50 protein-coding genes, 1 tRNA gene and 2 pseudogenes (2 of these 53 cut by a window edge) are annotated in these 56,628 nt (G+C 70.7%); 26 read left to right on the plus strand and 27 right to left on the minus strand.

Features of this window, described 5'->3' with window-relative positions; all coding sequences use genetic code 11:
- The 3 genes from AB0H86_RS25175 to AB0H86_RS25185 form a co-directional block, all read left to right on the plus strand.
- On the plus strand, window positions 1–61 hold the end of the coding sequence (locus tag AB0H86_RS25175; protein WP_362442893.1) for an ECF transporter S component. The gene continues 773 nt to the left of window position 1, outside the view; only the last 61 of its 834 coding nucleotides appear in the window; the start codon falls outside the window, past its left edge; its stop codon occupies window positions 59–61.
- 115 nt (window positions 62–176) lie between these two features.
- Complete coding sequence (locus AB0H86_RS25180; protein WP_362442896.1) at window positions 177–842, plus strand: YoaK family protein; 666 nt, start codon at window positions 177–179, stop codon at window positions 840–842.
- 101 nt (window positions 843–943) lie between these two features.
- Window positions 944–1,294 carry a hypothetical protein gene (locus AB0H86_RS25185; protein WP_362442899.1) on the plus strand — a complete coding sequence of 117 codons (351 nt, stop codon included), beginning with the start codon at window positions 944–946 and terminating at the stop codon, window positions 1,292–1,294.
- 197 nt (window positions 1,295–1,491) lie between these two features.
- Here the strand turns inward: AB0H86_RS25185 and AB0H86_RS25190 are convergent, their stop codons facing one another.
- Complete coding sequence (locus AB0H86_RS25190; protein WP_362442902.1) at window positions 1,492–2,661, minus strand: steroid 3-ketoacyl-CoA thiolase; 1,170 nt, start codon at window positions 2,659–2,661, stop codon at window positions 1,492–1,494.
- Between the two features lie 251 nt (window positions 2,662–2,912).
- On the opposite strand from AB0H86_RS25190, the gene AB0H86_RS25195 reads away from it, so the two are divergent.
- Entirely contained in the window at window positions 2,913–4,148 is a 1,236-nt protein-coding gene (locus AB0H86_RS25195; protein WP_362442905.1) for a cytochrome P450, read from the plus strand.
- Between the two features lie 88 nt (window positions 4,149–4,236).
- Here the strand turns inward: AB0H86_RS25195 and AB0H86_RS25200 are convergent, their stop codons facing one another.
- Complete coding sequence (locus tag AB0H86_RS25200) at window positions 4,237–5,802, minus strand: glycosyltransferase family 39 protein (RefSeq protein WP_362442908.1); 1,566 nt, start codon at window positions 5,800–5,802, stop codon at window positions 4,237–4,239.
- Between the two features lie 15 nt (window positions 5,803–5,817).
- A complete protein-coding gene (locus AB0H86_RS25205; protein ID WP_362442911.1) occupies window positions 5,818–7,875 on the minus strand; it encodes a bifunctional glycosyltransferase 87/phosphatase PAP2 family protein in 2,058 nt (685 codons plus the stop codon).
- A gap of 390 nt (window positions 7,876–8,265) precedes the next feature.
- On the opposite strand from AB0H86_RS25205, the gene proP reads away from it, so the two are divergent.
- Both proP and AB0H86_RS25215 read left to right on the plus strand, forming a co-directional pair.
- A complete protein-coding gene (proP, locus tag AB0H86_RS25210) occupies window positions 8,266–9,627 on the plus strand; it encodes a glycine betaine/L-proline transporter ProP (protein ID WP_362442914.1) in 1,362 nt (453 codons plus the stop codon).
- A gap of 333 nt (window positions 9,628–9,960) precedes the next feature.
- The gene (locus tag AB0H86_RS25215; protein WP_362442917.1) at window positions 9,961–10,632 is read left to right on the plus strand and encodes an O-methyltransferase; all 672 of its coding nucleotides are present in this window, start codon (window positions 9,961–9,963) and stop codon (window positions 10,630–10,632) included.
- 12 nt (window positions 10,633–10,644) lie between these two features.
- Here AB0H86_RS25215 and AB0H86_RS25220 read toward each other — a convergent pair whose 3' ends face one another.
- Entirely contained in the window at window positions 10,645–11,037 is a 393-nt protein-coding gene (locus tag AB0H86_RS25220; protein ID WP_362442920.1) for a hypothetical protein, read from the minus strand.
- 88 nt (window positions 11,038–11,125) lie between these two features.
- Between AB0H86_RS25220 and AB0H86_RS25225 the strand changes: the two genes are divergently transcribed.
- A complete protein-coding gene (locus tag AB0H86_RS25225; RefSeq protein ID WP_362442923.1) occupies window positions 11,126–11,536 on the plus strand; it encodes a DUF1992 domain-containing protein in 411 nt (136 codons plus the stop codon).
- Window positions 11,537–11,592: 56 nt separating this feature from the next.
- Here the strand turns inward: AB0H86_RS25225 and AB0H86_RS25230 are convergent, their stop codons facing one another.
- Both AB0H86_RS25230 and AB0H86_RS25235 read right to left on the minus strand, forming a co-directional pair.
- On the minus strand, window positions 11,593–12,084 hold the full coding sequence (locus tag AB0H86_RS25230) for a hypothetical protein (protein WP_362443225.1): 492 nt from the start codon (window positions 12,082–12,084) through the stop codon (window positions 11,593–11,595).
- 320 nt (window positions 12,085–12,404) lie between these two features.
- Complete coding sequence (locus AB0H86_RS25235; RefSeq protein ID WP_362442926.1) at window positions 12,405–13,133, minus strand: hypothetical protein; 729 nt, start codon at window positions 13,131–13,133, stop codon at window positions 12,405–12,407.
- A gap of 253 nt (window positions 13,134–13,386) precedes the next feature.
- Here AB0H86_RS25235 and AB0H86_RS25240 point away from each other — a divergent pair.
- Window positions 13,387–13,720, plus strand: a pseudogene (locus AB0H86_RS25240) (GNAT family N-acetyltransferase).
- On the opposite strand, the gene AB0H86_RS25245 reads toward AB0H86_RS25240, so the two are convergent.
- Window positions 13,713–15,797, minus strand: coding sequence for an MFS transporter (locus AB0H86_RS25245; RefSeq protein WP_362442929.1), 2,085 nt, complete (start codon window positions 15,795–15,797; stop codon window positions 13,713–13,715). The pseudogene AB0H86_RS25240 and the gene AB0H86_RS25245 sit on opposite strands and share 8 nt — an antisense overlap.
- 492 nt (window positions 15,798–16,289) lie before the next feature.
- Between AB0H86_RS25245 and AB0H86_RS25250 the strand changes: the two genes are divergently transcribed.
- A complete protein-coding gene (locus AB0H86_RS25250; protein WP_362442932.1) occupies window positions 16,290–17,582 on the plus strand; it encodes a peptidoglycan-binding protein in 1,293 nt (430 codons plus the stop codon).
- 48 nt (window positions 17,583–17,630) lie between these two features.
- Here AB0H86_RS25250 and AB0H86_RS25255 read toward each other — a convergent pair whose 3' ends face one another.
- Together AB0H86_RS25255 and AB0H86_RS25260 are read right to left on the minus strand one after the other, a co-directional pair.
- Complete coding sequence (locus AB0H86_RS25255) at window positions 17,631–18,299, minus strand: HAD family hydrolase (protein ID WP_362442935.1); 669 nt, start codon at window positions 18,297–18,299, stop codon at window positions 17,631–17,633.
- A gap of 274 nt (window positions 18,300–18,573) precedes the next feature.
- The gene (locus AB0H86_RS25260) at window positions 18,574–19,161 is read right to left on the minus strand and encodes a TMEM165/GDT1 family protein (RefSeq protein ID WP_362442938.1); all 588 of its coding nucleotides are present in this window, start codon (window positions 19,159–19,161) and stop codon (window positions 18,574–18,576) included.
- Between the two features lie 406 nt (window positions 19,162–19,567).
- Here AB0H86_RS25260 and AB0H86_RS25265 point away from each other — a divergent pair, with 406 nt between their 5' ends.
- From AB0H86_RS25265 to AB0H86_RS25285, 5 genes are all read left to right on the plus strand, one after another.
- A complete protein-coding gene (locus AB0H86_RS25265) occupies window positions 19,568–20,212 on the plus strand; it encodes an HNH endonuclease family protein (RefSeq protein ID WP_362442941.1) in 645 nt (214 codons plus the stop codon).
- Between the two features lie 168 nt (window positions 20,213–20,380).
- Entirely contained in the window at window positions 20,381–22,042 is a 1,662-nt protein-coding gene (locus tag AB0H86_RS25270) for an alkaline phosphatase D family protein (RefSeq protein WP_362442944.1), read from the plus strand.
- A gap of 262 nt (window positions 22,043–22,304) precedes the next feature.
- The gene (locus AB0H86_RS25275; protein WP_362442947.1) at window positions 22,305–24,239 is read left to right on the plus strand and encodes an FAD/NAD(P)-binding protein; all 1,935 of its coding nucleotides are present in this window, start codon (window positions 22,305–22,307) and stop codon (window positions 24,237–24,239) included.
- A gap of 84 nt (window positions 24,240–24,323) precedes the next feature.
- Window positions 24,324–24,776, plus strand: a complete 453-nt coding sequence (locus AB0H86_RS25280; protein ID WP_362442950.1) for a DoxX family protein — start codon at window positions 24,324–24,326, stop codon at window positions 24,774–24,776.
- A gap of 264 nt (window positions 24,777–25,040) precedes the next feature.
- The gene (locus AB0H86_RS25285; RefSeq protein WP_362442952.1) at window positions 25,041–25,667 is read left to right on the plus strand and encodes a VTT domain-containing protein; all 627 of its coding nucleotides are present in this window, start codon (window positions 25,041–25,043) and stop codon (window positions 25,665–25,667) included.
- A 13-nt stretch (window positions 25,668–25,680) separates the two neighbouring features.
- Here the strand turns inward: AB0H86_RS25285 and AB0H86_RS25290 are convergent, their stop codons facing one another.
- Entirely contained in the window at window positions 25,681–25,911 is a 231-nt protein-coding gene (locus AB0H86_RS25290) for a DUF2277 domain-containing protein (protein ID WP_030678302.1), read from the minus strand.
- A 117-nt stretch (window positions 25,912–26,028) separates the two neighbouring features.
- On the opposite strand from AB0H86_RS25290, the gene AB0H86_RS25295 reads away from it, so the two are divergent.
- Together AB0H86_RS25295 and AB0H86_RS25300 are read left to right on the plus strand one after the other, a co-directional pair.
- Window positions 26,029–26,988: a 2-dehydropantoate 2-reductase gene (locus tag AB0H86_RS25295; RefSeq protein ID WP_362442956.1), complete on the plus strand. Its 960-nt coding sequence runs from the start codon at window positions 26,029–26,031 to the stop codon at window positions 26,986–26,988.
- A gap of 142 nt (window positions 26,989–27,130) precedes the next feature.
- Complete coding sequence (locus tag AB0H86_RS25300; protein WP_362442959.1) at window positions 27,131–28,120, plus strand: alpha/beta hydrolase; 990 nt, start codon at window positions 27,131–27,133, stop codon at window positions 28,118–28,120.
- A gap of 175 nt (window positions 28,121–28,295) precedes the next feature.
- Here AB0H86_RS25300 and AB0H86_RS25305 read toward each other — a convergent pair whose 3' ends face one another.
- Window positions 28,296–28,799, minus strand: coding sequence for a MarR family winged helix-turn-helix transcriptional regulator (locus AB0H86_RS25305; RefSeq protein WP_362442962.1), 504 nt, complete (start codon window positions 28,797–28,799; stop codon window positions 28,296–28,298).
- 139 nt (window positions 28,800–28,938) lie between these two features.
- On the opposite strand from AB0H86_RS25305, the gene AB0H86_RS25310 reads away from it, so the two are divergent.
- Entirely contained in the window at window positions 28,939–29,691 is a 753-nt protein-coding gene (locus AB0H86_RS25310; protein WP_362442965.1) for an SDR family oxidoreductase, read from the plus strand.
- On the opposite strand, the gene AB0H86_RS25315 is transcribed toward AB0H86_RS25310, so the two are convergent.
- Window positions 29,672–30,448: a class I SAM-dependent methyltransferase gene (locus tag AB0H86_RS25315; protein ID WP_362442968.1), complete on the minus strand. Its 777-nt coding sequence runs from the start codon at window positions 30,446–30,448 to the stop codon at window positions 29,672–29,674. The two genes, AB0H86_RS25310 and AB0H86_RS25315, sit on opposite strands and share 20 nt — an antisense overlap.
- Window positions 30,449–30,607: 159 nt before the next feature.
- Between AB0H86_RS25315 and AB0H86_RS25320 the strand changes: the two genes are divergently transcribed.
- Window positions 30,608–30,961: a hypothetical protein gene (locus AB0H86_RS25320; RefSeq protein WP_362442971.1), complete on the plus strand. Its 354-nt coding sequence runs from the start codon at window positions 30,608–30,610 to the stop codon at window positions 30,959–30,961.
- Between the two features lie 44 nt (window positions 30,962–31,005).
- Here the strand turns inward: AB0H86_RS25320 and AB0H86_RS25325 are convergent.
- Window positions 31,006–31,077, minus strand: a tRNA-Val gene (locus tag AB0H86_RS25325).
- A gap of 224 nt (window positions 31,078–31,301) precedes the next feature.
- Between AB0H86_RS25325 and AB0H86_RS25330 the strand changes: the two genes are divergently transcribed.
- Both AB0H86_RS25330 and AB0H86_RS25335 read left to right on the plus strand, forming a co-directional pair.
- On the plus strand, window positions 31,302–32,072 hold the full coding sequence (locus tag AB0H86_RS25330; protein WP_362442974.1) for a DUF4097 family beta strand repeat-containing protein: 771 nt from the start codon (window positions 31,302–31,304) through the stop codon (window positions 32,070–32,072).
- Window positions 32,073–32,146: 74 nt separating this feature from the next.
- On the plus strand, window positions 32,147–33,562 hold the full coding sequence (locus AB0H86_RS25335; RefSeq protein WP_362442977.1) for a hypothetical protein: 1,416 nt from the start codon (window positions 32,147–32,149) through the stop codon (window positions 33,560–33,562).
- A gap of 94 nt (window positions 33,563–33,656) precedes the next feature.
- Here AB0H86_RS25335 and AB0H86_RS25340 read toward each other — a convergent pair whose 3' ends face one another.
- Genes AB0H86_RS25340 through AB0H86_RS25350 form a run of 3 tightly spaced genes read right to left on the minus strand, consistent with a single transcriptional unit; the run spans window position 33,657 to window position 38,114 of the window.
- Complete coding sequence (locus AB0H86_RS25340; RefSeq protein ID WP_362442979.1) at window positions 33,657–34,808, minus strand: amidase domain-containing protein; 1,152 nt, start codon at window positions 34,806–34,808, stop codon at window positions 33,657–33,659.
- Between the two features lie 29 nt (window positions 34,809–34,837).
- Window positions 34,838–36,127, minus strand: coding sequence for a hypothetical protein (locus AB0H86_RS25345; RefSeq protein WP_362442982.1), 1,290 nt, complete (start codon window positions 36,125–36,127; stop codon window positions 34,838–34,840).
- 49 nt (window positions 36,128–36,176) lie between these two features.
- Window positions 36,177–38,114, minus strand: coding sequence for a transglycosylase domain-containing protein (locus AB0H86_RS25350; protein ID WP_362443228.1), 1,938 nt, complete (start codon window positions 38,112–38,114; stop codon window positions 36,177–36,179).
- A 220-nt stretch (window positions 38,115–38,334) separates the two neighbouring features.
- Between AB0H86_RS25350 and AB0H86_RS25355 the strand changes: the two genes are divergently transcribed.
- Both AB0H86_RS25355 and AB0H86_RS25360 read left to right on the plus strand, forming a co-directional pair.
- Complete coding sequence (locus AB0H86_RS25355; RefSeq protein ID WP_362442984.1) at window positions 38,335–38,559, plus strand: zinc ribbon domain-containing protein; 225 nt, start codon at window positions 38,335–38,337, stop codon at window positions 38,557–38,559.
- Window positions 38,560–38,628: 69 nt separating this feature from the next.
- Window positions 38,629–39,309 carry a DedA family protein gene (locus tag AB0H86_RS25360; RefSeq protein WP_362443231.1) on the plus strand — a complete coding sequence of 227 codons (681 nt, stop codon included), beginning with the start codon at window positions 38,629–38,631 and terminating at the stop codon, window positions 39,307–39,309.
- Window positions 39,310–39,373: 64 nt separating this feature from the next.
- On the opposite strand, the gene AB0H86_RS25365 is transcribed toward AB0H86_RS25360, so the two are convergent.
- From AB0H86_RS25365 to AB0H86_RS25375, 3 genes are all read right to left on the minus strand, one after another.
- A complete protein-coding gene (locus tag AB0H86_RS25365; RefSeq protein WP_362442987.1) occupies window positions 39,374–40,189 on the minus strand; it encodes an HAD family hydrolase in 816 nt (271 codons plus the stop codon).
- Entirely contained in the window at window positions 40,189–42,762 is a 2,574-nt protein-coding gene (locus tag AB0H86_RS25370; protein WP_362442989.1) for a phosphoribosyltransferase, read from the minus strand. The genes AB0H86_RS25365 and AB0H86_RS25370 overlap by 1 nt, the downstream gene beginning before the upstream one ends.
- Window positions 42,763–42,845: 83 nt before the next feature.
- Window positions 42,846–44,012, minus strand: a complete 1,167-nt coding sequence (locus AB0H86_RS25375; protein WP_362442992.1) for an HpcH/HpaI aldolase/citrate lyase family protein — start codon at window positions 44,010–44,012, stop codon at window positions 42,846–42,848.
- 207 nt (window positions 44,013–44,219) lie between these two features.
- Between AB0H86_RS25375 and AB0H86_RS25380 the strand changes: the two genes are divergently transcribed.
- The gene (locus tag AB0H86_RS25380; RefSeq protein ID WP_362442995.1) at window positions 44,220–45,077 is read left to right on the plus strand and encodes a TerD family protein; all 858 of its coding nucleotides are present in this window, start codon (window positions 44,220–44,222) and stop codon (window positions 45,075–45,077) included.
- 55 nt (window positions 45,078–45,132) lie between these two features.
- Here the strand turns inward: AB0H86_RS25380 and AB0H86_RS25385 are convergent, their stop codons facing one another.
- From AB0H86_RS25385 to AB0H86_RS25410, 6 genes are all read right to left on the minus strand, one after another.
- Window positions 45,133–45,870 (minus strand): Tellurium resistance, encoded by a 738-nt coding sequence (locus tag AB0H86_RS25385; protein WP_362443234.1) that lies wholly within the window; start codon window positions 45,868–45,870, stop codon window positions 45,133–45,135.
- Between the two features lie 132 nt (window positions 45,871–46,002).
- Window positions 46,003–47,151, minus strand: coding sequence for a DUF475 domain-containing protein (locus AB0H86_RS25390; RefSeq protein ID WP_362442998.1), 1,149 nt, complete (start codon window positions 47,149–47,151; stop codon window positions 46,003–46,005).
- A gap of 75 nt (window positions 47,152–47,226) precedes the next feature.
- Window positions 47,227–47,802, minus strand: a complete 576-nt coding sequence (locus AB0H86_RS25395; RefSeq protein WP_362443001.1) for a TerD family protein — start codon at window positions 47,800–47,802, stop codon at window positions 47,227–47,229.
- A 98-nt stretch (window positions 47,803–47,900) separates the two neighbouring features.
- On the minus strand, window positions 47,901–48,476 hold the full coding sequence (locus AB0H86_RS25400; protein WP_362443004.1) for a calcium homeostasis/redox stress adaptation protein: 576 nt from the start codon (window positions 48,474–48,476) through the stop codon (window positions 47,901–47,903).
- A 120-nt stretch (window positions 48,477–48,596) separates the two neighbouring features.
- Entirely contained in the window at window positions 48,597–49,055 is a 459-nt protein-coding gene (locus AB0H86_RS25405) for a peroxiredoxin (protein ID WP_362443007.1), read from the minus strand.
- A 199-nt stretch (window positions 49,056–49,254) separates the two neighbouring features.
- On the minus strand, window positions 49,255–49,692 hold the full coding sequence (locus tag AB0H86_RS25410; protein WP_362443009.1) for a DUF3052 domain-containing protein: 438 nt from the start codon (window positions 49,690–49,692) through the stop codon (window positions 49,255–49,257).
- A gap of 398 nt (window positions 49,693–50,090) precedes the next feature.
- On the opposite strand from AB0H86_RS25410, the gene aceE reads away from it, so the two are divergent.
- Together aceE and AB0H86_RS25420 are read left to right on the plus strand one after the other, a co-directional pair.
- On the plus strand, window positions 50,091–52,838 hold the full coding sequence (gene aceE / locus AB0H86_RS25415; protein ID WP_362443011.1) for a pyruvate dehydrogenase (acetyl-transferring), homodimeric type: 2,748 nt from the start codon (window positions 50,091–50,093) through the stop codon (window positions 52,836–52,838).
- 79 nt (window positions 52,839–52,917) lie between these two features.
- A complete protein-coding gene (locus AB0H86_RS25420) occupies window positions 52,918–53,724 on the plus strand; it encodes an ion channel (protein WP_362443013.1) in 807 nt (268 codons plus the stop codon).
- A 434-nt stretch (window positions 53,725–54,158) separates the two neighbouring features.
- On the opposite strand, the gene AB0H86_RS25425 is transcribed toward AB0H86_RS25420, so the two are convergent.
- Both AB0H86_RS25425 and AB0H86_RS25430 read right to left on the minus strand, forming a co-directional pair.
- Window positions 54,159–54,464 (minus strand): small hydrophobic protein, encoded by a 306-nt coding sequence (locus AB0H86_RS25425; protein WP_362443015.1) that lies wholly within the window; start codon window positions 54,462–54,464, stop codon window positions 54,159–54,161.
- A gap of 330 nt (window positions 54,465–54,794) precedes the next feature.
- Window positions 54,795–56,411: pseudogene (locus AB0H86_RS25430) on the minus strand (MFS transporter).
- 136 nt (window positions 56,412–56,547) lie between these two features.
- On the opposite strand from AB0H86_RS25430, the gene AB0H86_RS25435 reads away from it, so the two are divergent.
- Window positions 56,548–56,628, plus strand: partial view of a TetR family transcriptional regulator gene (locus tag AB0H86_RS25435; protein ID WP_362443017.1) — the beginning only. The gene runs 561 nt beyond the window's last position; 81 of the gene's 642 nt are visible here — the first part of the coding sequence; it begins with the start codon at window positions 56,548–56,550; its stop codon lies off the right edge, out of view.

Here is a 56,628-nt window from a genome sequence, read left to right on the forward strand (position 1 = left end):
CCGCGCGACTCGCCGGGCGGCCTTCGAGACGCCGGTCACCTTCGACACGCCCGGTGCGTGAGCCGTCGTAGGTATGCCGCAGATCCGACCAGCCTCGTTGCAGAGCCTCCGCGCGAGTGTCCCGCGCCCGTGGTGGACTTGAGCGCACCCCGCCCGTCCAGCCGACCGGAGAGCGCATGAGCACAGTGGAGGAGCGCGGACTGCGTCTGGTACCCGTGCTGTTGGCGTTGACCGTGGTCAGCGGACTGATCGACGCGGTGAGTTATCTGGGGCTGGGGCACGTCTTCACCGCCAACATGACCGGCAACGTGGTGGTGCTGGGCTTCGCCGCCGCCGGAGCGCCGGGCTTCTCGGCGCCGCACACGCTGACGTCGTTGGGTTTCTTCGTGGTGGGCGCGGTGGTGGGCGGACGGATCGCCGTACGCCTCGGCGGTGGCTCCCGCCGCACCTGGGCGCGGCTCACCCTCGCCGCCGAGGCGGTCCTGCTGGGCGCGTCGGCCGCGGTCGCCTTCGCCGCCCCGGACGCCACGGCCACCGTCTACGCCCTGATCGCCGTCACCGCCTTCGCGATGGGCCTGCGCAACGCGACGGTCCGCAGGCTCGGCATCCCCGACCTCACGACAACGGTCCTGACGATGACCCTGACCGGCCTCGCCGCCGACTCCCGCGCGGGCGGCGGCCCCGGGACGCGCTCCCCCCGCCGTACGGCGTCGGTCGTCGCGATGCTCGCGGGCGCGGCACTCGGGGCGTGGCTGGTGGTCCACCACGGACTGGGGATTCCGCTGCTGGTGACGGCCGTGGTGGTGGGGGTGTTGGCGGTGGTGGCGTCCGGGCGGGAGTAGCCCCTGCCCGTCCTGCTCAGGGCACGAGGACGATCTTCCCGGCGGTCCGCGTCTCCTCCGACACCCGGGAACCGCCACGCCCGACTGGACGTTCCCGCGACATGCCCTCTGTGCTCATTCTCGGAGTCGACCCGCGCACCGTGCCCGGCATCGACGCGGACGCCATCCTCACCACCCTCGACCGGGAGTTGACCCGCTTCGCCGAACACGACATCGATGCGACCCTGACCATGATCACGCTGGACGGCTCGGCCGAGCCCACGATGATCACGGCCCTGTCCGAACGTCCCTGGGACGTGGTCGTCATCGGCGGCGGAATCCGCAAGCCGGAACCTCTCCTCCCGCTCTTCGAGCAGACCGTGAACCTGATCCGCCGCCATGCCCCGAAGGCGGCGATCGCGTTCAACACGAACGGGGGCGACAGCTTCGAGGCGGGGATGCGGTGGTTGTGAACCCCGGACGGACATTCGGTTCGCCGTCCACCATCGCCGTCCGCGACTCCGAACCCCGGCGGGGCCGGCTCTCACCCCCGGCCCCGCCGCGTTCAGCGCGTTCAGCGCGTTCAGCGCGTTCAGCGCGTTCAGCGCGTTCAGCGCGTTCAGCGCGTTCAGCGCGTTCAGCGCGTTCAGCGCGTTCGTGAAGTGGACGACTACAGCCGCTGGATGATCGTGCCGGTGGCCAGGCCGCCGCCCGCGCACATCGTGATCAGCGCGAACTCCTTGTCGGTGCGCTCCAGTTCGTGCAGGGCCGTCGTGATGAGGCGGGCTCCGGTGGCTCCCACCGGGTGGCCGAGCGCGATCGCGCCGCCGTTGACGTTGACCTTCGTGAGGCCCTGGTCGAAGACCTGGGCCCAGCTCAACACCACGGACGCGAAGGCCTCGTTGATCTCGACGAGGTCGATGTCCTTCAGGGACATGCCCGCCTTCCCCAGTACCGCGCGCGTGGCGTCGATGGGGCCGTCGAGGTGGAAGTGCGGGTCCGCTCCGACGAGGGCCTGGGCGACGATCCGGGCGCGGGGCCGCAGCTTCAGCGCCCGCGCCATCCGTTTCGACGCCCACAGGATCGCCGCCGCGCCGTCGCTGATCTGCGAGGAGTTGCCCGCCGTGTGGATGGCCTTCGGCATGATCGGCTTCAACCCCGCCAGCGCCTCCATCGACGTGTCACGCAGGCCCTCGTCGCGGTCGACGAGCCGCCACATGCCCTGGCCGGTGCGCTGTTCGTCCTCGGTGGTCGGCACCTGGACCGCGAACGTCTCCCGTTTGAAGCGTTCCTCGGACCAGGCGGCGGCCGCCCGCTCCTGGGACACGAGCCCGAGGGAGTCGACGTTCTCCCTCGTCAGTCCGCGGTGTCGCGCGATCCGTTCCGCCGCCTCGAACTGGTTGGGCAGGTCCACGTTCCACTCGTCGGGGAACGGCTTCCCCGGCCCGTGCTTCGATCCGGACCCCAGCGGCACCCGCGACATCGACTCGACGCCGCACGAGATGCCGACGTCGATGACCCCGGCCGCGACCATGTTGGCGACCATGTGCGAGGCCTGCTGCGAGGAGCCACACTGGCAGTCGACCGTCGTCGCGGCCGTCTCGTAGGGCAGGCCGACGGTCAGCCAGGCGGTGCGCGCGGGGTTCATGGACTGTTCGCCGGCGTGGGTGACCGTGCCGCCGACGACCTGTTCGACCGCGTCGGCGGGGATGCCGGTGCGGCCGAGGAGTTCACGGTAGGTCTCGCCCAGGAGATAGGCGGGGTGCAGATTGGCGAGCGCGCCGCCGCGCCTGCCGATGGGGGTGCGTACAGCCTCGACGATCACGGGTTCCGCGGCCATGGGGAGTTCCTCTCCTCCGGTACCCGCGCGGCGCGGGGGCGTCCCGGCCCGGCCCGCCACGCGGAACTAGTACGTGTTCTAGTTCCACCTGCAGTCTGCTGACCGGCCGCCCGCAACCGCAAGGGTCGTGCAGGCAATTCGGCGCGCCGCGCCTCTTGCTACTTATAGAACCCGTTACTACCTTCACGGCGACCTCATTCCTGATGGACCGTCAGAACTCACGCGGCCAAGAACCTCAGCCGGAGTCGCCCATGCCCTGTCCAGCTTTCCCCGACGGGTTCGACTTCACCGATCCCGACCTGCTGCAACACCGCGTCCCCCTCCCGGAGTTCGCCGAGCTGCGCCGGGCCGAACCGGTCCGCTGGATCCCCCAGGCGAGCAACCTCGCCGGGTTCCAGGACGAGGGATACTGGGCCGTGACGCGGCACGCGGACGTCAAGTACGTCTCCACGCACCCGGAGATCTTCTCCTCGTACCTCAACACGGCGATCATCCGCTTCAACGAACACATCGAGCGGGACTCGATCGACGTCCAGCGGCTGATCCTGCTCAACATGGACCCGCCGGAGCACACCCGGGTCCGGCAGATCGTGCAGCGGGTGTTCACACCGAGGGCCATCCGCGCGCTGGAGGACAACCTGCGCTCCCGTGCCGAAGCGATCGCGGCGAGCGCCCGTGCCCACTCCGGCTCCTTCGACTTCGTCACCCAGGTCGCCTGCGAACTGCCCCTCCAAGCCATCGCCGAGCTCATCGGCATCCCGCAGGACGACCGGGCCAAGATCTTCGACTGGTCCAACAAGATGATCTCGTACGACGATCCGGAGTACGCGATCACCGAGGAGGTCGGCGCGGAGTCGGCCACCGAGATCATCGCGTACGCCATGAACATGGCCGCCGATCGCAAGCAGTGCCCGGCGAAGGACATCGTGACGACGATGGTCGCGGCGGAGGACGAAGGCAACCTCAGCTCGGACGAGTTCGGGTTCTTCGTGCTGATGCTGGCCGTGGCGGGGAACGAGACCACCCGCAACGCCATCACCCACGGCATGCACGCCTTCCTCACCCATCCCGAGCAGTGGGAGCTGTACAAGAGGGAGCGGCCGGCGACGACGGCCGAGGAGATCGTGCGGTGGGCGACTCCCGTCAACTCCTTCCAGCGCACCGCCACCCAGGACACCGAACTGGGCGGCAAGCAGATCAAGAAGGGTGACCGGGTGGGGTTGTTCTACGCCTCCGCCAACCACGACCCCGACGTCTTCGAGAACCCGGACGCCTTCGACATCACCCGCGATCCCAATCCGCACCTCGGGTTCGGGGGCGGGGGCCCGCACTACTGCCTGGGCAAGTCCCTCGCCGTCCTGGAGATCGACCTCATCTTCAACGCGATCGCCGACGCCATGCCGACCCTGAAACCCACGGGCGATCCGCGTCGGCTGCGGTCGGCGTGGATCAACGGGGTGAAGGAGCTCCGGGTCAGCACGGGTTGACGTACACCCCGGGTACTCGGGCCGACGGCTTCCCGGCGCCGTCGGCCCGTCCGTGTCGGGCGGGCCCGGGGCCGGCGGTGCCCGGGGGCTAGCAGTGCCCGGGGCGGGCGTAGACGAGGGCCTGCGCGCCGAGTAGCGGGACGCGCTCGCAGAGCTCGAAGTCCTCCCTCAGGACCTGCCGTTTGACCTTCTCCCCGGGGAAGGGGTCGAGCGGTTGCCCCGGCGGGTCGGTGAGGGCGATGACACGGTCCGACTCCAGGATGCGGCGGCGGATCTCGGCGACGGGGAGTTCGGTGCCCTGGAGGGTGTGCGAGGACGCCGGTGACGCGGCGAGGGCGAGATCGTCGAGACGGTCGTAGACCCTGGGGTACGACAGCAGCCACTCGCGGCGACGGGCGGGCATGAACAGGACGCCGTCGCCCTGGCGCGCGGTCCGTTCCACGGCGCGGGCGACCGCGACGACGTCGTCCTTACGGCTCTCCGGCGCGCGCACCAGCGACGACCACGGCAGCAGGACGGCGACCGCCGCGCCCGCCAGCACACCCGCGGCCAGCGCGCGGGGTACGGGGGCGAGCCGGTGCCGCTGTCCGAGGGCCCATGACAGCGCGGCCCCGGCCGGCAACGCCAGCCCGGTCATGCCGTACAGCACGTACCGGTCGACGTACCAGGGCTTGACGAGCGAGATCAGCATCAGCAGGCCGGCCGGCGCGATCAGCAGCGGGAGGGCGAGGCGGGCGAGGGCCTCGCCGGAACCCGCGCGTACCAGGAGCAGGCACAGCAGCGTGCCCGCCGCCGAGAGTCCCAGGAACAGCAGCCACGCGCTCGGACTCGGGCGGCCGAGCCAGCCCAGCTGCCGCTCCGCCTGTCCGGCGCTCGCCACCGCCGGCGGCAGCACGCTCACCGCGACGCAGGCCGCCGCGATCCCCCATCTCCGCCACACCCGACGGGGCACCCGCGACCGCCACAGCGTCAGCGCGTGGGCCACCAGTGCCGCCACCGCGAACTCGTGCAGCCAGCAGGCGAGAGCGAGAGTGAGGGCGTACGCGGTCCACCAGCGGGCGCGGGAGTCGGCCACGGCCCGGACGAAGAAGTACGTCGCCCAGGTCACACCCGCCGTGACCAGCGCGTACGAGCGGCCCTCCTGGGCGTACTGCTGGGTGATCGGGAGCACCGCGAAGACCAGGCCCGCCAGGGTGCCGGAGCGGCGGCCCGCCAGCCGCGCGCCGATCGCGCCGACTCCCGCCGCCGCCAGCGCCGTCGCCAGGGCCGAGGGGAGCCTGAGGGCGAGCAGGCCGCCGCCGTCCCAGACGGCGAACACGGCGTGCATGAGGAGGTAGTACAGGCCGTGGACGGCGTCGATGTGGCCCAGCAGGCCCCACAGGTCGCCGAGCGAGCGGTGGGCCACCTGGTAGGTGACCGACTCGTCGCGCCACATGCTGTTCTGACGGTCGATGCCCCACAGGCCCAGGGCGAGGGAGACCAGCGCGGGGACCACGACCGGCACCGATCGCGTGACGCGGCGGCCGGCCCGCCGTGCCGTGCCGGAGGCCGCGGGCGGGGGGCCGCCGTCGCCCGCGAGGGATCCCGCGGTGTCCAGGTGCTGAGTGATGACGTCCTCCAGAGAAGTGGCGGGCTGGTCACCGGCCACCCGCACGGTCGGCGATCCAGGTCACCCTCCGGTGGGTGACCGCTCACCCACCGGTACGCCACGGTCGTCGGAGTCCAGCTTGGCCGCGGCGGCCGTCACGGTGGCCGCGCGCGGCCCCGTCAGCAGGTACGTCAGGCCGAAGCCCGCGCCGACCACGGCCGCGCCGCCGACCGCGTCGAGGATCCAGTGGTTGGCGGTCGCCACGATCGCGGACAGGGTGAACAGCGGATGCAGCAGACCCAGGGCCTTCATCCACCACTTGGGCGCCAGGACCGCGATCACGATGCCGCACCACAGGGACCAGCCGAAGTGCAGCGACGGCATCGCCGCGTACTGGTTGGCGACCTCGGTCATCACGCCGTAGTCCGGCTTGGAGAAGTCCTGGACGCCGTGCACCGTGTCGATGAAACCGGAGCCCGGCATCAGGCGCGGCGGGGCCAGCGGGTAGAGCCAGAAGCCGAGCAGACCGAACAGGGTGGCGAGGCCCAGCGTGGAGCGCGCCCAGCGGTAGTCCACGGGGCGGCGGACGTAGAGCAGGGCGAGGACCGCGAGCGGGACGAGGAAGTGGAAGGACACGTAGTAGTGGTCGAAGAAGTTCCGCAGCCAGTCCACCGTCGCCACGGTGTGGTTGGCCCAGCGTTCGATGTCGATGGACAGCCACTTCTCCAGCGAGTGGATCTGGCGGCCGTGCTGCTCGGCGGTGGCCCGGTCGGCGGTCACCACGGACCGGACCTGGCCGTAGGCGGCGTAGGTGACGCGGATGAGGAGCAGTTCCAGCAGGAGGTTCGGGCGGGTGAGGACCCGGCGCAGGAAGGGCGGCGGCGTGACGTGCCGGAAGCGCGCGGGCGCCGGGGGCGCGTACTCGGTCGGGACCGGTGACCGGTAGTGCGGGGAGGTGCGGGACAGGAACGGGACGACGGTGGCGGCGAGGAGCGCGGCCAGCAGCACCATGTTGTCCCGCAGGCCGTACAGCGAGGGCATGTCCGGCAGCATCATCCTCGCGGGCAGCGTCATCACCAGGACGACGGCGAGCGGCCACACGTACCGGTCGGAGGACCGCTTGCCGACCCGGCCGACGACCGCGAGCAGCACCCACAGCAGCTGGTGCTGCCAGGTGGTCGGTGAGACGGCGATCGCGGCGCAGCCGGTGATCGCGACGGCGAGCAGCAGCTGTCCGTCGCGGGCGTAGCGCACCGCACGGCGTACGCCCAGGGCGGCGACGCCCGCGCCCAGCAGGAGGAAGAGGCTGATTTCCAGCGGTCCGGACAGGCCCGTCCGCAGCAGGGAGCCGTGCAGGGACTGGTTGGCGAGGTCGTCGGCCTGGCCGCCCAGGCCGGTGCCGGCCATGTGGTGCACCCAGTAGGTGTACGAGTCGTGCGCCATCGCCGCCCAGGCGATGGCGGTGCATCCGACGAACGTCAGGCCGGTGGAGAGCGCTGCCTTGCGGCGGCCGGTGAACCACAGCAGCGGGGCGAAGAGCAGCACGGTGGGCTGCAGGGCCGCCGCGAAGCCGATGAGCAGGCCGCAGGCCCGCTGACCGCGTACGGCGAAACAGCCGAGCAGCACGAGCAGGACCGGGATGGCGCTGGTCTGGCCGAGGTGGAGGGCGTTGCGTATCGGCAGCGACAGCATCAGCAGGCTGATCGCGACCGGCGCGGCGAGCAGGGAGGTGCGTCTGCTGACCGGCTGGGGCAGGGCGCGCGCGGCGACCAGGCCGAGGGCGACGACCAGCAGCAGGGTGCCGAAGGTCCAGCCCCAGCCGAGGGCCTGCTCGGCGGTTCTGGTGAGCGGCTTCAGCACCAGTCCGGCGAAGGGTGTACCGGTGAAGCTCGTCGAGTCGTACAGCGAGCCGTTGACATGCAGGACGCCGTGGGGGCCGACCCACGTCTCCAGGTCCGTCAGCCGTTCGCCCCGGGGCGTTCTGAGGACGACGGCCACCTCGCGTGCGGCGAGGACGGCGGCGACGAGCCACAGGGCCAGCCGCGCGGCGCGCAGACGGGCCTGAACAGCCATGGCCGGGCCCGCGGCCGTCGCTCCGAAAGCTTCCGCCGCTCGCCCGCTGCGCTCCGCGTTCGCCACGCCTCGTCGGCCTCCCGATCCCCGTCCCACGGGTCGGCTCGCCCTGCGAACCCTGGGAGGGGCTCGCACCACCCCCTGGGAGAAGGGCGCGGGCAACCCCCGCTTCGTCTGACACCTGCCTCTTTTATCCCATTTTGTCCGAATGACGATAGCGCGCGGGCGGGCCGGTTGCCTCCACAGGGGGCGAGAAGGATCACAAATCAGCCGCGCCGGAACCGCTCCGGAACCGGGCTACGGGCCTGTTCACGGCGCATTTACATGCCCCATGCATCGACTTGTGTGCGGACCGTGATCGGGACATGTACCCCCTATGGTCACTCTTTCGGCCTGTCCGCCGGCGCCGTCGCCCAGGTCCGTCCCTGTCCCCGTCGAAAGGTGGCGAGCGAAGTCTTGCCGACTGCCACAGTCGCCCCTCCCCCGTCCCCCGCCGTCGACCCGAAGGACGTCTCCGTCACCGACCCCGCGCTCGTGAAGCGTGCCGTGCAGGCCGCCGCGCTGGGCAACGCGATGGAATGGTTCGACTTCGGTGTCTACAGCTACATCGCGGTCACCCTGGGCAAGGTCTTCTTCCCGTCCGGCAACCCGACCGCCCAGCTGCTCTCCACGTTCGGCGCCTTCGCCGCGGCCTTCCTGGTCCGTCCGGTCGGCGGCATGGTCTTCGGCCCCCTCGGCGACCGTGTCGGCCGCCAGAAGGTACTGGCAGTCACCATGATCATGATGGCGGCGGGCACGTTCGCCATCGGCCTGATTCCCTCGTACGCCTCGATCGGCGTCGGCGCGCCCCTGCTCCTGCTGGCCGCCCGCCTGGTCCAGGGCTTCTCCACCGGCGGCGAGTACGCCGGTGCCTCCACCTTCATCGCCGAGTACGCCCCCGACCGGCGCCGCGGCTTCCTCGGCAGCTGGCTGGAGTTCGGCACGCTCGCCGGGTACATCGGTGGCGCGGGCCTGGTCACGCTGTTGACGGCCCTGCTGTCCACCGACGATCTGCTGTCCTGGGGCTGGCGCATCCCGTTCCTGATCGCGGGCCCGATGGGCGTCATCGGCCTCTATCTGCGGCTGCGCCTGGAGGAGACCCCGGCGTTCGCGGCCGAGGTCGAGAAGGCCGAGTCCCATCGCCCGAAGGTGCCTCTGCGCGAGATGATCACCGGCCAGTGGAGGGCGCTGCTGCTGTGCGTGGGCCTGGTGCTGGTCTTCAACGTCACCGACTACATGCTGCTGTCGTACATGCCGAGCTATCTGACCAGTGAGCTCAAGTACGACGAGACGCACGGCCTGCTGGTCGTGCTCGGCGTGATGGCCCTGATGATGGCCGTCCAGCCCTTCGCGGGCGCCCTCACCGACCGCGTCGGCCGCCGCCCGGTCATCGCCGCGGGCTGCGTGGGCTTCCTGCTCCTGTCCGTCCCGGCCCTGCTCCTGATCCGCCAGGGCAGCCTGGCCGCCGTCGCGCTCGGCATGGGCGCGCTGGGCCTGCTGCTGGTGTGCTTCACGGCGGCCATGCCGTCGGCCCTGCCCGCCCTGTTCCCGACGCGGGTCCGCTACGGCTCCCTCTCGATCGGGTTCAACGTGTCGGTGTCCCTGTTCGGCGGCACGACGCCGCTGGTGGTGACGGCGCTGATCGGGGCGACGGGGAACATGATGATGCCCGCCTACTACATGATGGCGGCGGCCGTCGTCGGCGGAGTGGCGGTGTGGTTCATGACGGAGTCAGCGGGCAGGCCACTACCGGGCTCGGCACCTTCGGTGGAGCGGTAGCGCGTGCGCGGGGGGCGGTGGGTCTTTGCGCGGTCACCGGGCGGGGAGTCCCCCGCAGCCACCGGGCGGCCTCTCCCTAGAGTCGCCTGCCACGGTCGGCCACCTGCTGGCCACCTCGGCCTGCCCCCGACCCCGGGCACCGCGCCACCCATGCCGCCCGCATGGCCCGCGGCACCTGCGCCACCCGTCCCGCTCGCGCGGCCGCGCCCCCGCGCCTGGGCCGATCGGCTGAAACCCGCCGAGGTGTCCCGCTGACAGAGGAACGGCACGCGACTATATTCGTTAGCGCAGCTAGTTAGCAGATCTAACTAGATACATGAAGGGCACAGGTGTATGAGCGAGTCGCAGCTCTGGGACGACGTCGACGACTACTTCACCACCCACCTCTCGCCGGACGACGAAGTCCTGGAGGCGGCCGTCCGTGACAGCGAGGCCGCCGAGCTCCCGCAGGTCGCCGTCACCGCGCCCCAGGGCAAGCTGCTCCAGCTGCTCGCCCAGATCCAGGGTGCCCGCACCATCCTGGAGATCGGCACCCTCGGCGGCTACAGCACCATCTGGCTGGCCCGCGCGCTGCCCGCCGACGGCCGCCTGGTCACGCTGGAGTACAGCCCACGGCACGCCGAGGTGGCCTCCCGCAACATCGCCCGCGCGGGCGTCGACAAGCTGGTCGACGTACGGGTGGGCCCGGCGCTGGAGTCGCTGCCCAAGCTGGCCGACGAGAACCCGGCCCCCTTCGACCTGGTCTTCATCGACGCCGACAAGAACAACAACCCGCACTACCTGGAGTGGGCGCTCAGGCTCACCCGCGAGGGCAGCCTGATCGTCGTCGACAACGTGGTGCGCGGCGGCCGGGTGGCCGACGCGGACAGCACCGCGCCGGACGTCCAGGGCGCCCGGACCGCCCTCGAGCTGATCGGCAGGCACCCCCGGTTGAGCGGCACGGCGATCCAGACGGTCGGCAGCAAGGGCTACGACGGCTTCGCGCTGGCCCGGGTGCTCGCCTAGGACCTGCCCCCCTCAGACCTCGTGGTAGAAGCCGACGTTGACGCTGCGCGGGGCGGTGCGGTCCTGGATGATGATCTCGCCGCTGCCGCCCCGGGGCAGCGCGACCGTACCGCCGTAGGACAGGGGCTGCGCGTACTCGCCGACGGTCAGCCGGACCTCCGAGGACGGGTCGGGCTGGGAGCCCTGCAGCCAGGTGACCTGCCAGGTGCCCTCGGGGCCGCACAGGAACTCCAGGTGGACCCGGGAGATGAACAGCCAGTCGTCCGGCGTCGAGAGCCGGCACACCGACTTGTCCCGGCCCAGCCGCAGCACGGCGCCCGGGTCACTGGGCGAGTCGGCCATGAGCATGCCGGCCGTGGCGCCCGCGTCCGCCGCGGAGACGGCGGCCATGGTGAGTTCGAGCACGTGCGCTCCTTCTGAAGTGCCTGAAGTGTCTTTACACAGCCCCGAATGATAAATCGCCCGGCCATGGCACGTCCGGCACAATGGACTCATGACCGAGCGAAAGCCACCCGGTGTTCCGTTCGAGTCCTGGGTGGACAAGCAGATCCGGGAAGCCGAGAGACGCGGCGAGTTCGCCCAACTCGCAGGCGTGGGAAAGCCGTTGCCGGACGGCACCGACACGACCTACGACGAACTGTGGTGGATCAAGCGGAAGATGGTCCGCGAGGGCCTCTCCGTCCTGCCGCCCACTCTGGCCCTGCGCAAGGAGGCCGAGGACACCCTCGCGGCGGCCCTGCGGGCACCCACCGAGCGGCTCGTCCGCAAGCTCGTCGAGGACATCAACGTCAAGATCCGTGAACTCATGTTCAAGCCGCCGCCCGGGCCCCCGCTGGGACTGAAGCCGTACGACGTCGAAGAGGTCGTACGACGGTGGCGGGAGCTCCGGGAGACGGCAGAGTAGGTCCGCCGTACGCAGCCGTACGGCGGACCTACTCGGGATGTCGGGGCGGGATGGCGTCAGATACGCATCAGCCGGTCCGCCAGCTCGCGGTAGTCCCGCAGGGCCAGCCGGAGTTGCTCGGTGTCGGTGCTCGTCGCGGGCTTGCCCGCGCCGCCGCCGTCCGCGGACTGCCAGGCGCCGCGGAGCGCACGGCGCCGCTGGGTCACGGCCTCGGTGAAGCGGGCGGCCGCCTCCTCCAGTACGTGGTCGGCCTCCACCACGGAGTCCCGCGGCCCGTCCACGAACCCGGCGACGGCGTGCTGGAGCTGCTGGGAGAGCTTGTCGCACTCGTCCCGCGGGAGCAGCCGACTGCCGTGACCGTCCGCTCCGGCATCGGTGGCGCCGACGGCGCCGGACCCGTCGCGGGCCGCACGGCCGCGGGTACCGCCGGGCTCGCCGTATGTGTCGGCCCGGTCGCGGGTGGCCTCCGGGCCCGGGCTGCCTGCCCGGCCCGGAGCGCTGTCGCGGCCCGCGGCGGTGTCGCCGCCGAGCGCGCCGGGGCGACCGATCCCGCCGGTCTCGCGGGGCGCGGTGTCGGCACCGGACCCGATGCCGCCGCGTGTCGTGTCGCTGTCGGCCGTCGTGGCGCCGCGTACCGCGTCGCCGTCCCGCGTCCGGGTGCCCGGCTCGCCCGGGGCCGCCTCATGGGCCTTGTGACGGATCGTCGTCGTCGGGCCCTCGGGCCGCTCGGCGTGCGGGATCGCCGTGGGCGGGTCCGTCGCCGGGTCGTGGCCGGGGGGTGTCGCGGGGCGGGTCGCCCGGCCCCTCGGCTTTCCGTCGCGCGGGGCACCCTCTGCGCCCGGGCCGGTAGTTGCGTCCGTCATGTCGATCAACTCCCCTTCGCGTGGCGCCTGGTGAATCCGGGCAGGTGGGCGCGCCCGTGGTTGCGGGCGGGCGCCGTACCGCCGTCGGTCGGTTCGACGGACTCCCGGGCCTGGGCCCGGTGGTCCTTGTGGTCCCGCTGGTCGCTGTGATCGCGGTGGTTCTCGTGCCGGGCCGGGCTCACCAGGTCCTCGAACAGGGCCCGGGCCTCGACCATGGCCTCGCGCATCTCCTCGGTGCCGGCGTGGCCGTCACCGTCGTGCCCGGCGACCACGTCCGCACGGGCGACGCGGTGTACGCGCCGGTAGCCGTGCACATGGTGCGCGTGGTGCACCGACAGCGCGGCGACTTGTTCCTCGTACTGCGCGCCGTCGGGGAAGCCCCGGGCGCCGGCCAGCTCGGCCAGCAGCCGGTCCGCCTCGGCGACGGCCTCCCGCGGCGAGTCGACGAAGCGTTCCTGGGCTGCCGTCCAGCGAGCCTCGTACTGCTCGCGTCGGCCCGGCTCCAGCGGCCGCTCACGGAGCGACCCGTGCCGTTCCACGCGCTCGGTGAGTTCGTGCTCGGCGGCCCTGGTGTCCCCGTCGTGCCGGGCCACGGCCCGGTCGTACTCGGGGCCGAACCGCCGCTTCAGGTTCTGGCCGCCGGGACCGCGCCGGGCCCGCAGAGCCAGGACGGCCGCGACGATGACGACTGCCGCCACTATCACGATCAGAGCGATGATCACGCCTGTGGACATGAATGCCTTCCGGGTTCTCGGCCCAACCGGCTTTCCGTTCGGGCCGGTTCCTCCTCCGGGTTGCCCGGGCGACGCCTCTCAAACGGTCTCCGTATACGTGTCGACCGCGTGCCGATTCGGCAGAGGCCCGATCGACGCAAGGAAGAGGACACCAGGAAGGTGCCCCTGAAACGCCTTTGACTCCCGGGACGAGTCACCCATATTTCGGTTGCGGCCCCGGAAGAGCGTCGCCCCACAATGCCCGCCATGACGAATGACGGCGGCCTCGACAGCCTCGACGGCCTCGACCATCGCCCCGGAGCCCTTCGACTCCCCCGTCGCCGCCGAGCTGGAGCGGGAGATCGCCGCCCGCACCGGTGCCGAACTCACGCCGCCCAGCGGCCAGTTGCTGGTCGGTCGGTACGGCGGCGAAGTGGCCGGCAGTGCGGGCGTACGGCTGCTGGAGGGCGGCACCGCCGAGCTCACCCGGGTGTTCGTTCACGAGGGCCTGCGCGGCAAGGGCGGCGCCCGGGCTCGGCTACGAGGAGACCGAGGCGTACAACGACGACGTGTCGGCCGAGCACTGGTTCCGCAGGAACCTCAGCTGAACCGGGGCTCCGGGCGCCCGTCGTGCGGACGTTCCGCCTCCGACCCGCACAGCTCGGTGTTGAGCTCGTTCACCAGCTGCGTCAGGTCCGTCGGCCGGTCCGGGCCCCACCAGTCGCCGAGGAGTTCGGCCAGCGACTGCGCGCGGGCCTCGGAGAGCCGGTCGGCGACCTCGCTCCCCTGCTCGGTCAGTACGAGGTCGAGGCCCTGGCGTTCGGCCAGCCGCCGCTCCTCGATCTGGCGGGCGGCCTCTATGACGACGGTCAGCGGGACGGTGGTGCGTTCGGCGAGCAGGGCCGGCTCGACCCGGCCGTACCTCTTGATCCGCAGCAGCATCCAGCTCGCCGCGGGCAGCAGGTCGTACCCGGCGCGTGCGGTGATCTTCCGGTAGATCTCGCGCCGGCCCTCACGCGTGCCGAGCACGGACAGCGCGCGGCACACCTCGTCGTACGACGACCGCTCCACCGGGTTGCTGGCGAGGGTCTCCGTGACGTCCGGGGCCGTGACCGAGCCGCGCAGCCTGTCCTCCTTGAGGAACCAGGCCAGCACGAAGCCGAGGACGGCGACGGGAGCGGCGTACAGGAACACGTCGGTGATGGACGAGGCGTACGCGTGCAGGGCCGGCGTGCGCAGGTCGGCCGGCAGGGCGGCGATACCGCGCGGGTCGGACTCCAGCGCTCCCACCGAGACGCCGGGCGGGAGCTGGGTGCCTCTGAAGGCGTCGGCCAGTCTGTCGCCGAGCAGGTTCGCGAAGACGGTGCCGAAGACGGCGACGCCGAAGGAGGCGCCGATGGACCGGAAGAAGGTCGCGCCGGAGGTGGCGACGCCGAGATCCTCGTACGAGACGGCGTTCTGCACGATCAGGACGAGGACCTGCATGACCAGGCCGAGGCCCAGCCCGAACACGAAGAAGGTGCCGCTCATGGCGGCGGTGGAGCTGTGCTCGTCGAGCCGGTGGAGGAGGAGCAGGCCGAGGGTCGTCACGCCGGTGCCGACGACCGGGAACACCTTCCAGCGGCCGGTGCGGCTGACGACCTGTCCGGAGAACGTCGACGCCAGCAGCAGACCGAGCACCATCGGCAGCATGTGCACACCGGACAGGGTCGGGGTGACGCCCTGGACGACCTGGAGGAAGGTCGGCAGATAGGTCATCGCGCCGAACATCGCGAAGCCGACGACGAAGCTGATGACGGCGGACAGGGCGAAGGTGCGGATCCGGAACAGCTTGAGGGGCAGGACCGGTTCGGCGGCCCGCCGCTCGACGGCCACGAACGCGACGGCGAGTACGACGCCCAGCACCGCGAGGCCCACGATCTGCGGCGAGCCCCAGCCCCATGTCGTACCGCCCAGGGACGCCACCAGCACCAGGCAGGTGGCGACGGACGCGATCAGGAACGTGCCGAGGTAGTCGATGACGTGCCGCGTGGATGTGCGCGGGATACGCAGGACGGTGGCGATCACGGCGAGGGCGACGACGCCGACGGGCAGGTTGACGTAGAAGACCCAGCGCCAGCTCAGATGCTCGGTGAACAACCCGCCGAGAAGCGGACCGAGCACGCTGGTCGTCCCGAAGACGGCACCGAACATCCCCTGGTAGCGGCCGCGTTCGCGGGGCGGGACGAGGTCCCCCACGATCGCCATGGACAACACCATCAGCCCACCGCCGCCGAGCCCCTGCAGGGCCCGGAAGGCGATCAGCTGGGGCATGTTCTGCGCGGCGCCGCACAGCGCCGAGCCCACCAGGAAGATCACGATCGCGAGCTGGAACAGCCGCTTGCGCCCGTACTGGTCGCCGAGTTTGCCCCACAGCGGGGTCGCGGCGGTCGAGGCGAGCAGGTACGCGGTCACCACCCAGGACAGGTGGTCCAGGCCGCCGAGCTCACTGACGATGGTGGGCAGCGCCGTCGACACGATGGTCGAGTCAAGGGCGGCGAGCAGCATCCCGAGAAGCAGGGCGCCGATGGAGACGAGGACGTTGCCGGGCACGTGCCTTTCCCGCCCACCTCGCCCGTCGTACCCGTCTTGCCCGTCTTGCCCGTCTCCCGCCTTCCCGGTCACAGCGTGCGCGTCCCCGGCCATGAAGTCCTCCTGAGCGTCCCGTTTCGAGTTCCATCGTGATCGGTGTGGCCGGTTATGGCCTGTTGAGTCCCTTTGGAAGCCGGCATTCCGGGGGCTCGGGGCGACGATGTGGAGAAGATCTGCATAATCTCTGAAGTTCGCGAGGGGAGGGACGAACACGTGAACGAGCCGAAGGGGCACCTGTGCCCGGAGTGCGGAACGCCCAGGGCAGCCGACAACACCCCGTCATGCGGCTGCACCCGACGAGCGTCCGACGCCCTGCGCGACGCGCGCACGGCAGAGGCGGCAGCGGCGGAGGACTTCGATCCGCTGCGGATACGGCCATATGTGGAGCTGGAGCCGGAGAGGGAGCCGGATCCGGGTCCTGAGGGGGAGCTGGAACCGGGGCCGGAAGAGACGTTGGGGGCGGCGTCGGGGGGCAGGGCTGGAGTGATGGGTGGCACGGCGGCAGCGGCATCGGCCGGCGTGGCGCCTGGCGGCCTGCCTGACGGCTTGCCTACCGCCCCGCCCGCCGCCTCGACCGACCTGGACGCGACCACGGCGCTTCCCCGCGTAGACGCGGATTCCGAGAGACGCGACCCCTGGCCCACCGTCACAGGCCGTCACACGACGCCCACCACACCGAACCCCGCCCGGCCCGACCCGGACGCCACCGTCATGCTGCGCGCCGTGGACCCGAAGTCCGCTCGTCCCGGCGCCGACGCGGCCTCCGCGCAGTCCGCGGGCGACGCGACCGCTTTGTTGCCCACGGTGGACGCGGCCGACACGCCCCGCGCCGCAGACGCGCCGCCCGCCGGCGGGCCGACCGTTGCCCCGGGTGCGGCGCATCCCGCCGCCGTGCCCGGCGCGGCCGACACGACCGCCTTGCTCCCCACCGTCGACGCCGCAGCGGCGCTGCCCGCCACGGATCCGGCGAGGGCGCCGGGCACAGCCGCCGGGGACATGCCGGGCGCAGCCGATGCCACCGCCCTGCTGCCCGCCGCCAGCCCGGCCCCCGCCGCGCCGGCCGTCGACGTGACGTCCGTGCTGCCGACCCCCTTGGCGCCCCCGGCCACCACGCCCAGCGTCAACGACCTGCGGATATTCGAGGCAGGCAGTGCGGGGGGCGGTACGGGCGACGAGGACGTGACCGTCGGGTACCGGCCGGTCGAGGGCGAGCGGAGTGCGCGTCGGCGTCGCCGTACCGCTCTGTTCGCCGTCGGTGGGGCCGTCGTCGCCGTGGTGGCGGCCGCCGGGCTGGCCAGTGGGCTGTTCGCGTACGAGACACCCGCGCGGGAAGGCGCCCCGCCGGAGGAGGTCAGGGCGGCTGTCCCGGACGCCTCGACCAGCGCGGCGTCGGTGTCCCCGGACACGGAGAGCCCGTCGGCGCCACCGACGTCCGCCACTCCGCCCCCGACCAGCGCGAGCCCTTCGCTCTCCTCGTCACCCTCGGTGTCCGCGTCCAGCCCCTCGCCGAGCCCGACCGCCGCCTCCGCGACCGGGAGCCCGACGAGCACCGCCACCGACGGCGCGGGTGTAGGCGCGGGCTCCGCGGAAGAGGGCGAGAACGACGACCGGAGCGTTCCCGTCCTGCGCCGCGGTGACAGTGGTCCGGAGGTCACCGAGCTCCAGGAGCGCCTGCACCAGCGGTACCTGTACAACGGCGAGACCGACGGCGACTTCAGCACCCAGGTCGAGGACTCGCTGCGCACCTACCAGTTGTCCCGTGGCGTCGGCGGCGACAACCCCGGCGTCTACGACCATGAGACCCGCACCGCACTGGAGAAGGAGACCTCGGAGCCGTAGGCCCGGCCGGCCCCTCCGAGGAAGGAGAGCCGACCCCAGCCGACGTCCCTAGCCGACGTACAGCCGGATGACCCCGTCCCCCGCCGACTCCACCCGCACCCCCGTCAGGTCCCGCACCAGCGCGTCCGGCCGGTGGAAGCCCGCCCTCGGGCCGACCCCGACGACCCGCATCCCGGCGTCGCGGCCGGCCTGGATGCCGGCGGCGGAGTCCTCGAAGACGACGCAGTCGGCGGGGGCGACGCCGAGTCCCGCGGCGCCCTTGAGGAACCCCTCGGGGTCGGGCTTGCTCGCGCCGACGCACTCGGCGGTGACACGGACGTCGGGCAGGTCCAGCCCCGCCGCGGCCATGCGCGCGGTGGACAGCGGGACGTCGGCGGAGGTCACCAGGGCGTGCGGCAGGCCTCGCAGGGACGCGAGGAACTCCGGCGCGCCCGGGATCGCGACGACACCGTTCATGTCCGCCGTCTCCTCGGCGAGCATGCGCGCGTTGTCGGCGTGGTTCTGCTCCACGGGGCGGTTGGGCAGCAGCAGCGCCATCGAGGCGTGGCCCTGCCGGCCGTGGACGACCTTCAGGATCTCGCCCCCGTCCAGCCCGTGCCGTTCGGCCCAGCGACGCCAGATCCGTTCGACGACGGCGTCCGAGTTGACGAGCGTGCCGTCCATGTCCAGCAGGAGGGCGCGGGCGGTGAGCACGGTGGGCGCGACGGTGGCCGTCATCGGCAGCTCCAAGGCACGGTGGCGAGGGGGCGCTGGAATGTTTCCCACTGTCCCCCGAAGAGAGACAAGGTGGTCCCGCCCGCCGGTCAGGGAGAACAGGCGGGAGCCACTTTGTTTCTCTACGGTACAAACAAGTACGGCTTCCCGCTACCGTCTCCCGAATAAGGTTCACCCGAAGTTCAGCTCGACCGGCGGGCACATGGCGCTCGACCGGCGGACCCATGGCGCTCGACCGACGGACCCATGGCGCTCAGCCGACGGCCCCGGACGCCCCTCAGCCGGCCACCGCCTCCCACAGGCTCCACACCCCGAGCCCCAGCATCAGCACCGCCGCGATCTTGGTGATGAGCCGCAGCGGCACCCTCTTCATCAGCGCCTTTCCGCCGACGATGCCGAGTCCGGCCACCGCCCACAGCGCTAGCACCGCACCAAGACCGACGGAGATCGGGTCGTCGTAGCGGGCGGCGAGGTTGGCCGTCATGATCTGGGTCAGATCGCCGAACTCGGCGACCAGGATGAGCATGAATCCCGCGCCGGCGACCTTCCAGAAGGACTGGTTCTCCGGCTTGCGGATCTCCGCGTCGCCGTCACCCTCGTCCTTCGTCCTCAGAAGCACGGCCGCGCCGCCCAGGAACAGCACGCCCGTCACCGCGTGCACGACCTGCTGCGGCAGCAGGGTCAGCACACTGCCGGCCGCGACGGCGAGCACGACATGCAGCGCGAAGGCGGCGGCGACGCCCGCGAAGACGTAGGAGGCGCGGTAGCGGGTGCCGAGGACGAGGCCGGCGAGCGCGGTCTTGTCCGGCAGTTCGGCGAGGAAGACGACGCCGAAGACGACCGCCGTCACGGTGAAGCTGATCAAGGTTCCTCAATCGGTCGGGGCCGCCCCGCCGAGAGTGCTGAGCCTTTCGAAGACTTTCGGGACTTCGAAGCGACACCTCGGCACGGCAGCACACTCATCACCCGTACCGGAACGGCACGGGCGTGTACTGCTTGCCGAAGGTCTCGCTGGCCGACCCCACGATCCACAGGATCCGAGGTCCGCCTCCGGGCGCCGGCTCAGGCGAGCTGAGCAGTATGTCGACGGTCCGGCGAAGAGCTACTCCCCTTCTGCGCCGTCCATCGTACGCGAAGCCCTCACGTCACATGTCTTGTCGTGTCATGCTCACGTCACTAACTTCTCACCGTACGCACATCTCCCCGCAATGCGGAGCGGCGAGCATGTCCTGGCTCGCACTCCAACGCCCCCCCACCCCAAGGGAGTTCGCATGCCGAAGTTCTACGCGCGTCGACGGCTCAGCATACTCGCGGCGCTCACCGGAGTCATGACTTCCGTCGCGCTGTTCAACGGCCCGACCGCGTCCGCCGCCCTCCCCACCCCGGTCAGCGCCGCCACCGCCCGCACCTACCTCGCCTCGCTCACCGTGGCCACCGAGGACCGCACCGGCTACGACCGCGACCTGTTCCCGCACTGGATCACCCAGTCCGGCACCTGCAACACGCGCGAGGTCGTCCTCAAGCGCGACGGCACGAACGTCGTCCAGGACTCCGCCTGCGCCGCCACCAGCGGCAGTTGGTACTCCGAGTACGACGGCGCCACCTGGACCGCCGCCTCCGACCTCGACATCGACCACCTCATCCCGCTCGCCGAGGCCTGGGACTCCGGTGCGAGCGGCTGGACGACCGCCCGGCGCCAGTCCTTCGCCAACGACCTGACCCGCCCGCAGCTGATCGCCGTCACCGACAACGTCAACCAGTCCAAGAGCGACCAGGACCCGGCCGAATGGATGCCGTCGCGCACGGCCTACCGCTGCACCTACGTCCGCGCCTGGGTCCAGGTGAAGTACTACTACGGCCTCTCGGTCGACTCGGCCGAGAAGAGCGCGCTCACGAGCTACCTGGCGAGCTGCTGACAGCACTCGGCCGGTCGCCGGCTCCTGGTCTCCCGAGCCCTCGACGCCCGTTTCGTGCGCCGCTGACACAGGATCCGCACACCGGAATTCCCGAACCGTGATCCCCGGAACCTCGCCGACCACCTCCGTTGTTCCGTACCGTACGGGGCGACGGAGGAGGGCGATCACGTGGCGGGACTGCGCCTGGGACCACTGCTGAGGTATGTCGACGGCTCGTCCGCGACCGTGTGGGTCGAGACGAGTCGTCCCTGCGCCGCCGAGGTGCGCTGTGCGGACGGCACCGGCGGCGAGGCCCGCTCCTTCCAGATCGAGGGCCATCACTACGCCCTCGTCCCCGTGACCGGCCTCACCCCGGGCACCACGCGGTCCTACGAGGTGTTCCTGGACGGCAAGCGGGTGTGGCCGCTGCCGGACTCCGCCTTCCCGGACTCCGTCATCCACACCCCGAGCGAGGGCGCCGCCGTCAGCGTCGCCTTCGGCTCCTGCCGCTGGGCCGCGCCCCCGGCAGGCGAGAAGGACCCGGTAGGACCGGACGCCCTGGACACCCTCGCCGCCCGTATCGCGGGCGACCCGGAGGGCGAACGGCCCGACGTGCTGCTGCTGTTGGGCGACCAGGTGTACGCCGACGAGACCTCCCCGGCGACCCGTCGCTGGCTCGCCGCCCGCCGCGACCTGGGCGACCCGCCGGGCAGCGAGGTCGCGGACTACGAGGAGTACACCCACCTCTACTACGAGTCCTGGCTCGACCCCGAGGTCCGCTGGCTGCTGTCCACCGTGCCCAGCTGCATGATCTTCGACGACCACGACGTCATCGACGACTGGAACACCTCCGCCGCCTGGCTCCGGGACATGCGGGAGACCGGTTGGTGGCAGGAGCGGCTGATGAGCGGCCTGATGTCGTACTGGGTGCACCAGCACCTGGGGAACCTGTCGCTCGACGAACTGGCCACCGACCCGCTGTACGCGGCCGTGCTCGGGGCTCCCGACGGCACCGACGCGCTGCGTGCCTTCGCCGCCGAGGCCGACGCCGACGCGGCGGCGGTGCGCTGGAGCTACCGGCGCGACTTCGGCCGGGTCCGGCTGCTGATGGTGGACAGCAGGGCGGCCCGCGTCCTCGCCGAGGAGAACCGCTCGATGCTCGACGCCGGCTCGCAGCGGTGGCTGCGCGAGCAGGCGCTGGACACGCGGGAGTCGTACGACCATCTCCTCATCGGTACCTCGCTGCCCTGGCTGCTGCCCCACCTGGTGCACGACGCCGAGGCGTGGAACGCGTCACTGTGCCGGGGCGACAAGGGCGCCCGCTGGGCCCGCTTCGGCGAGGACCTGCGCCGCAAGGCCGACCTGGAGCACTGGGCGGCCTTCCCGGCGTCCTTCGACGCGCTGGCGGCGCTGATCGCCGAGGTCGGTTCGGGACCGGCCGCGCCGGCCACCGTGCTGGTGCTGTCCGGGGACGTGCACCACGCGTACGTGGCCGAGGCGAAGTGGCCTTCGGGGGAGTCTTCGGAGGCGCATTCGGGGGCGCCGGACGCCCGTGTCCTTCAACTGACCTGCTCCCCCGTCCACAACTCCATCCCGCTGTCGATAAGGCTCGGCTTCCGCTTCGGCTGGAGCGCGGTGGCCCGGGTTCTCGGCCGGCGCTTCGCCCGGCACGGCCGCTGTGGCCGGCCGGCGGTCAGCTGGCGGAAGACGGGCGGCCCCTGGTTCGGCAACCAGCTGATGACACTGACCCTGCGCGGCCGTTCGGCCCGGCTGCGGCTGGAGCAGGCGCAGGAGCCGCGCGGGGAGAAGCCCCGACTGGAGACGGTCGTGGAGTCCGATCTCGTCCCGTAATCGACGTGTTGGGGCCGTTTGTTGTGCCCGTGACCCGTGATGCTCGTGACGCGCCCCACAGTCCAGACCCCCGGGGGTCGGCTCCCGTGGCAGCCGACGGCATGATGAGGCGGACGCTCCGCTTCAGCCATCCCTCCGACCGCCTCCAGCCACCGCCCCGACCTCTCCAGCTTCCCGCCGCTGCCCCCGCCCGCCGCGACTCCGCCGCCTCTCCGTCGCGAACGAGCCCGTCACGCGCCCCACACGCCCGGGAGTACCGCCCTTGCCCGCACCGACCACGGACCACGTACCCGTCTCCGTCGCCCTGGTCGGCGCGGGGCCGCGCGGTACCAGTGTCCTGGAGCGCCTGTGCGCCTCCGCACCGGAACTCCTCCCGCCCGGCGCCCGGTTGACGGTCCACGTCGTCGACCCGGCGGCGCCCGGCGCCGGCCGCGTCTGGCGCACCGCGCAGTCGTCCGAGCTGCTGATGAACACCGTGGCCTCGCAGGTGACCCTGTTCACCGACGACAGCGTGGACTGCTCGGGACCGATCCGGCCGGGCCCCAGCCTGCACGAGTGGGCGGGCGGCACGCTCGGCCCGGACGAATACCCGACCCGCGCCCAGTACGGCCGGTACCTGGAGTGGGTGTTCGCGCGGGCGGCGCGGGAGGCGGCGCCGGGGCTGTGCGTCGAGACACACACGGCACGCGCGGTGCGGCTGGACGACACGCCCGACGGCCGTCAGTCCCTCACCCTCGACGACGGCCGCGTCCTGTCCGGTCTGTCCGCCGTCGTCCTCGCCCAGGGCCATCTGCCGGTCGTCGCGGACCCGGCGGTCCGGCGGCACACCGCGTACGCCGAACGCCACGGCCTGCGCCACATCCCGCCCGCCAACCCGGCCGACGTGGACCTGTCCCCCGTCGCCCCCGGCGAACCGGTGCTGTTGCGGGGCCTGGGCCTCAACTTCTTCGATCACATGAGCCTGTTGACGACCGGTCGCGGCGGCCGGTTCGTCCGCGACGGCAAGGAGCTGCGCTACACCCCCTCCGGCCGCGAGCCGCGGCTGTACGCGGGCTCGCGGCGCGGCATCCCGTACCAGGCGCGCGGCGACAACGCGAAGGGCCCCTACGGCCGTCACCTCCCGCGAATCCTCACCGACGAGACGATCACCCGCTTCCGCAAGCGCGCCGACTCCGGCGAGGCCCCGGACTTCCTCGCGGAGATATGGCCCCTGGTGGCGAAGGAGGTGGAGACGGTCTACTACGAAGGCCTCGTCGGGGACAGCGAGTTCGGCGCCACGGAACTCTGGGCCACCAAGTTCGGGCCCACGACCTTCCGGGACCGTTTCCTCGCCACCGCGTACGGCAGCCCCGAGGAGACCGCCGTACTCGACGAGTTCGGCGTGCCGGAGTCCGACCGCTGGTCCTGGGACCTGATCTCCCGCCCGTACGCGGGACGCGCCTTCCCCGATCCCGGCGCCTGGCGGGAATGGCTGCTGGACCACCTGCGCGAGGACGCCACCCAGGCCGCGCTCGGCAATGTCGCCGGTCCGCTGAAGGCGGCCCTGGACGTGCTGCGCGACCTGCGCAACGAACTGCGGCAGATCGTCGACCACGGCGGACTCGCGGGCACCTCCCGCCGGGACCACCTGGACCGCTGGTACACCCCGCTCAACGCCTTCCTGTCCATCGGGCCGCCCCGGCGGCGCGTCGAGGAACTGGCCGCACTGGTGACGGCGGGAGTGGTGGAGGTGCTCGGGCCGCGTCTGGAGGTCCGCGAGGAGGACGGGGCTTGGGTGGCGCACTCCCCCGAGGTGCCGGGCTCCGGCGTCCGCGTGAGCATCCTCATAGAGGCGCGGCTCCCGGAGCCGGATCTGCGGCGGACGGCCGACGACCTGCTCGCCCGGCTGCTGAAGACCGGGCAGTGCCGACCGCACATCGTGGACGGCTACGAGACCGGAGGGCTGGACGTGACACGGCGGCCCTACCGTCTGATCGACCGTCAGGGACGCGCCCACCCAAGGAGGTTCGCCTTCGGAGTCCCCACGGAGGGGGTGCACTGGGTGACCGCGGCGGGAGCCCGGCCAGGTGTGGATTCGGTCACGCTTTCGGACGCGGATGCGGTGGCCAGAGGCGTCCTACGTGCGGTGGTGGGCGAAACAGGAGGGGAAACAGAGTCGAACTCTTGGCCCAATGTTGAACTTGCAAGCATTGATTAGGCACACCTAACCTGGGTTCTCCGCTCGGTTCCGCCCCCAGACCGGTCCCTCCCCGGACCGGCCCACCGAAGGAGTCCCCCCACCATGACCGGACGCCTCAACAGCGCCCAGCCGTACGCCCTCGGTCTGTTCCGTATCGTCGTCGGCCTGCTCTTCGCCTGCCACGGCGCCGCCTCGCTCTTCGGCGTCCTGGGTGGCGCCGGCGGCAGCGGTGCCACGGTCGACGCCGGTACCTGGCCCAACTGGTACGCGGCCGTCATCGAACTGATCGGCGGCACCCTCGTGTTGATCGGCCTCGGCACACGGGCCGCCGCGTTCATCTCCTCGGGCTCGATGGCCTACGCGTACTTCAAGGTGCACCAGCCGGGCGCGCTGTGGCCGATCGAGAACAGCGGCGAGGGCGCGGCGATGTTCTGCTGGGCCTTCCTGCTGCTGGTGTTCACCGGCTCCGGCGCCTTCGGCCTGGACCGGCTGCTCGCCAAGCGCTCGGCGGCCGCGGAGGAGCCCGCCAGGCAGCAGACTCCGGTGGCTGCCTGACCCTGCCGGTCCGCCCGGCACCACGGCGTCCGTTCCCGCGCGGCTCACGCGGGACGGGCGCCGTTCCGCTGCCCGCTTCGGGACTCCTCCCGGACCACGACAGCCCAGGTGAACACGCTGTGCCGATCACCCGAGCCCCCGGCCAATGGGCCGTCACGCCCCAGGCGTACGCTGTATGGCTGTTATGGGCCGCCCCTGCCGCACCCCCGCGACACCCGCGGCGACGCCGCACGGCCGACCACGGGGGGATCACGGGGAGTCGCGGTGTTCGAGAGTGTGGGGGCGTTGATCGGCAGCCCCTGGATCTATGTCATGGTCGCGTTGTCGGTCCTCCTGGACGTGTTCCTGCCGGTCCTGCCGAGCGGCGTCCTGGTCATCACGGCCGCCACGGCGGCGGCCGCGGGCTCCGGTGCGGCGACCGGCCAGGTTCCGCACGAGGTGCCCGACATCCTGGGGCTGGTGCTCTGCGCGACCACCGCGTCCGTGCTGGGCGACCTGGTGGCGTACCGCCTGGCCTGGCGCGGCGGCGCACGCCTCGACCGCGCGATCGCCCGCTCCCGTCGGCTGAGCAGCGCGCAGGAACGTCTCGGCATGGCCCTGGCCCGTGGCGGCGGCGCCCTGGTCGTCCTCGCCCGCTTCGCCCCGGCCGGCCGCTCGGTCGTCTCCCTGGGCGCCGGCGCCGCCCACCGCCGCGCCCGCGACTTCCTCCCCTGGTCCGCGCTGGCCGGCTTCTCCTGGGCCGCCTACAGCGTCGCCCTCGGCTACTTCGGGGCCCACTGGCTGGGCGCGACCTGGCTGGCGACGGGAGTGTCGGTCCTCGCGCTGTTCGGCGCGGGCGCGGGGGCCGCGTACGTGATGCGACGGCAGCCGGAGGCGGTCGAGGTTCCGTAGCCCGCGGCGGGCTCTACCCGGCCCGCCGAGCGGGGGCTCCCCTTACCTCCAGCCCGGCCAGCAACTCGGCCGTGGCCTCGGCGATCACGTCGACAGCCCGGTCGAACACCTCCTGGTTGTGCGCGGCCGGCGCCCGGAAGCCGGACACCTTCCGCACGTACTGCAGGGCAGCGGCCCGAATGTCCTCCTCCGTCGCCTCCTCGGGCAGGACGGGCGGACGGAGTGTCTTGATGCTGCGGCACATACCCCCAGTCTCGCCCCTCGGACCGACATCTGTCCGCTCTGTCCGCGCAACCCCGCCCCTGCGATGATCACTCCAGGCGGCCACCACGAAGGGGCCGACCGATGAGAGGACCCCACCATGGCGCACGAAACGGCGAGCGACACCGCGAGTGATACGGCGAGCGACACCGCGAGCGACGCGGCACGGGAACTCACCGTCGCCGTCCTGGGCCCCGGCGGCACCGGCGGCCTGCTCGCCGCGCTCCTGGCCAGGTCCGGCCACCGCGTGATCTGCCTGGCCGGTGCGGAGACCGCCGCCACCCTGCGTACGGCCGGAATCCAGGTCCGCAGCGCACGGTACGGCGACTTCACGGCCCGGGTGGAGGCGGACACCACCCTCCGCGAACCGGTCGACGCGTGCGTGGTCGCGGTCAAGCACACCTCGCTGGACGCCGCCCTCGACCGCGTCCCGCCCACGGCACTCGGCGACGGCCTGCTCGTACCGCTCCTGAACGGCGTCGAACACCCGGCGACCCTGCGCGCCCGCTACCGCCCGGACCGGGTCGCCCCGACCGTCATCCGCGTCGAGTCGACCCGCGTGGCCCCGGGAGTGATCGAGCACGCCAGCCCGTTCGCCGAGGTGGACCTGGCGGGCGACGGGGTGCCCCGCGAACGTCTCGACGCCCTGGCGGAGGCGCTCACCGCCGCGGGTCCGACCACCAGGGTCCTGGCCGACGAGACGGCGGCCCTGTGGGCGAAGATGTCGTTCCTGGCGCCGCTCGCCCTGCTGACGACCCGTTACGGCCTCCCCCTCGGCGACATCCGTACCCGCCACCGCGAGGAACTGACCGCCCTGGTGGAGGAGACCGCCGCGATCAGTTCCGCGTGCGGCGGTCCGGCGGATCCGGCGCAGGCCCTGGCCCGCTACGACGCCTTCCCGCCCGCCACCAGGTCGTCGATGCAGCGGGACGCGGAGGCGGGCCGTCCGCTCGAACTCGACGCGATCGGCGGGTCGTTGCTGCGCGCGGCCGAGCGGCACGGGGTGCCGGCGCCGGTAACGGCCCGTGTGGTCGAGGAGTTGAGGTACGCCGGCCACTGAGCGGACTCCCCGCCCAGCCGATTTGCCGAAACGGCAAGAAGATTCGCGCCGGCTCCGGCTCCGGCGCAGGATCGTTCGTACGAGCAGACGTAGCGCCGCCGCGGTTCGGCCGCCGGTGCTCCAGACGTACGGAGGACGACACATGCCACAGCCGGGCCCCCCGCTCACGGACGCCACCCACCGCCTGGTTCACGGCCCGGCCGGCCGGATCCACCTGGTGGAGCAGGGGACGGGGCCGCTGGTCCTGCTGCTGCACGGATTCCCGGAGTCCTGGTACTCGTGGCGGCACCAGCTGCCGGCGCTGGCCGCCGCCGGATACCGCGCGGTCGCTGTGGACGTGCGCGGATACGGGCGTTCCGCGAAGCCGGACGCCGTGGACGGGTACCGGATGCTGGACCTGGTGGCGGACAACGTCGCCGTCGTCGAGGCACTGGGCGGGCGGCCCGCGGTGGTCATCGGGCACGACTGGGGCGCGACGATCGCCGCGCACTCCGCCCTGCTGCGACCCGACGTGTTCCGCGCGGTCGGCCTGCTGAGCGTCCCCTACACCCCGCCCGGCGGCCCGCGCCCGACCGAGATTTTCGCTCAACTGGGCGGCGGGAAGGAGGAGTTCTACGTCTCCTACTTCCAGGAGCCGGGCCGGGCCGAGGGGGAGATCGAGCCGGACGTACGCGGCTGGCTCGCCGGTTTCTACGCCGCCCTGTCCGCCGACACCATGCCCGCGCCCGACGCCCCCGACCCGCACTTCGTGAGCCCGGGCTGCACCTTGCGCGACCGCTTCCCCGACCGCGCGCCCGCCTGGCTCGGGGGGCACGAACTCGACGTCTACGCCGGGGAGTTCGAGCGTACGGGGCTGACCGGCGCCCTGAACCGGTACCGCGCGATGGACCTTGACTGGAAGGACCTCGCCGACCACACGGGCGCCCCGATCACCCAGCCGTCCCTGTTCCTCGGCGGCTCCCTGGACGCCTCGACGACCTGGCTGTCCGACGCGATCGACGCCTTCCCCGTCACCCTGCCCGCCCTGCACGCCGCCCACCTCCTCGCCGGCTGCGGCCACTGGATCCAGCAGGAACGCCCCGAGGAGGTCAACACCCACCTGCTCGACTGGCTGGCCGCGCTGCCCGCCTAGACCGTCGGACCGCCGCACCGTCGCACCGTCGGGAGCCCGCGACCAACTACCCGCCCTCCCCGGGCAGTTGGTCGCGGGCTCCCGCCATTGCCTCGATCACCGGGCCCGGATCCAGGTCGAACGCGTCACTCCAGGCGCCGACGGCGCCGGGACAGCCGCAGGGGCTGCCCCCTGCTCAGCAGTCCGTTTCCTCGGGGGCGAGCGACTCCCGCTGGGCGGTCTTCGCGACACGGGAGAGGAGGGTGCGCAGCGCCTCGGCGTCCTGGTCGCTCAGATCGGCGAGGAGGCGTGCCTCGGCGGCGGACAGGCCATGTCGTACCTGCTTGAGCCGGGTGCGTCCGGTGTCGGTGATGAGGACCTGGCGTGCACGTCGGTCGCGAGGGTCGGGCCTTCGGGTGATGAGTTCATGTGCTTCGAGGTCGTCGAGCAGGTAGGTCATCACTGTGCGGTCCAGGCTGACCTCTTTGGCGAGAGCGAGTTGCGAGGGTGGTTCGCCGCCGGCCAGGGCGACCAGTACGAGGTAGCCACGTGGCCCCCCGGGCAGTTCGGAGACGGATTCGGTGGCGACGCGGCTGAACGCGGTGGACACCATGCGGATCGCCCAGCCCAGATCGGTGTCCAGCGCCAGGTCTTCGGCCTCGCCGCGCCGCTTGTCGTTTTTCGAAGTCGGTGCGCTCACCCGCCCAATGTAGCACCCGAGTGCTGCTCCACAGATGTTCTTGCGAACAGAACATCTGCTGTGCATAGTTGACGGAGCAGGGGCGCCATGGGTGTGATCAGCACGCTGAAGCGCCATGACAACGGCAACAAGGACCGCGATGAACATCAGCACCGCATTACAGGGCAGCACCGCACTGGTGACCGGAGCGACGTCGGGTATCGGCAAGGCCGTCGCGCAATGCCTGGCCCGGCAGGGGGCCGAGGTCGTGCTGCACGGGCGTGACCGAGGCCGCGGCGAGGCCCTGGCGAAGGAGATCGCACACGAGGGCGGCACCGCCCGTTTCGTCGCCGCTGATCTCACCGACGCCGAGGACACACTGCGTCTGGCCTCGCGCGCCGGCGACGTGGACATTCTGGTGAGCAACGCGGGCCTGTACGAGTTCGCGCCGACCCCCGCGACCGACGCCGCGAGTTTCGACCGCCACATCGCGGTCAACACGCGGGCCCCGTTCCTGCTGGTCGGTGCGCTGGCGCCCGGCATGGTCCGGCGCGGGCAGGGGTCGATCGTGCTGGTCGGGTCGAGTGCGGCGCGTATGCCCGCTCCGGTCGGCGCGGCCTACGGCGCCTCCAAGGCCGGTGTGGAGATCCTCACCCGCTACTGGGCCACCGAGTTCGGCCCGTCCGGCGTGCGCGTCAACGCCGTGTCTCCGGGGCCCGTGCACACGGAGGGCACCGCGGCGATGCTCGGCGAGCACATCGCGGTCCTGGACAAGACCAACGCGCGCGGCAAGGCGGGCACTCCCGGCGAGATCGCCGACATCGCCTCGTTCCTGGCCGGCCCGGCCAGCAGCTACGTCAACGGCTCCATCCTGTTCGCCGACGGCGGCGAGCTCAGCGCCCTGCCCGGCTGAGGAAGGGCGCCGTGAAGTGGCCCGGGCGTCGTGCGAGGAAGACGAACTCCTTGCCTGGCCGGTCAGGCGCGTCGCGCACGTCTTGCACCAGGTAGCCGTGCGCGACCAGGTCCGTCCCGACCTCTTCGCGCTCCCGGAAGCGCAGTGTCGAATCCGAGGTCAGCACCTGCCCGTCCGCCGCGAAGACATAGGTCTGGCGGAAGGTCACCAGGGGCAGACTCACCTCCATCAGCTGGACCCAGCTTTCGACCGAGCCGACGCCCGGGATCTCCGTCACGCGGTAGGACTTCTCGCGGGTCCACTCTTCCCAAGCGCGCCTGGCAGGATCACGGGTCTCGAAGACCAGGTGCCCGCCGGGCCGTAGCGCCTCGTAGGCCCCCCGCAATGTCGTCTGCCAGGTGCGTGGATCAACGATGACCTGGGCGACGTTCGCTGTCATCGTCGCCAGGTCGACCCGCAGTGGCGCCTCGGCCGCCGGGAGGGCTGTCGCGTCACCGCAGATCCAGCGCACTCGCTCACTGCCCGGTTTGGTCCGGGCGACGTCGACGGATGCCTGGGCGGGATCGATGCCGACGACGTCGACCCCGCGGTCGGCCAGGAGAAGGGCGAACACCCCTGTGCCGCAGCCGATGTCCAGGACTTGACGCGCCCCGAACTCCTCCGCCATCCGGAGGTAGGCGTCGAGATCGCCGCGGTCGGGGTCGAGCGGATCGTAGATCGCGGCGAGTCGTGGATGAGCGAAGCAGTCGTCAGCCATGCGGCCGAACGTATGCGGAGCCGGTTCCGAAGAGCTACCGCGTTTCGCCGGACTCAGCCGGCGGAGCACGAAGGTGCCGGTGCGGGTGAGTCACATCCGTCCGTATGAACCACCCGAAGGGACTCGCAACCCAAAATCGAACAGGCGTACCATTGCGCTGTGGCTACGACCTATGACTTTCCGAGTGACCTCCTCGCCGGTCAGGAGGAACTGCATCAGGTCCGGGCCGAGTTGTCGGCCCTGCTGAAGCGGCTCCCCTGGTCGGTCGAACCGCTGGACGGCTTCAGTGACGCGGGCGGCTGGCGCAAGGTGGAGCGCCCCGCCTCCCCCGGCTGGACGGCCGACGAACAGGCCGAGGTGGAGAAGCTCCGGCAGCGCGAGCACGAACTCGCGGTCTTCGTCAGCTGCCACCGCTTCTGGGCGGAGGTCGCCGCGGCGGAGCGCGTGGACGCCCGCACGAAGCTGAAGTACGCGTACGGGACTCGGGGGACCCCCGAAGAGGAGAAGACCTGAACGAGAAGACCCCGGCCGTGATCGGCCGGGGTCTTCTCCTGGTGTGGGCGCGGACGGTTTCGAACCGCCGACATCCTGCTTGTAAGGCAGGCGCTCTACCCCTGAGCTACGCACCCGAGACGAGTCGACAGCCTACCCTGCCCGGGGCGCTGTCCCACAAACCCGTACCGGGGCCGGTCCGTGAGGCCGCGTGCGGGGGTTATCCCCACCTGGAATGCGGGAGTGCGCTGGATCCCGCGGCGGGCCCGGACTCCGTACGGTCGAAGGACGAAGAGCGGACAAGAGCGGGCGCGCGGAGCGCCGGCCGAGCCTTCGTCAGCCGTCCCAGGGGGAATTCGTCATGGCCCGTTCCATTGCCGCCCGAACCGTCGCCGCCGCCGGTGTCGTCACGCTCCTCGTCGCGGGGGCCGCCGCGTGCGGTGCCTCCGCGGGGGACGACAAGGACCCCGAGCACCGGTCCTTCGCGCTCCAGGGACGCACGCTCACCATCGACTCCGACGACTCGGCGCTGGAGATCGTCGCCGCGGACGACAACGCGGCGGGCAAGATCGAGGTGACCCGCTGGTTCAAGGGCACGGTCGCCGTCGGCAAGGATCCCAAGGTCACCTGGTCCATGCGGGACGACCGGCTGAAGCTGCGGATGAAGTGCACCGGCGTGATCGCCGACTGCGCCGCCCGGCACCGCATCGAGGTACCGCGCGGAATCGCCGTGAAGGTCGAGGACGGCGACGGCAGCGTCCGGGCCCGGGGCTTCGAGGACGCGCTGAGCATCCGTACCGGGGACGGCTCCGTACACGTCACCGACACCACCGGCCCGCTGGAGCTGCGCACCGGCGACGGGTCGATCCACGCCGAGGTCTCCTCGCGCAAGGTCAGCACCCGGACCGGCGACGGCTCGGTGCACCTCGAACTCGGCTCGGTGCCGGACCTGGTGGAATCCCGCTCCGGAGACGGCTCCGTCACGATGGAGCTGCCCCGCGCCACGTACCGCGTCACGACCCGGACCGGCGACGGCGGCGAGGACGTGTCCGTGCCGCGGAGCGACTCCAGCTCCCACCGGGTGTCCGCGCAGACCGGCGACGGCAAGGTCACGGTCCGAACCGCGAACTGATCGGCCCGTGTGTTCGTCCCCAACCGGTGGGAGAATGACACTGGGCAGGACGGATCACAGCACGGGAGAGGGATGTGACGGCGACACCACCGCAGTCGGACTCGCCGTTGACGCCGGGCGCACACCATCCCGCGCCGGATGCCGTGCGGCTCGCACACCCCGTGCGGCAAGCTCTCCGCGACGCCCTCACCCTGGTCGGTCTGCCGCTGATCGCCGCGCTCGCGCTGCCCGCCGCGTTCGCCGGCGGCGGCACCCGGCGCTGGTTCGGCGGGCGCGCGGAGAACCAGCGGGCCGACGCGCAGGCGGCGAAGGACGCCGCGGCGGCCGCGTTCTACGAGCTGGACACCGCCCAGCGCGACCTGCGGATCTCGATAGAGACGATCATGGCCGTCGACGACTCCCCTGCCGCCCGGCGCGCGATCTCCGACTTCGACGCGCTGGGCCGCCGCATCGACGAGGCCAGCCACCGCTACATCGAGGCCGTCGACGCCCACGACCTCGACCGGGACGACCTGGAGGCGTCGGTCGCGGCACACGCGCGTACCGAGCTCACCAAGGCCAAGGACGACCTGACCGGCGTCAAGCGGGAGCTGGATCGATTCGGTGACAGCCTCGGGCCGCTGCTCGGCAAGGCGGAGACACAGCTGGCCCGGCTGGCCCCGGCGGTCGAACGGGCCCGGCAGGGGCTGCTGGCCGCGTCGAACGCCCTTGACGCGGTACGGGAAACACAGCTCAAGGCGGACGATCTCGCCGCCCGTCTCGCCGCCCTCGCCCCCGAGCTGACGAAACTGAACCAGGGAGCCGGACAGCACGGCGTGCCGGAGACACTGGAGCGCGCCGAACGCGTGGCGCGGGAAGCCGAGGCGGTCCGGGTGGAGGCCGAGCGGCTGCCCGAGCGGGCCGCCGAGATCGACCACCGGCTGGTCTCCCTGCGCACCCGCGCCCAGGCCCTCACCACCCGCGCGGGCCAGGTCGAGCCGGTCATGAGCGAGCTGCGCCGGCGTTTCACCGCCGACTGCTGGCAGGACCTCCAGCACGTACCGGAGCAGGCCGCGGACCATGTGGCGCAGGCCGAGCAGAAGCTACGGGAGGCCCGCGCCGCCCGCGACGAACAGCGCTGGCCGGACGCCACCGCCCTGCTGTCGACCGTTCGCGCGCTGCTCAACACGACCGACGAGTCCGTCTCCGCCGCGCGCGACCGGCTGGAGCGGCTCAACGCCGTACAGAAGGACCCCCAGCGGGAGATCGACCGCACCCGCTTCGCCATCCGCGACGCCCAGCGCCTCGCGATGACGGGCCGGACAACACCCGAACCGCGACACGCCCGCCCCCTCGACGACTCCGTGGGCCGCCTGGACCGGGCGATCGCGGGCCTGGAGGGCAGGCACCCGGACTACTGGCACTTCCTCACGGAGACAGAGGTGGTGCGCCAGTCGGTGGCCCGGGTAGTCGCGCAGATCCGGGAAGAACGCGGTTCCGCCACCCCGTAGGGGCGCGGGGCTGTATCGATATGCGGCTCCGCCGCGTGGGCGCGACCAGCCCCAATGGCGCCGCAGACGAAAACGGCGCCACCCAGCGGAGCGCCTAGCTGCGGTAGCCGTAGTACGCCGAGTTCGGGTACGACGCGATCAGGCTCGACAGCGACCGCCGGTAAGTGTCGGTGTCGTGGTAGGTCAGGTACGGGACACCGCTGGAGCTGCGGTACGTGGTCATCATGGAGTGGTCCTTCGACCCGTCCTTGTCGAAGTCCACCTGCAGCACGTCACCGAGGTCCATCTGGTACGCGTTCGCCAGCGCGGTCGTCCGCTTGGCGGTCTGCGTGAACCAGGACCACTCGTTGACGCCGATCCAGGTGTCGGATTCGCTCGTCTTGGAGTACCAGGTGCTGTAGTCCTCGGTGGAGCTGGTGACCTGCTTCCAGCCGCCGGCGAAGAGGGACTGGCTGAGGAAGTTGGTGCAGTCGCCGCCGGCGCTGTTGTAGCGCCGGTAGGCGGAGTTGTAGTCCTTCCAGTACTTCTCGGCGTACGTCGCCATCGCCGCGTAGTTGTACGGGGTCGTGGTGGCGAGGTTCTTGGGCTTGGCCGGGGCGGGGTAGGTGGTGGCCGACTTGGGCGCGTCGATGACGGCGAACGGACGGACGGTGGCCGCCGTGGTGGCCGGGGCGGGCTGGTTGACGGGGCGGGGGCCGCGGTCGGTGAGCCGTTCGCCGGTGAGCTGCCAGGTGCCGTCCGTGCGGGCGGCGAAGGTGAGTTCGTGGTGCGCGGTGAAGCCCGTGGTGGCGGGTTCGTCGCCGCGTATCTTCGCGTACGTCAGCGTGGTGGCCTCGGTGACCTGGACCGTGGCCGTGGAGCCGCTCACGCGGGTGCTGTCGACGGTGACCTTGGTGTCGCCGTCGGTGTACGCCTCGCCGAGCGCGGCGAGCCGGGAGCGGGTGGACTGCAGGGAGGTCAGGGCGGTGTTCTCGGTCGTGGCCTGCGCGGCGGCGAGCTGGACGCCGCCGGTCGCCTTCAGGGCCGTACGAGCGGACGAGGGCCCGTCGAGGAGCGCTGCCGTGCGGTCGGTGAGCAGGGCGTCCGCGGCGCGGCCGAACGCGTCGGTGGTCGCCGCGGTCACGACGGGGGACGGGGTGCCGCCGGCCGCGTGGGCGGCGGTCACGGGGAGCAGGGCGGCGGAGAGGGCCGACGCGACCACGGTGGCGCGACGGGCTCTGCTCGCAGCGGACTTGCTGGATCTCACTGGGTTTTCTCCTTGAGGTGGGGGGTGGTTCAGCGCACGACCGTCGACCAGTTGGGGGACTGCGCGGGATCGAGTCCGCGCAGGCTCGCCAAGGTCTCCGGTTTCTGCACGTCCAGCCAGTCGGCCAGTTCCTTGAAGGACACGCACTTGACGTCCTCCTTCGTGCAGACTTTCTCGATGACCTGGTCGACTGCCTTCATGTAGATGCCGCCGTTCCAGTCCTCGAAGTGGTTGCCGATGAACAGCGGGGCCCGGCTGCCGTAGTACACGCGGTCGAAGCCGGACATGTAGGACTCGACGGTCTGTTGTTCCCACTGCGGGTAGTCGGCGGGGTTGCCGTCGGTCTCGCCGTCGGACTGGTTGTAGAGGAAGTTGAAGTCCATCGAGAGGCCCTGGTAGGTGCCGCCCTCGTAGGGGAGCATCTGGAGCGGGAAGTCCCAGACACCGCTCTTCTTGGCCGGCCATATCTGGAAGTCGCCCGCGGAGCTGGCGTCGTAGCGCCAGCCGTAGCTCTTGGCGGCCTTCAGCAGGTTCTTCTGCCCCTCCAGGCAGGGGGCGCGGCCGCCCGCGACCTCCTTCTTGAAGTCGAAGGGCAGCGGGTCGATGTCCTTGTAGCCGGTGTTGGTCTTCCAGTTCTCGACGAACGAGTAGAACTGGTCGATCTCGCTCTTCCACTCGGCGACGCTCCAGTCGCCGCCGCCCTTCTTTCCGCAGAAGTGACCGTTGAAGTGGGTGCCGATCTCGTTCCCGTCCTCGTAGGTCTCGCTGAGCTGTTCCAGCGTGGTGCGGATGTGGTCGCCGGTCGCGAAGTCGATGGACGCGGAGCCCGCCGGGTGCTGCGGCGGCTGGTAGAGCTTCGCCTTGTCCTTCGGGAGCAGGTAGATACCGGTGAGGAAGAACGTCATATGGGCGTCGTACTTCTTTGCGAACTCCCGGTAGTGCGAGAAGAGATGGTCGCTGCCCTCCAACGCACCGTCCCAGGAGAAGACGACGAACTGGGGCGGTTTCTCACCGGGTTTGAGCGGCTCGGCCTTCAACTGCCCTTTCTTCGGGCCGGTGTAGGAAGTGGAGCCGTCCCCGAGGATCTCGGTCTTCCCGTCCCACTTGGGTTTCGCGGTCTTCTTGGGGGCGGCCTCGGGGGTCTTGTTCGTTCCGGCGGAGGCGGTGGACGCGGTGTGGTCCTGGCGGGTCAGGACCAGGGAGCCCCCGACCAGGGTGGCCACGACGAGGAAGGCGGCGACGGTCAGGAACTCCGGGCTGGCCCGGCGGCGGGGGCGCTCTCTTCGGCGCCTGCCGGTGGTTTTCTTCGTGCGAGGCATGCGGTACTCATTCTGCGCGGGAGGGTGCGGGTGGCGCGGGCCTCGGAGGTCAGCCGAGGCCCATGGCGCCCGACCAGACGGCGTACGGGACGCTGTCGGCCGAGCTGCCGGCCAGGCCCTTGAGCGGCAGCGGCTCAAGGGACTTGGCCAAGTCCATGCGGTAGACGACGACCGCGGTCGACACGGACGCGGCGGTGCCGGCGTACCAGGCGGCGGTGTCGTCCTCGGTGGTGCCGGGCTTCCCGGCCGCGTCGAGGGCGGGGACGGTGGGATGGGCGGCGCGCAGGGAGTCGGTCAGCGCCTGGGAGACCTCCTCGGCCACCTGGGCGTCGATCGCCCGGCGCGCGGTGGGGGTGTCCAGCCGGACCGACGAGCCGTTGCGGGTGATACGGCGTACCGAGTACGGCTCGGTGTGCTTGCCCGCCGCGGCGAAGGTCGCGTAACCGCTCGCCATCCGGATGGCGCTCGGTGTGGAACTGCCCACGGACAGCGCGGGCACCTGTGGCCCCATGCTGGAGGCGAGCAGCCCGGCCGCCTCGGCGGTCTGGCGTACCTTGTCCAGGCCGGTGTCCATGCCGAGTTGCATGAACGGCGTGTTCACGGACTCGGCGAGCGCCTTGCCGAGGGTGATCTTCCCGTACGACCTGTCGCCGTCGTTGCGGGCGGCGACCGTCTTGCCGCCGCGGTCCCAGTACGGCCCCTCGGGCGTGGTGACGGGGATTTTGTCGTCGCCGTCGTAGAGCGTCTGCGGGGTGACCGCTGTGGCGGCACCGCCGCGCGTCTTGTGGACCCCGTGTTCGAGACCGGCCGCGTAGACGAACGGCAGGAACACCGAACCGGCCTGCACGGTACTGGTGTTGGACTCGTTGTAGCCCTGCGTACGGTGGTCGGGTCCGCCGTGGACGGCGAGGATCCGGCCGTCGGTGGCGACGGAGGCGGCACCGTAGTGCACGGCCTTGGCCGCTTTCGGGTCGTCCTTCGTCGCCTGCTTGCGGGCCTTGGCCACGGCGTCGGTGAGAGCGGCCTCCCGCTTGCGGTCGAAGGTCGTGTAGATCTGGTAGCCGCCGAGGTCGAACTGCTTGGCCGAGATGTGCGCGGACTTCTTGGCGTACTGCTGCGCCAACTCCACCAGGTAGTCGCTCTGTTTGCCGGTGTCGTAGACGCGGGCCGACTTGAGCGGCTCGGGAAACGTCTTGTACGTGGCCCGCTCGGCCGGCGACAGCTTGCCGACGTCGACCATCCGGTCGAGGACCCAGGACCAACGCTCCACGGCACGCTTGTGGTTGGCCTTGCTGAGAGTGGGGTCGTACAGTCCGGCGCCCTTCAACAGCGAGGCGAGGACGGCGGCCTGACTGGCGTTCAGACGGGTGACGTCCTTGCCGTAGTAGGCCTGGGATGCGCGTTGAATGCCGTAGGTGCCGCGGCCGAACCAGCTGGTGTTGAGGTAGCCCTCCAGGATCTGGTCCTTGCTCATCCCGTTGTCGAGCTTGAGGGCGATCATCGCCTCGTTGAACTTGCGGCCGACCGTCTGGTTCTGCGTCAGGTAGACGTTCTTGACGTACTGCTGGGTGATGGTCGAGCCGCCCTCGGTGTCCCCCTCGCCGACGGTTCGCCACAGCGCGCGGGTCAAACCCTTGAAGGAGATGCCGGGGTCGGAGTAGAAGCTCTCGTTCTCCGCCGCGAGCACCGCCCAGCGGACGTCCTCGGGTATGTCCTTGAGCGGCATCGCCTGCCGCCGCACCCAACCGGTGCGGGCCATGGGGGTGCCGTCGGACCAGAAGTAGACGTTGTCCTGCTGGGTGGCGTAGCTGTTCAGGTTCTCCGGTACGTCCGTGGTCGCGTAGGCGACGCCCAGGAACAGCCCGGTCATGCCGACCGAGGCCAGGAGGACCCCGAGCCACTGACGCGGGGAGGGGACCCAGCGGCGCAGGCCGGTGCGGCCCGGCCGTGGGTAGGCGGGGCGGAGACGGCGTAGCGCCGCCCACAGGGGCCGTTTCGATGCCGCCCGTCGACGGCGCGGGCGGCGGTGGTCAGTCGGCCGGCCCGTGCGCTGCGCTGTCCCGGTCACGACCGAAATCTACAACGATCTTCGCAGTTTCTTCATATAAGAAGTTGACCGAACGACGACATACCGATCAGTAAGGAACATGGCGATCTTGTGATGTTGGTCACGTCCGCCGTCCAAGGCGTCCCGATACCCTGCTCGCATGCCTCGCTACGAGTACCGCTGCCGGACCTGCGGCGACACCTTCGAACTCAGCCGCCCGATGGCCGAGTCCTCCGCGCCCGCCGCCTGCCCCGTCGGCCACGACGACACGGTGAAGCTCCTGTCCACGGTGGCGGTCGGCGGCTCGGCCTCCGCCCCGGCGGCGGCGCCCCGGGCGAGTGGCGGTGGAGGCGGCGGCTGCTGCGGCGGGGGCTGCTGCGGCTGACGGCCGTTCGCGCCGGGCTTCTTCAGGCTCCCTTCAGCCGCGGTTTCCTACGGTGCCCGCATGACAGCCATGACAGCCATGGCAGCGCGGCCGGCCGCGGACAGGGGTGCGGCCCCGCAGTGGGTCAACGACCTCATGGACACGCTGGGCGCCCCGGGTGCGGGCATCGCCATCGCCCTGGAGAACCTCTTCCCTCCGCTGCCCAGCGAGGTGATCCTGCCGCTCGCGGGTTTCGCGGCGAGCAGCGGGCGGATGGGCCTGCTCGCCGTCCTGCTGTGGACGACGGCGGGTTCGGTGGTCGGCGCGCTCGCGCTCTACGGGGTCGGCGCACTGCTCGGGCGTGACCGCACGGTCGCGATCGCGGGCCGACTGCCGCTGGTGAACGTCACGGACATCGAGAAGACCGAGGCGTGGTTCCTGCGGCACGGCGCCAAGGCGGTGTTCTTCGGCCGGATGATCCCGGTCCTCCGCAGCCTGATGTCGGTGCCGGCCGGCGTCGAGCGCATGCCCCTGCCGGTGTTCCTCGGCCTGACCACGCTGGGCAGCGCGATCTGGAACACCGCGTTCGTGCTCGCGGGGTACGCCCTGGGCGACAACTGGACGCAGGTCACGTCGATCGTCTCCGCGTACTCGAAGGTCGTCTTCGCCGTGGCCGTCGTGGCGGTCCTGGCGTTGGTCGGCGTACGCCTGCTGCGGCGACCGGGGTCGGGCCGGCGGGGACGGGAGCGGGGGCGAGGGAGCGCGGCCTGAAATGCCCCGGAAGCCCCCGCACCCGCCCCTGCTGAAAGCTGAAAGCGCCCCTGAAAGCCGGTCCTCAGACCGCCCCCTGCCGGGCCACCCGCAGGAACTCCCGCAGGATCCGCTCCCCCGCGAGTACCCCCCGCTCGGGCAGTGCGGTGATCGCCGGCGCGGTCCAGTCGGCGTCCGCCAGTTCGCCGTGCCCCGGGCGCCAGCCCTGGTCCGCGGCGAGCAGGAGGTCGGCGTCGAGGAGGGAGTCGCCGGCGGCCAGGGTGAGCGTGGCCCCGGTGCGGCGGGCGACCTCGTGCACGGCGGCGCTCTTGGTGAGCGGCTTCGGGACGGCGTAGAGCTTGCGGCCCTGGAGGGAGACGGTCCAGCCCCGGTTCTCCGCCCAGACCGCGAGTTCCTTCACCCACTCCTCGGGGAGGAGTTCGCGTTCGACGACCAGGTAGGCGAAGAGGTCCTCGGCGATCCGGTGCTTGCGCACCCACAGCGGGTCGGCGGTGTTCATCAGGTGCTCGCGCACCTCGTCCAGCGAGGCGCACTCGTCGGCGAGCCGGGCCGTGACGCGCGCGTGCCACTCGGGGTCGGAGACACCGTCCACGAGGAGGTGCCCGCCGTTGGCGCAGATCGCGTACGTGGGCGGCGGGCCCGGCAGATTGATGCGCTGGTACTGCTTACGCGTCCGTGTCGTCGTGGGGACAAAAACCGCCGCGTCACCGAGTTCGGTGAGCAGTTCGGCCGACGTCTCCGTCATGTACGACAGCGGCTGCCTCTCGTGCACCTCCACGCAGAGCAGCCGGGGTGCCCGCGGGTCCGGCATGGTCAGCGCGAGGGCCGCGGCGGAGTAGATGAGCGTACGGTCGAGGTCACTCGCCACCAGCACAGGCATCAGACCGTCACCGCCCTGCCGTCGGCGCCCGTCGCGCCCCGCGTGTACTTCGGGTGGATCAACCCCACACAGGTGTACGGGAGTTCGGCGACCTCTTCCACCGGGACACCTCTCTGTTCGGCGAGCAGGCGTACGTGGTCCAGGTCGGCCCCCGCTCCGGCTCGCGCAAGGATCTTCCAGGGCACCCGGCGCAGCAGCACCCGAGTGGTCTCGCCGACGCCGGGCTTGACGAGGTTCACGTCGTGGATGCCGTACTCCTCGCTGATCCGCTCGACGGCCGCCCAGCCCTCCCAGGTCGGGGCGCGGTCGCCGGACAGCAGCTCCTTGGCCTGTGCGTCCACCGCGTCCAGGAGCTCCGGGAAGCGGGCGGACACCGCGTCCAGGAAGGCGACGGACACATCGGTGCCGGCGAGTTCGCGGTAGAACTTCGCGCCGTGGAAGTCGTTCGGTCCGACCAGGTCGGCGCGCAGCACCGTACGGGAAATCAGGCCGGACACCGTGGAGTTGAGGCAGGCGGAGGGGATCAGGAAGTCCTCCCGGGTGCCGTACGTCCGTACGCACGAGCCGGGGTCGGCCAGCACCGCGATCTCCGGGTCGAAGCCGGTGATGCCGTCGGATGCCTCGAACTCCTTGACAGCGTCGGCGAGTTCGCGGGTGATGGCACCCTTGCCGGTCCAGCCGTCGACGAAGACGACGTCACGGGGGTCGTGGTGGGCGGCCAGCCAGCGCAGCGCGTTGGCGTCGATGCCGCGACCGCGCACGATGGAGACGGCGTAGTGCGGCAGGTCGAGCCCGTGCCGGAACTGGGCCCATCGGCGCATCAGCACGCCGACGGGTGTGCCCGCGCGGGCCAGCGACACCAGGACGGGCCGTGGCGACCGCTCCGCCAGCACGATCTCGGTGACCGCGCCGACCGCCCGCGCCAGCCGCCCCGCCGACTCCTCCAGGGCGGTGTGGAACAGCTCCTGGTACTGCTCGGTGGGCTGGTACTCCACCGGCAGCGACTCGGCGTAGTGTGCGCCGCCGCTCTGGATGGCCTCCTCGCGCTCCTCGGTCGGCGCTTCCAGCGTCACGTCCGAGAGGTCCTGGAGCAGCCAGCCGACCTCGTCGGGCGGGTACGAGGAGAAGGCTGGGCCACGGAGGGGCTCGGGCAGCATGGCGGGCCTTTCGGGGACGTACCGGGGTTCGGGGACGTACGAGGGGACCACCGCGAGCAGGACCTGCGGCGTGTGTGCCGCGAGCTGGGCCAACAGGCCGCCCGGCGCGTGCAGTTCAGGGGTGTCCGCGGCCGAGTCGACGACGGCGACGACGGTGTCGAAGCCGGCGCCCGCCACGTTGTAGGCGTAGCGCTCGCCGGGGCCGTCCGCCGGGTCGTCGTGCGCCGGGAACACCAGGCGGCTGCGTATCGCGTAGCCCGGGTCGTCGACGGCGAGGACGGGTGAGCGGGTGGTGGTCGAGTAACGCACCTCGGCGTCCGTGACCCGCTCCAGTTCGCGGGCCAGCCGCAGGGGTGCGTACATCAGCTCCTCGAACCCGAGGATGTGCACGCGGTGCGCGTCTTGCGGGAGCGCCTCGGCAAGGCGTGCCGCCATGGCCGGGAGGGCGGTCTCCAGTCGTATTCGGTGCGCGGGGGTGAAGCCGTGTCTTCCGCCGTCGGGGAGGCCGCGAGGCCAGCGCAGGTCGACTCGGGTGACCTGGTTGTGGGGCGTGTGCGGGTCGGTGGGGGCTGGTCGCGCAGTTCCCCGCGCCCCTGAGGGGTCGGCCTCTGCAGCGCCCTGCTTCAGGGGCGCGGGGAACTGCGCGACCGGCCCCGACGCTGCCGCAGACGACCGAATACCCTGCGCGGCACCCTCAGACTCGTACCGCGCCACCAGGGCCTGGCCCTTCTCCAACACCCCCTCCGGCAGCCGTACGGTCCCCGACGCCGCCGCCACCAGGTCCACCCTCGCTCCGATCTCCCGGGCGAAGTCGTCCAAGCGGCCCGCGTCCGCCTCCGAGCGCATGTCTACGAGGGCGACGACCACGTACCGCCGCCGCGGATACCGCTCATGAAGATCCCGGACGGTGTTCAACACCGTGTTGCCCGTGGAGAACTCGTCGTCGACCAGTACCAGCGGCCCGTCGCCCACCAGCAGGGCCGGGTCCTGGGGCAGCAGCAGATGGGAGGTGGCGTGCGAGTGGGACTCCTCGAAGCCGCCCGCCGTGGCGACACCCGGGACCGGGCGGCGGGTGGAGTGCAGATAGGGGGCCGAGCCCAGACCGTCCGCGACGCAGTGGCCGAGACCCGTGGCGGTCTCCGCGTACCCGAGGACGACCGCCCGGCCCGCCTCCTCGGCGCCCAGCAGGTCACGCACGCGTCGGCCGAGGTCGAACCCGTGGCCGTACACCACGGACGGCGACTGCGGTACGTGCTTGCCGAGCACATGGGAGACCAGCAGATGCGCCCGCTTGGGGTTGCGGCGCAGCGCGAGCCCCAGCAGGTCCGTCAGCCCGTCGTCGCCCACGAGCTCGACGCCGAGCCGCTCGGCGACCCAACTGCCGGACCACACCCCGTCGTTCACTGCTTTGTTCATGCGTCCCTTGAGTAGAGGCCGGTGGAGTAGAGGCCAGTTGAGTAGAGGCCGGTGGAGAGGAAGTCGGTGGAGAGGACGCCCGTTCAGGCCGGGATCCCGGCGGCGAGGAGTTCCACGAAACCGATGTCCTCGTTCGCCACGCCGAACACCTCGGCGCGCAGCAGGGTCCGCTCCGCCCAGGCGCGATGCGGCTTCACTTCGTTCATTTTGTTCGTGTACGCCGACCTCAGCACCCCGCCGCCGCCCCGCTCGGGCCGCAGGATGTCCTGGGCGTCGCTGTACTCCTCGTGACTGACCACCGACAGTGCGTGCACGGGCAGCACGTGGGAGGGGTGGATACAGGTCTTGCCGAGCAGTCCGTTGGCCTGGTCGAGGGTGATCTCGCGCAGCAGTCCGTCCATGGAGTGCTCGATGAGCGCCTCACGCAGTTCCTCGGCCTGGCCGTCCAGGAAGGGGCTGCGGCGCAGCTGCGGCTTGAACATGCGCTCCTGCACGCGGAAGTACTCCCACACCGGCCCGGTGACCGTGAACCCGGTGCCGTCGGCCCGCCCCAGCATGTTCACCACGTCGGAGATCACGGAGGCGACGATCTGCACGTCCCAAGCGGTCATGTCGGGGGCTCTGCGCAGACCGTACGAGGAGCAGAAGTCGGTCACGCCCAGGCGCAGCGCCAGGACCCGCTCGCGGTACTTGTCGACCGTGCGCGCGATGCCCTCCAGGGTCTGCACCCTCGACTCGCGGTAGAGCAGCTCCGGTGACTCCAGCACCGGCATGGCGAACAGCCGCCGTCCGCTCTCGGCCTCGGCGCTGTGCAGGGCCTCCAGGAAGGGGATGCCGCGTTCCTCGGTGAACTTCGGCATCACGAAACCGGACAGCAGCCGGGCGGCCGGGCCCAGGCGTCGTACGAGATCGGGGATCTGCTCGGGCGACCGCACCCGGACGAACAGCAGCGGAAGGTCCGCCGGGCCGCGTTCGGCGAGGTCGGTGAACTGGCGTACGAGGTTCCCCTCGGCGTCCGCGACGTCCTCGTCGCCGATGGAGTCCTCCAGGCACAGCACCATCGAGACCACGCCGCGGTCGGTCTGTTTGACGATGTCGTCGGCGAGCCGCGGCCGGGTGGCGGGACTGTAGAGGGTGGCGCCCAGGGCCGCGGAGAGCAGCCGGGACGGGGAGTCCGCGGTGAACGAGCAGGGCTCCCGGTGGAAGAGGCGCTGCCGCACCTCAGGGGCAATATGCCCGAAATGACGCATGGAACTCCCCCGTGGTGGTCAAGCGTCCCCTGTGAACGGTTCACAGGTGGCCGGTAATAGTACGTAGAGATCCATACCAAGGGTTCCCACCAGGCATGAATTTCTGGTAACGCGGGCGCACACAGCCGTTTCGACGGGGATCGGAATCTCCGGCGATCCGGCACCCCCGCGTTGTCGTGACCAGGACCGAGAGGGCAGGATGACCGCATGACGCACGCGATGCTGAAGGGGTCGAACGTCCCGCTCGCAACCACCACGGTACGCGCAGTACTGCGCTGGGCGCCTGGGCAGGGGGTTCCGGACGTCGACGCCTCGGCGCTGCTCGTCGGCGCCGACGGCCGGGTGCGATCCGACGAGGACTTCGTCTTCTACAACCAGCCCCGGCATCCCTCCGGCAAGGTCTGGCGGCTGGGCAAGAAACGCGACGCCGAAGGCCTCACCGACACGATCCAGACAGATCTCGCCGGTGTCGAGCCCGATGTCGCCCAGATCTACCTGGTCGCCTCGGCGGACGATGTCACCTTCGACCGCGTACAGAGCCTGCGCATCCTGCTGTACGACGCCACGGTCGCCGACGGTGAACCCCTGGCCTACTTCGACATCCGGCCGACGACGGGCGAGGAAACCGCCCTGATCTGCGGTGAGCTGTACCGGCGGGGCGATGGCTGGAAGTTCCGCGCGCTGGGCGAGGGCTACTCCAACGGCCTGCAGGGGCTGGCGACCGACTACGGCATCTCGGTGGACGAGTCGGAGGGCCTCGGGGCAGGACCCCAGGAGGCGCCGGAGATCGCGGCGACCACGATCGTCTCGGCTCCACCCGCCCCGACCCAGCATGCCTCCGAGCTCTCCTCCCAGCCCCTGCCCCCGGAACAGCCGACCGGCGTCCCCACCCAGCCGGCCTACGGTTACCCCCAGCAGCCCGCCGCCGCGGCCACGGTCCAGCCGGCCTACGGCTACCCGCAGCCGACCAGCCAGCCCGCCTACGGCTACCCGCAGCAGACGGCCACCGCACCGGACCCGGACTTCCGCCTGCCTCCGCAGGGGCCGCAGTTCATCGGGCGGTAGGCACCCCGTCCCGCGGGGGCGCGGGGAACACGTCTCGCGAAGGCGGCCGCGGAACTCACCGCTCCGCCTTCGCCTTGTAGCCCCTGCCCCACTGCAGTCCCCACCCGTACAACCGGTCCAGCTCCGCCTGGAAGCCGTACACGAACTTCACCTCGCGCCGGACCATCATCTCGCCCTTCACGTTCTCGATCGTCACCACGGCGCAGGACCGGGCCTGGGGATGCCGCTCGTCGAGATGTATCTCGATCCGCGGCCCGTTGCTCGGGTACAGCGTGACGATCGCGTGCGTACGGTCAAAGGCCGGCGTCTGGTCGTAGATGTATACGAAGACCAGCAGCCGCTTGATGGCGTCGCGATGGTCGAGATTGACGTACATGGTCTCGCCGGACGCCGACCCGAACCGGTCGTCGCCGCTGAGTTTCACGTACGGCGCCCCGTTGACGTCGCCCAGGTAGCCCCCCAGGGGCTGCACGACGCCCTTCGTGCCGTCCTGGAGTTCGTAGAGGCAGCCCAGGTCGAGGTCGACGTTGACCATGCTCTGGCTGTGCCCGAGGACCTCCTGCGGCTTGAGCGCCCTGAAGGGGTGCCGGAGCAGGCTCTCTCGCGGGGGGCCGCCCATGTCGGAGGTCCGCATCCGCCAGGCCAGGTTGACGCGCAGATGGCCGTTGGCCGCGCCCTGCTTGGTGAGAGAGACCTGGCTGTGCCGTTTGGTCAGTTCTATCGAGTTGGTGGCGGCGTTGCCCGAGTCGAAGTCGGCCTCGCGCCCGCGCCGGAGTCCCTCGAAGAAGCCCATTCCCGCCCCCACGTTCCACTTGTAGGAACCGCAGGCCGTCGCGCACCCGCCGTCCTTGACGACCGACGGGGCGGCACCGGGGAGTCGTCCCCGACACCGCCCCGCACAGAGCGTTCCTCACTCAGAAGGTGATCACACCCCGGACGAGACCTCAGTCTTCTCGTCCGAGTCCGTCGCTTTTCCCTCGGCCGCTGCCAGAGCGTTGTTGCGACGCACGGAGGACCAGAAGGACCAGCCGATCAGGACGACGCCGACCATGCCGGTGATGATCTCGTGGATCTGGTACTGGATGGTGACCAGGAGGATCACGGCGAGGGCGCCGATCGCGTAGTGCGCGCCGTGCTCCAGGTAGACGTAGTCGTCGAGGGTGCCCTGGCGGACCAGGTAGACCGTGAGCGACCGGACGTACATGGCACCGATACCGAGGCCGAGGGCCATCAGCACGATGTCGTTGGTGACGGCGAAGGCGCCGATCACACCGTCGAAGGAGAAGGACGCGTCCAGGACCTCCAGGTAGAGGAACATGAAGAACGCGGCCTTGCCGGCCAGGGTGACCGCCGAACGGGGCTTGCCGGTGCGCTCGGCCGCTTCCTCCTCCTCGTGCTCGCGTTCCTCCTCCTCTTCGAGCTTGTCCTCGAAGTAGCCGGAGAGACCGCCCACGATCATGTAGGTGATCAGACCCGCGATGCCGGAGATGAGGACCGTCTGCGCCTTGTCGGCATGCGCGCCGCCGTGCTGGTGGGCGTGGGCCGCGAAGGTCATCGAGGAGACGAGCAGCACGATCAGGGAGATGCAGACCGACAGCATGTCGACCTTGCCGAGCTTGGCCAGCGGTCGCTCCAGCCAGGCGAGCCACTTGATGTCACGGTCCTCGAAGATGAAGTCGAGGAAGATCATCAGCAGGAACATGCCGCCGAAGGCCGCGATCGACGGGTGGGCGTCGGTGACCAGCTGCTGGTACTGGTCCTTGTCGTTGAGCGCCAGGTCGACGGCGTCGATCGGGCCGATCTTGGCGCTGATGGCGACGATGACGACGGGAAACACCAGTCGCATGCCGAAGACGGCGATGAGAACGCCGACCGTGAGGAAGATCTTCTGCCAGAAGGCACTCATCTTCTTCAGGATCCCGGCGTTGACCACCGCGTTGTCGAAGGACAGGGAGATCTCGAGGACGGAGAGGATCGCCACGATTCCGAAGGCGGTCCACCCCCCGTAGAAGACCGCCGCGACCAGGCCGAGCGCGGTGACCGCGAACGACCAGCCGAAGGTTTTCAGAAGCACTGGCTACCCAATCGTGTATTGGGGGCGCCCCCAAGCGGAGCTTGGGGGAGGGTCTCCCCCGCGCCGTACTCGGCTTTACGAAACGTTGACTCCGAAGTCTAGAGCGATGCCTCGCAGCCCCGACGCGTACCCCTGTCCCACGGCCCGGAACTTCCATTCGCCCTGGTAGCGATAGACCTCACCGAAGATCATCGCGGTTTCCGTGGAGGCGTCCTCACTGAGGTCGTAGCGCGCGAGCTCCTGGCCGTCGGCCTGGTTGACCACGCGGATGAAGGCGTTCTGTACCTGCCCGAAGGTCTGGCCGCGTTCGTCGGCCTGGTGGATGGAGACCGGAAAGACGATCTTGTCGCACTGGGGCGGCACCTTGGAGAGGTCGATCAGGATCGACTCGTCGTCTCCCTCGCCCTCACCGGTGAGGTTGTCGCCGGTGTGCTCCACCGAGCCGTCCGGGCTCTTGAGCTGGTTGTAGAACACGAACCACTCGTCGCCGAGCACCCGGCCGTTGTCGCACATCAGGGCGCTGGCGTCGAGGTCGAAGTCGGCTCCGGTGGTGGAGCGCGCGTCCCAGCCGAGCCCGACCATCACCTGGGTGAGGTTGGGTGCGGCCTTGGACAGGGAGACATTGCCTCCCTTGGCGAGCGTGACGCCCATGTTTCTGTCCCTCCCCGAGACGGTGCTTCTCTGCTTGTCCTGCACGTCCGGCGCCGCACCCAAACAGGGCGGCGCCGGACAGTGAGACCTTCAGCAGGTCAGACGTTCACGCCGAAGTCCTGGGCGATGCCGCGCAGACCCGAGGCGTAGCCCTGGCCGATGGCGCGGAACTTCCACTCCGCACCGTGCCGGTACAGCTCGCCGAAGACCATGGCGGTCTCCGTCGAGGCGTCCTCGGAGAGGTCGTAGCGCGCGATCTCCGCCTCGCCGGCCTGGTTCACGACGCGGATGAACGCGTTGCGGACCTGACCGAAGGACTGCTGGCGGTTCTCGGCGTCGTAGATCGAGACCGGGAACACGATCTTGTCGACGTCGGCCGGGACCGTGGCGAGGTCGACCTTGATCTGCTCGTCGTCGCCCTCGCCCTCACCGGTGATGTTGTCGCCGGTGTGCTCGACCGAGCCGTCCGCGCTCTTGAGGTTGTTGAAGAAGACGAAGTTCGCGTCACTGGCGACCTTGCCGGTCGGGTTCACCAGCAGCGCGCTGGCGTCCAGGTCGAAGTCGGTGCCGGTGGTGGTACGGACGTCCCACCCCAGACCGACGATGACCGCGGTCAGGCCCGGGGCCTCCTTGGTCAGCGATACGTTGCCGCCCTTGCTGAGGCTGACTCCCACGAGTCCTCCATTGGTGTCCAGGGGCGGGGCGCCCCGTCGTTCGTCGGATGTCGGATGTCGGATCAACGATTCGATCCTAGTGACGGGTTCCCGCACCTCGCAGTCCCTGGACCCGAACAATCACAGGGTGTCGAGCGCCTTGACGTACTCGTTCAGGTCACGCGCGTCCGGCAGGGCGTTGACGACGGTCCAGCGGACGACGCCCTCCTTGTCGATGACGAAGGTGCCGCGCACCGCGCAGCCCTTGTCCTCGGCGAAGACGCCGTAGGCCCGGGAGACCTCGCCGTGCGGCCAGAAGTCGCTCAGCAGCGGGTATTCGAGGCCCTCCTGCTCGGCGAAGACCCGAAGGGTGTGGATGGAGTCGTTCGACACCGCGAGCAGCTGGGTCTCGCGGTCGGAGAACTGCGGAAGGTTGTCACGCAGCTCGCACAGCTCGCCGGTGCACACACCGGTGAAGGCGAAGGGATAGAACAGCAGTACTACGTTCTTGGCTCCGCGGAAGTCGGACAGTTTCACGGTGGCGCCGTGGTTGTCCTTGAGTTCGAAGTCGGGGGCCTTGTCGCCGACCTGGATCGCCATCTCCTGGATTTCCCTTCGATGGGGTGGGGCTGTTCGGGTGGCACCCACCCTAGGTCGTGCCCTTCGGACGCCCCGGGGCCGCGGGGCCGGACGTGCACCACGGCTCCGAGGCGGGCTGATCCGAAGCACGACCTACGCGGCGATCACCGCGCACAGACGGGCGGGCCCGGCGATGCCGGCCCGCCCGTCTGTTCAAGGGTTACTTCTTCGTCTTCGCGGCCTTCGGCGTCACCAGCCGGCTGCCGCTCCAGTCCTTGCCGACGCTGACGCTCTTCGACGCGGAGAGCCCGGCGGTCGTCGCGGCTTCGGAGATGTCGCTCGGCTCCACGTAGCCGTCCCGGCCGGTCTTCGGCGTCAACAGCAGGATCGAGCCACCTTCCTCGATGTACGTGATGGCGTCCACCAGCACATCGGTCAGGTCGCCGTCGTCGTCGCGGAACCACAGCACCACGGCATCGGCTACATCGTCGTAGTCCTCATCCACCAGGTCACTGCCGATGACTTCCTCAATGGCCTCGCGGAGTTCCTGGTCTACGTCGTCGTCGTAGCCGATCTCCTGGACCACCTGCTCGGGCTGGAACCCCAGCCTGACGGCAGGGTTCGTCCGCTCCTCCGCGTGGTCCGCGGTCGCGCTCACGGTTTGCCTCCTGATCATGTTTTGGTGAATGTCTCAGCCTCACGCGTGCGCGAAGCGTTGGCCGTAGTCCACACGGGCGGGGCGGATCGCGCAAGTACCCGGCCGCCGAGACCGCCGAAACGGTGACGTTCCGGGCGGTGTCGCCGCAACTTACGGCACACCTTCCCGACCCTGGGGTGACACGGCACACACCTTTCTGCCCTGTTTGCGCGTTTGGGAACCATCATGGGGACGGAGCCGGAGACAAAGCCCTGGACCGCTTGCTGGACCAAGGCCGGGTTACCCCACAGTAGAGGTGACGTTTCCCGCCCCGAGGTACACGATGGGGAACGATGCAGGCATACCGAAAACTGAGCGAACCCCAGGGAAATGCAGCCCTCTGACAGGTAAGGAACAGCGTGGCTTCCGGATCAGATCGCAACCCGATCATCATTGGCGGCCTTCCGAGTCAGGTTCCTGACTTCGACCCCGAGGAAACCCAGGAGTGGCTCGACTCCCTCGACGCCGCCGTCGACGAGCGCGGCCGGGAGCGGGCCCGTTATCTGATGTTGCGGCTGATCGAGCGGGCCCGTGAGAAGCGCGTGGCCGTGCCCGAGATGCGCAGCACGGACTACGTCAACACGATCCCGACCAAGAGCGAGCCGTTCTTCCCCGGCAACGAGGAGATCGAGCGCAAAATCCTCAACGCCACCCGCTGGAACGCCGCCGTGATGGTCTCGCGCGCCCAGCGGCCCGGCATCGGCGTCGGCGGCCACATCGCCACCTTCGCCTCCTCGGCCTCGCTCTACGACGTCGGCTTCAACCACTTCTTCCGCGGCAAGGACGAGGGCGACGGCGGCGACCAGGTCTTCTTCCAGGGCCACGCCTCGCCGGGCATCTACGCCCGCGCGTTCCTGCTGGACCGCCTCAGCGAGGGCAACCTCGACGCGTTCCGGCAGGAGAAGTCGAAGGCCCCGCACGGGCTGTCCAGCTATCCGCACCCGCGGCTGATGCCGGACTTCTGGGAGTTCCCCACGGTGTCGATGGGCCTCGGCCCGATCGGCGCGATCTTCCAGGCGCGGATGAACCGCTACATGCAGGCGCGCGAGATCGCCGACACCTCGAAGTCGCGCGTCTGGGCGTTCCTCGGGGACGGCGAGATGGACGAGCCGGAGTCGCTCGGCCAGCTGTCCATCGCCGCCCGTGAGGGCCTGGACAACCTCACCTTCGTGGTCAACTGCAACCTCCAGCGACTCGACGGCCCGGTGCGCGGCAACGGAAAGATCATCCAGGAGCTGGAGTCGATCTTCCGGGGTGCCGGCTGGAACGTGATCAAGCTGGTCTGGGACCGCACCTGGGACCCGCTGCTCGCTCAGGACCGCGACGGCGTGCTGGTCAACAGGATGAACACCACGCCGGACGGCCAGTTCCAGACGTACGCCACCGAGACCGGCTCGTACATCCGCGACCACTTCTTCGGCGACGACCAGCGGCTGCGCGCGATGGTCGAGAACATGACCGACGACCAGATCCTGCACCTGGGCCGCGGCGGCCACGATCACCGGAAGATCTTCGCGGCGTACAAGGCGGCCGCGGAGCACCGGGGCCAGCCCACGGTGATCCTCGCGAAGACCATCAAGGGCTGGACGCTGGGCCCGAACTTCGAGGGCCGCAACGCCACGCACCAGATGAAGAAGCTGACGGTCGACGACCTCAAGGGCTTCCGTGACCGGCTGCACCTGCCGATCTCCGACAAGGAGCTGGAGAGCGGCGCGCCGCCGTACTACCACCCGGGCCGGGACTCGGAAGAGCTCCAGTACATGCACGACCGCCGCAAGAGCCTCGGCGGTTACGTCCCGACGCGTGTGGTGCGCTCGAAGCCCCTCACGCTGCCGGAGGACAAGACATACGCGACCGTGAAGAAGGGGTCCGGGCAGCAGTCCATCGCCACGACCATGGCGTTCGTACGGCTGCTCAAGGACCTCATGCGGGACAAGGAGATCGGCAGGCGGTTCGTGCTGATCGCGCCGGACGAGTACCGCACGTTCGGCATGGACTCCTTCTTCCCGAGCGCGAAGATCTACAACCCGCTCGGCCAGCAGTACGAGGCCGTGGACCGGGACCTGCTGCTCGCCTACAAGGAGTCCCCGCAGGGGCAGATGCTGCACGACGGCATCTCGGAGGCGGGCTGCACAGCCTCGCTGATCGCGGCGGGTTCGGCGTACGCCACGCACGGCGAACCGCTCATCCCGGTGTACGTCTTCTACTCGATGTTCGGTTTCCAGCGCACCGGCGACCAGTTCTGGCAGATGTCGGACCAGCTGGCGCGCGGTTTCGTTCTGGGTGCGACCGCCGGCCGTACGACCCTGACCGGTGAGGGCCTCCAGCACGCGGACGGCCACTCGCAGCTGCTCGCCTCGACCAACCCGGGCTGTGTGGCGTACGACCCGGCCTACGGTTTCGAGATCGCGCACATCGTCCAGGACGGTCTGCGGCGGATGTACGGCAGCTCCGAGGAGCACCCGCACGGCGAGGACGTCTTCTACTACCTCACCGTCTACAACGAGCCGATCCGGCACCCGGCCGAGCCGGAGAACGTGGACGTCGAGGGCATCGTCAAGGGCATCCACCGCTTCAGCGAGGGCACCTCGGGATCGATTCCGGCGCAGATCATGGCATCGGGTGTGGCGGTTCCGTGGGCCGTCGAGGCGCAGAAGATCCTCGCCGAGGAGTGGAGCGTCAAGGCGGACGTCTGGTCGGCGACCTCCTGGAACGAACTGCGGCGCGAGGCCGTGGCGTGCGAGGAGCACAACCTGCTGCACCCCGAGGAGGAGCAGCGGGTGCCGTATGTGACGCGGAAGCTGACCGGCGCGGAGGGACCGTTCGTGGCCGTCTCCGACTGGATGCGGTCGGTTCCGGACCAGATCTCGCGGTGGGTGCCGGGGACGTACCAGTCGCTGGGCGCCGACGGTTTCGGCTTCGCGGACACCCGTGGTGCGGCCCGGCGGTTCTTCCACATCGACGCCCAGTCGATCGTGGTGGGCGTGCTGACCGAGCTGGCCAGGGAGGGCAAGGTCGACCGGTCGGTGCTGAAGCAGGCGATCGACCGGTACCAGCTGCTCGACGCGTCGGCTGCCGATCCGGGGGCCGCGGGCGGCGACGCGTAGCGTCACGCTCGGCTTGAGCGGGTGAAGGGGGCGGGGCCGGGCGGCTCCGCCCCTCTTTCTCATTCCTTACGATGCGGACATGAAGGAACTGTCGGCGCAGGCCCGGTGGGAGCACCTGACGCAGCGGCCGCTGCTGGCGCTCGCCGTGGTGTTCGCCGTGGCCTATGCGGTACCGATCGTGGACACCTCGGCCGGGCGGTCCCTGACCATGGCCTGCACGGTGGTCGAGTGGGTGGTGTGGGGGGCGTTCGCGGCGGACTACCTGGTGCGGCTGGCCCTCACGCCGCGCCGGCGCGAGTTCGTCCGTACGCACTGGCTGGACCTGTGCGCGGTCGTGCTGCCGTTGCTCCAGCCGCTGCGGCTGCTGCGACTCGTCTCGACGCTGATGCTGCTGGGGCGGCGGGCCCGGATGGCCTCGCAGATCCGGGTGACGACGTATGTCGCGGGGGCCGTCGTCGGGTTGCTGATGTTCGGGTCGCTGGCCGTGCTGTCGGTGGAACGGGAGTCACCGGACGGGAACATCCGGACGCTGGGTGACGCCGTGTGGTGGTCCTTCACGACGATGACGACCGTCGGGTACGGCGACCACGCGCCGACCACCGGACTGGGACGGATCATCGCCGTCGGGCTGATGCTGTCCGGGATCGCACTGCTCGGTGTGGTGACCGCGAACATCGCCGCGTGGTTCATCGAGCGGTTCGAGAAGGACGACGTGGAGGAACAGCGCCAGACGGAGGCGATCCGAGCCCTGACCGCCGAGGTACGGGCCCTGCGCGCCGAGATCGCGGAGCTACGGGAACCCTCACTCCGACCTGACACCACGTCGCCCCGGGGCCGGCAGAACGGCATCCCGATCCTTACGGAACGGCAGCCGGAGGGCGGCTGAGGGGCGGGCGGGGGGGCGGCGGGCGGCCGGGCGGCGGGTGGCCGGCGGCGGGCGGCCGGGGGACGCCGGGTGGTGGTCTCACGGTGCCGCAGCGGCTCGGCGGAGACTGAGGGACGCTCTGCCGACGGAACGTCAGCCCGCGGAGGCCGAGCGGTCGCCCGACGCTGGTTGAGCGGCGGTCGGCAACAGCAGGACGGCGGCCGGACGGCGGCTGAGCGGCGGGCGGCCGGGGGACGTCGGCGGTGGCCCCGCGGTACCGAGCAGCGGCTCGGCGGAAGCTGGGCGGCGGCCCCGCGACAACGGAACGGCGGCCCGAAGGACGCCGCGCGGCGACTCCGCGCCGGCTGAGTCCACGTATGGGCGGCGACGGAGCCCGGCAATAAAGGCGGGCCCCCGGTCGTCCCACCGGGGGCCCTGCCCTCACTGTCCCCGGGTCAGAACAGGCCTGTGCCCGGGGTGGTCGCTCCGGCGAGCCAGATGATCGCCAGGAGCGTATCGATGGCGCCCAGGACCACGGCTACCAAGGCCGGCAATGAGCGTGTGCCTGTCCAGGCACGGCCCATGGCCAGCCAGCCGCAGACCATCGCCACCGGGCCGAGGATGATCCCCAGCACGAAGAACCCGGCGACGGCGCAGATGACTCCGACGATTCCGAGCGTCGCGCGATCCGGCCCAGTCCGTGACCCTGTGCGGCCACGTGAGCGGGGGTACCTGCGCGTTCCTTGTCCGAAGCCCGCCATCGTCAACTCCCTGAACCTCTCGATTGATTCGGGTCGTTCCGGGTTCGATGACGCGAGTACCCACTCTGTGTTTCCCAATCCTCCGGTCTTGCGGCGCGCCGCCCCCCTCCGGCAGCGCGCCGCAGCACCGGTCACCCTCCTCGCGGTCCCAACTCCCCGAATTTGCCTGGGGAACTTGCCGTACCGGAGGGCTTGACCCACTGTGACGTGCGGTGTGTACCCGGCGGGAGGAATCTTTAGCGTTGTCACCCGGATAGGGGAACTCCGCCTGTTCTTCCCCCGGTTCGCCCCCCGGTCGGCCTCCTGGGTCGGCGGGGACGGCGCCCACCGTCAGATGTGACCGACGCCCGCGCCCGCCTCCGCGTTCGCGCCGCGCTTGGTGAGCAGCGCGACCAGGACGGCGACCAGGGCGACCCCGGCGGCGACCAGGGACGCCAGGCTCATGCCGGAGATGAAGGTGTCGTGCGCGACATCGCCGATCTTCGTGGCGACGGCCTCCGGCGTGTTCGGGGCGACCGGTGCCACACCGACCTGGACCGCCTCCGCGGCCTCGTCCAGCTGGGCCGGGGTGAGCGGCGGAAGGCCCGCGTCCTTCCAGTTGCCCGCGAGGTCGCTGTCGACCTTGGAGGCCATCACGGCACCGAGGACGGCCGTACCGAGGCTGCCGCCGATCTGCATCGCGGCCTGCTGGAGACCGCCGGCGACGCCGGAGAGCTCCATCGGGGCGTTGCCGACGATGACCTCGGTGGCGCCGACCATGACGGGCGCGAGGCCGAGGCCCAGCAGGGCGAACCAGAGGGACATCACGGCGCTGCCGGTGTCCGTCTCCAGCGTGGACATGCCGTACATGGCGATGGCGGTGGCCGCCATGCCGCCGGCCAGCGGGACGCGCGGGCCCAGCTTGGTGATCATCGCGCCGGCGAGCGGGGAGCCGACGATCATCATCCCGGTGAGCGGGAGCAGATGGAGTCCGGCGTCGATGGGGCTCATGCCGTGCACGTTCTGGAGGTAGAACGTCACGAAGAACAGGCCGCCCATGAAGGCGATCGCCATCAGCACCATCAGGACGACACCCGCCGACAGCGGCACCGAGCGGAACAGCGCAAGCGGGATCAACGGCTCCTTGACCTTCGTCTCCCAGAAGGCGAACAGGGCGAAGCCGACCACGGACACCACGACGAAGGTCCAGGTCTTGCCGTCGCCCCAGCCCCAGGCCGGTGCCTTGATGAGGGCCCAGACGAGACAGAACATCGCGCCGGAGAGCAGCCCGATGCCGAGGAGGTCGAAGGAGCGGGGCGCGTTCTCCGCGCGGTGGTCGAGCAGGATCAGCACGCCGAGGACGACGGCGAGGAGACCGACCGGCACGTTGATGAAGAACACCGACTGCCAGTTGACGTGCTCGACCAGCACACCGCCGAGGATCGGGCCGCCGGCGGTGGAGGCGCCGATGACCATGCCCCAGATGCCGATCGCCATGTTGAGCTTCTCGGCCGGGAAGGTCGCCCGCAGCAGGCCGAGCGCGGCCGGCATCAGCAGCGCGCCGAACAGGCCCTGCAGGACGCGGAAGGTGACGACCAGCGCGATGCTGCTGGAGAGCCCGATGGCGCCGGAGGCGGCCGCGAAGCCGACCACGCCGATCAGGAACGTCTACCGGTGGCCGAACCGGTCACCGAGCTTGCCCGCGGTGATCAGGGAGACCGCGAGGGCGAGGAAGTAGCCGTTGGTGATCCACTGGACGTCGGCGAAGCTCGCCTTGAGGTCGCTCTGGATGGCCGGGTTGGCGATGGCGACGATGGTGCCGTCGAGGGCCACCATCATGACCCCGACCGCGACGGTTATGAGGGTGAACCAGGGATGGCCACGCAGCCCGGTGGCGGGGGCCCCGCCAGACGGGGACGTCGCCTTGTCCCCCGGCCCCGTCTTGTCGATGGTGGTCTGACTAGTCATGCCATCGAGGTTAATGACAGCCGCTGACAATTGACAAACCAATTCACAAGTCGGTGGCTGTCAGGACCTTTGCCCATAACCTGAACCAGGTGGACGGTTCACCAGAACACTCAGCGGACGGTTGAAAGGAAGGCCCATGGAGACGGCGTCACGGCCGGGGTTGCGCGAGCGCAAGAAGCAGCGCACCCGGGACGCGCTGGTGCGGGCCGCCCTGGAG

It is taken from the genome of Streptomyces sp. NPDC050997, from assembly GCF_040660135.1.
Classification (GTDB): Bacteria; Actinomycetota; Actinomycetes; order Streptomycetales; family Streptomycetaceae; genus Streptomyces.

What these genes read in the sequence shown, in the direction of transcription:
- AB0H86_RS25290 (WP_030678302.1), bottom strand. Translation starts at nt 25,911, where the DNA reads ATGTGCCGCAGCATCAAGACACTCCGTCCGCCCGTCCTGCCCGAGGAG.
- AB0H86_RS25295 (WP_362442956.1), top strand. Translation starts at nt 26,029, where the DNA reads ATGGCGCACGAAACGGCGAGCGACACCGCGAGTGATACGGCGAGCGAC.
- AB0H86_RS25195 (WP_362442905.1), top strand. Translation starts at nt 2,913, where the DNA reads ATGCCCTGTCCAGCTTTCCCCGACGGGTTCGACTTCACCGATCCCGAC.
- AB0H86_RS25370 (WP_362442989.1), bottom strand. Translation starts at nt 42,762, where the DNA reads ATGAACAAAGCAGTGAACGACGGGGTGTGGTCCGGCAGTTGGGTCGCC.
- AB0H86_RS25255 (WP_362442935.1), bottom strand. Translation starts at nt 18,299, where the DNA reads ATGACGGCCACCGTCGCGCCCACCGTGCTCACCGCCCGCGCCCTCCTG.
- AB0H86_RS25225 (WP_362442923.1), top strand. Translation starts at nt 11,126, where the DNA reads ATGACCGAGCGAAAGCCACCCGGTGTTCCGTTCGAGTCCTGGGTGGAC.
- AB0H86_RS25365 (WP_362442987.1), bottom strand. Translation starts at nt 40,189, where the DNA reads ATGCCTGTGCTGGTGGCGAGTGACCTCGACCGTACGCTCATCTACTCC.
- AB0H86_RS25360 (WP_362443231.1), top strand. Translation starts at nt 38,629, where the DNA reads ATGACAGCCATGGCAGCGCGGCCGGCCGCGGACAGGGGTGCGGCCCCG.
- AB0H86_RS25425 (WP_362443015.1), bottom strand. Translation starts at nt 54,464, where the DNA reads ATGGCGGGCTTCGGACAAGGAACGCGCAGGTACCCCCGCTCACGTGGC.
- AB0H86_RS25330 (WP_362442974.1), top strand. Translation starts at nt 31,302, where the DNA reads ATGGCCCGTTCCATTGCCGCCCGAACCGTCGCCGCCGCCGGTGTCGTC.
- AB0H86_RS25355 (WP_362442984.1), top strand. Translation starts at nt 38,335, where the DNA reads ATGCCTCGCTACGAGTACCGCTGCCGGACCTGCGGCGACACCTTCGAA.
- AB0H86_RS25190 (WP_362442902.1), bottom strand. Translation starts at nt 2,661, where the DNA reads ATGGCCGCGGAACCCGTGATCGTCGAGGCTGTACGCACCCCCATCGGC.
- AB0H86_RS25185 (WP_362442899.1), top strand. Translation starts at nt 944, where the DNA reads ATGCCCTCTGTGCTCATTCTCGGAGTCGACCCGCGCACCGTGCCCGGC.
- AB0H86_RS25375 (WP_362442992.1), bottom strand. Translation starts at nt 44,012, where the DNA reads ATGCGTCATTTCGGGCATATTGCCCCTGAGGTGCGGCAGCGCCTCTTC.
- AB0H86_RS25395 (WP_362443001.1), bottom strand. Translation starts at nt 47,802, where the DNA reads ATGGGCGTCACGCTCGCCAAGGGAGGCAATGTCTCCCTGTCCAAGGCC.
- AB0H86_RS25385 (WP_362443234.1), bottom strand. Translation starts at nt 45,870, where the DNA reads ATGGGCTTCTTCGAGGGACTCCGGCGCGGGCGCGAGGCCGACTTCGAC.
- AB0H86_RS25265 (WP_362442941.1), top strand. Translation starts at nt 19,568, where the DNA reads ATGCCGAAGTTCTACGCGCGTCGACGGCTCAGCATACTCGCGGCGCTC.
- AB0H86_RS25280 (WP_362442950.1), top strand. Translation starts at nt 24,324, where the DNA reads ATGACCGGACGCCTCAACAGCGCCCAGCCGTACGCCCTCGGTCTGTTC.
- AB0H86_RS25345 (WP_362442982.1), bottom strand. Translation starts at nt 36,127, where the DNA reads ATGCCTCGCACGAAGAAAACCACCGGCAGGCGCCGAAGAGAGCGCCCC.
- AB0H86_RS25420 (WP_362443013.1), top strand. Translation starts at nt 52,918, where the DNA reads ATGAAGGAACTGTCGGCGCAGGCCCGGTGGGAGCACCTGACGCAGCGG.
- AB0H86_RS25405 (WP_362443007.1), bottom strand. Translation starts at nt 49,055, where the DNA reads ATGGCGATCCAGGTCGGCGACAAGGCCCCCGACTTCGAACTCAAGGAC.
- AB0H86_RS25180 (WP_362442896.1), top strand. Translation starts at nt 177, where the DNA reads ATGAGCACAGTGGAGGAGCGCGGACTGCGTCTGGTACCCGTGCTGTTG.
- AB0H86_RS25245 (WP_362442929.1), bottom strand. Translation starts at nt 15,797, where the DNA reads ATGGCCGGGGACGCGCACGCTGTGACCGGGAAGGCGGGAGACGGGCAA.
- AB0H86_RS25380 (WP_362442995.1), top strand. Translation starts at nt 44,220, where the DNA reads ATGACGCACGCGATGCTGAAGGGGTCGAACGTCCCGCTCGCAACCACC.
- AB0H86_RS25315 (WP_362442968.1), bottom strand. Translation starts at nt 30,448, where the DNA reads ATGGCTGACGACTGCTTCGCTCATCCACGACTCGCCGCGATCTACGAT.
- AB0H86_RS25300 (WP_362442959.1), top strand. Translation starts at nt 27,131, where the DNA reads ATGCCACAGCCGGGCCCCCCGCTCACGGACGCCACCCACCGCCTGGTT.
- AB0H86_RS25235 (WP_362442926.1), bottom strand. Translation starts at nt 13,133, where the DNA reads ATGTCCACAGGCGTGATCATCGCTCTGATCGTGATAGTGGCGGCAGTC.
- AB0H86_RS25310 (WP_362442965.1), top strand. Translation starts at nt 28,939, where the DNA reads ATGAACATCAGCACCGCATTACAGGGCAGCACCGCACTGGTGACCGGA.
- AB0H86_RS25215 (WP_362442917.1), top strand. Translation starts at nt 9,961, where the DNA reads ATGAGCGAGTCGCAGCTCTGGGACGACGTCGACGACTACTTCACCACC.